We start from the raw sequence: 55,930 nt of genomic DNA on the forward strand, positions 1-55,930 counted from the left end.
CGCGGCGCCGCCGTGACCGCCCGCCCCGAGGCCGGATTCACGCCACCGGGAACGACGGGAACGGACAGCGGGTAGCAGGCATATGAGTGTGCCGACCCCGTCGACCGGGACCGGCACACTCGTGTCACCGACGGACCTCATCCCCTGCCGGCGAGGCACCCGGCGGTGAGGCTCACACCGGTTCCACCACGCTGACGTGCAGCTGGATGGAGCCGTCAACCACGGAGACCTCATACGTGCGCACGGGCCTCTTGGCCGGCGGACACGTGGGGCGCCCGGTACGCAGATCGAAGAAGGCCTCGTGCAGCGGGCACTCGACGAAGCAGCCCTCCAGAAACCCGTCGGCCAGCGAGGCGTCCTGGTGGGTGCAGGTGTCGTCGATCGCGTACAGCGTGCCGTCGGCGTTGAACACCGCAACAGGAGCCGGCACCCCTTCCGTGATGCGCACGGATTCACCGGGGGGCAGGTCTTCGAGTCGACACACCGTGATCATGGAAACCTCCGGGTTCGGTTGCCCGACAGGGGAACAGGAAAGGCGGAGCGGCGGCAGTCCGGCTGCCCGACGGGGCAGGGACCGGAAAGCCATGGGGGCACAAGGGGCGAGTCAATGGGAGTTGGCACGCCGGAAGCCTGTTCCGTAATACGCAATAGCTTTCGTATCGCGCAACAGAATCCCGGGGGGCTCCGGGCGTTGTCAAGTCGCAATGGATCAGGAGTGCCGACACGTCGCGAGAGGCCGCCATCTCCCGCCGCACGACTGTCACGGCGATCACCTGCCCGCGAGGGGAGGACGCCGCAAGGGCTCGCTTCCAAGCCGTTGGGCGGCCGCTGCAGGTGCAGTGTCCACATCCCGGGAAACCCCTCGGACTCCCCGGTTTCTCTTGACAGCCGACTCGCCTCTGTCGCACCGTCTCTCAAGACGCAACATGATGCGCGATACAGAACAACCGAGCGCCTCCCGCGCCCGGGAGCGCATCCGCGTTCCTGGCCGTGCCCGCGGCCTGCGTCATCAGCTCAAACGGCCCGTACGAACCGCTTCGCAGCGTGCCGTTGCGAGCGGTACTTCCCCGTGCATCTCGCGCCACCCGGCCCAGCACCACGCGGATGGACGAGACGCCACTTCTGTCCCGCACTGCTTCCGGCGAGAACGCAGCTCCCGCCCGCTAAGGAGCCCGACAGTTGTCACACGAAGTCCGCGCAGTCCCCGCCCGGGGCACTCCCCGGTACTGCTTCGTACGCGTAACGCCATCCGGTCGATGACCCCCACCGACGGCACCGCAGACCATCCCTCACCTTTGCCCGCCACCGCCGTGTGCGTCTGACGACTTGACGAAAGCTGGCACGATGACCTCCACCGATCTTCCTCCCAGCCTGATCCCCACGCTGTCCGGCGATCACTACACAGACCCCGCCTACTTCGCCCGGGAGCAGCAGTACCTCCTCGAACGCATGTGGTTCTGCGCCGCCCGCACCGACGAACTGGACAAGCCGGGCCGCTTCCGCACCATCCAGGTCGGCCGGGAGAGCGTGCTCGTCACCCGCGCACGCGACGGCTCCGTCCGCGCCTTCCTCAACATCTGCCGACACCGCGGAGCGCAGCTGTGCACCCAGGAATCCGGCGAGGTCAGGCGCAGCTTCCAGTGCCCGTACCACGCCTGGACCTACGGGCTGGACGGCAAACTCGTCGCTGCCCCGAATCTGACCTCGATGCCCGACATCGACCGCACCGCCTACGGCCTGATCAACGTCCATGTCCGGGAGTGGCTGGGCCACGTATGGGTGTGCCTCGCCGATGAACCACCCTCCTTCGAGGACGACGTCATCGGCGCCGTGACCGACCGCCTCGGGGACGCGGAGGCGATCGACCACTACGGGATCGAACAGCTCCGGGTGGGCCGCAGGATCACCTACGACGTCAAGGCCAACTGGAAGCTGATCATCGAGAACTTCATGGAGTGCTACCACTGCGCCACCATCCACCCCGAACTCACCGAAGTCCTACCGGAGTTCGCCGATGGCCTCGCGGCCCAGTACTACGTCGGCCACGGAGCCGAGTTCTCCGAAGAGGCCAAGGGCTTCACCATCGACGGCTCCGAAGGGCTGGACCGGATCCCCACGGTCACCGAGGACCAGGACCGCCGCTACTACGCCATCACCGTCCGCCCCCAGGTCTTCATCAACCTCGTACCCGACCACGTGATCTTCCACCGCATGTACCCCATGGCGCACGACCGCACCATCGTGGAATGCGACTGGCTCTACCTCCCCGACGTCGTGGAGAGCGGAAAGGACGTGGAGCACTCCGTGGAACTCTTCCACCGCGTCAACCAACAGGACTTCGACGCCTGCGAACGCACACAGCCCGGCATGTCCTCACGGGCGTACGCGGCAGGCGGTGTCCTCGTCCCCAGCGAACACCACATCGGCGCATTCCACACCTGGCTCCAGGACAGGCTGGCCAAGGAAGAAGCCAACACCTGATCCGCCACGACCTGCGTGCCGGCCGTCCTGCCCCACGAGCAGGGCGAACGGCCGGCAGGCCCTCTCGCCGTGCCGGGCGGCGCCGCCCGGCGCGGCACAACGGGCCCGCACCACCGGGGCCGAGCCGCGGCCGGACTCGCTCGCGGGCGCCTCAGATGGCGGCGCGCACCGCCTTCTCGAAACCTTCGACGTGGCGGCTGGCGAGTTCGTCCGCCTGGTCGGGCTGACCGTCGATGATGGCCCGCAGCAGCGGCCGGTGTTCCTCGACATGACCGATCACGCCGCCTGGCAGCCGGTCGAGGAAGAGGCACCAGATGCGCGTGGCCAGGTTGTCGTGACGGACGAGTGTGTCCTCCAGATACGGATTGTGCGTGGCCGCGTAGATCGCGCGGTGCACCTGGAGGTCCAGCCGCATCAGCTCATCGGCCTGGTAGCGGCCGGAGCGAACCTTCTCCAGTTCCTGCAGCAGCTCCGTCAGGGCCACCCGGTCCTGGTCGGTGGCGCGCCGTGCGGCCTGGGCGGCGGCCATCGGCTCCAGCCGCAGGCGCACCTCGGAGATGTGGGCGAGGTCGGTGATGTTGACCTCGGTGGCGAAGGTGCCGCGCCGGGGGTAGGTCGCGATGAGTCGCTCGTACTGCAACCGTTTGAGCGCTTCACGTACCGGCGTGCGGCCGACACCGAGGTCCTGCGCCAGGCGGTCCTCGTTGATCGGCTCTCCCGGCCGGATATCGAGCATGACAAGGCTGTCCCGGATGGCGCGGTACGCGCGCTCGGCAAGCGACAGCTCCTCGTTCTCGGACATCGTCAACACGTACTGCCCCACACTCCCTTGACGTGGCTCAGGAACGCTCATAGTTTACTGCACAGCTAATATATCAGTCGTCCTTTAGTCGGCTTGAGGATGGTGCCCAGTTGTCCGCGAACTCCTCGATCACGCCCCCGCTCGCTGCCTCCCTCGGTGAGCTCGACCCCGACATCGCTGCCGCAGTGGGCGCCGAGCTCCGTCGTCAGCAGACCACGCTGGAGATGATCGCCTCGGAGAACTTCGCTCCGGCCGCCGTGATGGAGGCCCAGGGCTCGGTCCTCACCAACAAGTACGCGGAGGGCTACCCGGGCCGGCGGTACTACGGTGGCTGCGAACACGTCGACGTCGTCGAACGGCTCGCCGTCGACCGGGTGAAGGCCCTCTTCGGCGCCGAGGCGGCCAACGTCCAGCCGCACTCCGGGGCGCAGGCCAACGCCGCGGCGATGGCCGCGCTGCTGGAGCCCGGGGACACGATCCTCGGCCTCGACCTCGCGCACGGCGGGCACCTCACCCACGGCATGCGCCTGAACTTCTCGGGCCGCCTCTACAACGTGGTGCCGTACCACGTCCACAAGTCCGATATGCGGATCGATATGGACGAGGTCGAGCAGCTCGCCCTCGCCCACCGGCCCAAGATGATCGTCGCCGGCTGGTCCGCATACCCGCAGCAGCTGGACTTCGCGGCCTTCCGCCGGATCGCCGACGAGGTCGGCGCGTACCTCCTGGTCGACATGGCGCACTTCGCCGGCCTGGTCGCCGCCGGGCTGCACCCCAGCCCGGTGCCGTACGCGGACGTCGTCACCACCACCACGCACAAGACCCTCGGCGGTCCGCGCGGTGGCGTGATCCTGTCCAGGAAGGAGTACGCGAAGAAGATCAACTCGGCGGTCTTCCCCGGCCAGCAGGGCGGCCCGCTGGAGCACGTCATCGCCGCAAAGGCCGTGGCATTCAAGATCGCGGCTTCGGAAGACTTCCGCGAGCGCCAGCAGCGCACCCTCGCCGGAGCGCGAGCACTCGCCGGCCGGCTGCTGGCCGACGATGTCTCCGAGTCCGGCGCGACCGTCCTGACCGGCGGCACCGATGTCCACCTCGTCCTGGTCGACCTGCGCAACTCACGCCTGGACGGGCAGCAGGCCGAGGACCGGCTGCACAGCATCGGCATCACCGTCAACCGCAACGCGGTGCCCTTCGACCCCCGGCCCCCGATGGTCTCCTCCGGCCTGCGCATCGGCACACCCGCGCTGGCCACCCGCGGCTTCGGGGTCGGCGAGTTCCGGGAAGTCGCCGACATCATCGCGCGGACGCTGACAGCCGAGGAACTGGACGAGGCCGAGGCCGCACTGCTCCGCGACCGGGTCACCAAACTCGCCGAAGCATTCCCCCTCTACCCCCAGCTGACGAAGGAGACGGCATGACAGCGCCTGAGGCGAACCCGGCTGCCCGGCTCCCCGAACACCCGGACTTCCTCTGGCGGAACCCGGACCCGAAGCACAGCTACGACGTCGTCATCGTCGGGGGCGGCGGGCACGGCCTGACCACCGCCTACTACCTCGCCAAGGAACACGGCATCACCAATATCGCCGTCCTGGAGAAGGGGTGGCTGGCCGGCGGAAACATGGCCCGCAACACCACCATCATCCGCTCCAACTACCTGTGGGACGAGAGCGCAGCCCTCTATGAGAAGGCCCTGAAACTGTGGGAGACCTGGCCGGAGGAGCTCGACTACGACTTCCTCTTCAGCCAGCGCGGAGTGCTCAACCTCGCGCACACCCTTCAGGACGTCCGGGAGAGCAGGCGCAGGGTCAACGCCAACTGGCTCAACGGTGTCGACTCCCAGTGGCTGGAGCCCGAAGAGGTCGCCAAGGTCTGCCCCATCCTCAACGTCTCCTCCGACACCCGCTATCCGGTCCTCGGCGCGACGTACCAGCCGCGTGCCGGTATCGCCAAGCACGACCATGTCGCCTGGGCGCTGGCCCGCCGCTGCGACCAGATGGGCGTCGATCTCATCCAGGGCTGCGAGGTGACCGGCTTCGTCAAGGACGGCGATCGCGTCGTGGGCGTCGAGACCAATCGCGGGCGCATCAACGCCGGCCGGGTCGGGCTCGCGGCCGCGGGACACAGCAGCGTCCTGGCCGAGCTGGCAGGCTTCCGGCTGCCGATCCAGTCCCACCCTTTGCAAGCGCTCGTCTCCGAGCTGCACGAGCCGGTCCACCCGACCGTGGTGATGTCCAACCATGTGCACGTCTACGTCTCCCAGGCACACAAGGGCGAACTGGTGATGGGCGCGGGCGTGGACCAGTACACCGGGTACGGGCAGCGCGGATCCTTCCACGTAATCGAGCACCAGATGGCCGCCGCCGTCGAGCTGTTCCCGGTCTTCGCCCGAGCCCATGTGCTGCGCACCTGGGGCGGCGTCGTCGACGTCACTCCGGATGCGTCCCCGGTGATCGGCCCGGCTCCGCTGGAGAACCTCTTCGTCACCTGCGGCTGGGGCACCGGTGGCTTCAAGGCCACTCCGGCAGCCGGCTACACCTTCGCCCACACCATCGCCACCGGCGCACCACACCCGCTCAACGCCCCCTACGGGCTCGACCGGTTCACCACCGGGGCCCTGATCGACGAGCACGGCGCCGCCGCCGTGGCCCACTGAGAGGAGTCGCCGAATGCTGCAAATCCCCTGCCCATGGTGCGGCCCGCGGGACGAGACCGAATTCCACTGCGGCGGCCAGGCCCACGTGCCCTACCCCGCGGCCCCCGGTGAACTGAACGACCATGAGTGGGGCGAGTACGTCTTCTACCGCGACAACCCCAAGGGCACCCGCGCCGAGCGCTGGATGCACAGCGGCGGCTGCCGACGCTGGTTCAACGTACTGCGGGACACGGTCAGTTACCAGGTGCTGGCCGCCTACCGCACGGACGAACCCCGCCCCGCCATCCACCCGTCCCGCGAAGAAGCCGGAGCGCCCCGATGACAGCTCAGACAGGCCGGAGCGGACCCCCCGAGCAGGCGTACCGGTTGCCGCGCGGCGGCCGCATCGCCCGCGGGCGCCTCCTGCGTTTCACCATCGACGGCCGCGAGCTGACCGGCCACCCCGGCGACACCCTCGCCTCCGCCATGCTGGCCAACGGGCTGCTGGAGAGCGCACCTTCGCTCTACCGTGGCCGCCCGCGCGGCATCGTGTCCGCAGGTGTCGAGGAGCCCAACGCCCTGGTGCGGCTGCCCCTGGCGGGCTGCGCCGAATCGATGCTCCCGGCGACCACCGTCGAGCTGTTCGACGGTCTGTGCGCGCAGACGCTCTCCGGCATGGGCCGGCTCGACCCCACTCCGGACCCGGCCGTCTACGACAAGAAGTTCGTGCACACCGATGTCCTCGTCGTCGGCGCCGGTCCTGCCGGGCTGGCCGCCGCCGACGCGGCGGCCCGGTCCGGGGCGCGAGTGATGCTCGTCGACGATCAGCCGGAGCCGGGAGGTTCACTGCTGTCCACGTCCGGCGAGACAGTGGACGGCATACCGGTGGCCGACTGGATCACACAGGTGACCACCCGCCTGGAGGACGCCCGCGAGGTCGTGCTCCTGCGCCGCACCACCGCCTTCGGCTCCTACGACGACAACTACGTCCTCGCCGTGGAAAAGCGCACCGACCACCTCGGTGACGAGGCGCCGACCGGCATCTCGCGGCAGCGGGTGTGGCACATCCGCGCCCACCGCGTCGTCCTGGCCACCGGCGCACACGAGCGCCCGCTGGTGTTCTCCGGCAACGACCGCCCCGGCATCATGCTGGCCTCGGCTGTGCGGACCTACGTCAACAGGTACGCGGTGGCCCCCGGTTCGCGGGTCGTGGTGGCCACCACCAACGACAGCGCGTACGACACCGTGGCCGACCTGCACGCGCACGGCATCGAGGTCCGCGCCGTCGTGGACTCCCGGCCCGAACTCTCCGAGCGGGCCGGCGAGATCGCCGAGGCGACGGGGCTGCGCATACTGACCGGCAGCGCCGTCGTCCGGAGCGAGGGGGACGGAAGGATCACCGGTTGCGCCGTCGCCGCGCTCGACGAGGACGGCGTACCCACGGACGCGGAGGAGTCCGTCGGCTGCGATCTGCTGGCCGTCTCCGGTGGCTGGAGCCCGGTCGTTCACCTGCACAGCCAGCGTCAGGGCAGGCTGCGCTGGGACGAGGCGAAAGCGGCCTTCGTACCCGACGGAACGGTGCGCGACCAGCAGGTCGCCGGTGCGGCAGGCGGCACCTTCGGCCTCGGCGGCTGCCTGGCCGAGGGCGCCGCGGCCGGCAGTGCGGCGGCGGCCGCGGCCGGCTTCGCCACCGGCGACGAGCCCGCCCCGCAGGCCGGAACCGAGCACGACCCCGACACGGTACGCCCGCTGTGGCTGGTCCCCGGTCCCGGTGAACCGCACACCTGGGACACCCACTTCGTCGATCTGCAGCGCGACGCGACCGTCGCCGACGTGTGGCGGGCCACGGGTGCCGGGATGCGCGGTGTCGAGCACGTCAAGCGCTACACGTCCATCGGTACGGCCAACGACCAGGGAAAGACCTCCGGCGTCAACGCGATCGGTGTGATCGCCGCCGCCCTGGCCGGCAGCGACGGTCCGGCCTCCCCCGGAGAGCTCGGCACCACTTCCTACCGGGCCCCCTACACGCCGGTGAGCTTCGCCGCCTTGGCCGGGCGCGAGCGGGGCGAGCTGTTCGACCCGGCGCGGCTGACGTCCATCCACCCCTGGCACGTGGCGCAGGGCGCCGAGTTCGAGGACGTCGGCCAGTGGAAGCGCCCGTGGTACTTCCCGCTCCCCGGCGAGGACATCGACACCGCCGTCGCCCGCGAGTGCCGGGCGGTGCGCGAGGGCGTGGGCATGATGGACGCCACCACCCTCGGCAAGATCGAGATCTGGGGCACGGACGCCGGTGAGTTCCTCAACCGGATCTACACCAACGGCTTCAAGAAGCTCAAGCCCGGCATGGGCCGGTACGGCGTGATGTGCAAGCCCGACGGGATGATCTTCGACGACGGCGTCACGCTCCGGCTGGAGGAGAACCGCTATTTCATGACCACCACCACCGGCGGGGCGGCGGCTGTCCTCGACTGGCTGGAGGAGTGGCTGCAGACCGAGTGGCCCGAGCTGGACGTGTACTGCACCTCCGTGACCGAGCAGTGGGCCACCATCGCCGTCGCCGGGCCCCGCGCGCGGGACGTGGTGGCGCCACTGCTGCCCGAGCTCGACCTGTCAGCCGAGGCGTTCCCGTTCATGGCGTTCCGCGAGACGACCCTGGCGAGCGGGATCCCCGCCCGCGTGTGCCGCATCTCCTTCTCGGGCGAGCTGGCGTACGAGATCAACGTCGCGTCCTGGTACGGCCTCGCCGTCTGGGAGCAGGTCCACGAGGCGGGGCAGCCGTACGGCATCACTCCCTACGGCACCGAGACGATGCACGTCCTGCGGGCGGAGAAGGGCTACATCATCGTCGGCCAGGACACCGACGGCACAGTGACGCCGCACGACGCGGGCATGTCGTGGGCGGTCTCCAAGCTGAAGGACTTCGTCGGCAAGCGGTCCTTCTCCCGGCCCGACACCGCCCGCACCGACCGCAAGCACCTCGTCGGGCTGCTGCCCGCGGACGGAACCACCCGGCTGCCCGAGGGCGCGCAGCTCGTCGCCCAGGGCGTGCCCATCACCCCCGGGGACGGGCCGGTGCCGATGCTCGGTCACGTCACCTCCAGCTACCACAGCCCGGCTCTGGGGCGGCCCTTCGCGCTCGGGCTGGTGACCGGCGGGCGCGACCGCATCGGCGACACCGTGCTCGCGCCGGTGGGCGAGGAACTGGTGCCCGTCACCGTCGCCGAACCCGTGCTCTACGACCCCGAAGGGACCAAGCGAGATGGCTGAGCCGACCGGCACCGGGCCGCTGACGTTGCGCCGCAGCCCCCTGGAACACCTCAAGGACACGATGCGGGCCGCCTCCGTCAGCGGCGCCAGTGGGGTCTCCCTGACCGAATGGCCGTTCCTCACCATGGTCGACGTGCGCGTCGCCCCGGGTTCCGCGGCGGCGGTACGGATCGAGCATGCTCTTGGCACGCCACTCCCCCTGCGCTGCGGCGACACCACCGCGTCCGGCCCGCACGCGGTGATGTGGCTCGGTCCCGACGAGTGGCTCGTCCTGTCCCAGGAGGACGGCGCAGAACTCACCGACAGGCTGCGCGCGGCGCTCGGCGAGGATGCGGGATCGGTCGTCGACGTCTCGGCGAACCGCACCACGCTGGAGCTGCGGGGACCAGCCGCCCGGGACGTGCTGGAGAAGGGCTGCCCACTGGATCTGCATCCCCGGTCCTTCGGCCCCGGGCAGGCGGCATCGACGACCGTGGGTCCCGTCCCGGTAGTGCTGTGGCAGGTCGCCGGCGCCCCGGCGTACCGGCTGCTGCCGCGGGCCTCGTTCGCCGACTACCTGGCGCGCTGGCTGCTCGACGCGATGCGCGAGTACGGCCACGAGGCCGAAGCACCCCTCGGGTCCTGAGTCTGCGCGAGGCGGTGCGGGCCTGCTTGGAGCACGGGTCCCCCCGGGACGTGTGATCCAGGCGGCCTGCGAACCCGTTCCGCACGGCCGCACAGCGCTCGCTGCGGCGCTTTCGCCGCGAGCCGGGCGCAAGGCGCGTGGACCGGACCCGAAGACCATCTGCGAGGAGCCCCCGCGGCCAAAAGGCGAGCAATCGGCGAATCCGTCCCGCCACTCGGTCACCAGGCAGAAAGAGGCAGGCCAGACCATGAGCAGCAGCATCGAGGACCCGAGCGACGACCTGTCCGTCACCTCACCCAAGACCTGGGCGGCCGGCGTTCCCGCTGTGACGCACGCTTTGGAGTACTCGCTCGGCCAGACGTCGGTGCGGCGCACCGCGTTGACCCTGCTGAACATCAACCAGGCCGAAGGCATCGACTGCCCCGGCTGCGCCTGGCCCGACGGGGCACCAGGCAAGCGCCACCTGAACGAGTACTGCGAGAACGGCGCCAAGCACATCAACGACGAGGCCACCTCACGGCGGGTCACCCGGGACTTCTTCCGTGAGCACTCGATCGCCGAGCTGGACGGGATGTCCGACTACTGGCTCAACCAGCAGGGCCGGCTGACCGAACCGATGGTCAAGCGGCCCGGCGCGACCCACTACGAGCCGATCGGCTGGGACGAGGCGCTCAGCCTGCTCGCCGCCGAACTCGTCGACTCCCCCGACGAAGCCCTGTTCTACGTCTCCGGCCGACTCAGCAACGAGGCAGCCTTCCTCCTCCAGCTCTTCGCCCGCGCGTTCGGCACCAACAATCTGCCCGACTGCTCCAACATGTGCCACGAGTCGAGCGGGTTCGCGATGAGGGAAGCACTGGGCACCGGCAAGGGCAGTGTTTCCCTGGACGACATCCACCACGCCGACCTGATCTTCGTGGTCGGCCAGAACTCGGGCACCAACCACCCGCGGATGCTGTCCGCGCTGGAGGAGACCAAGCGCAACGGCGGTCAGGTCGTGGCGGTCAACACGCTGCCCGAGGCCGGGTTGATGCGCTTCAAGAACCCGCAGAAGGCACGTGGCGTGATCGGCCGCGGTACCGCTGTCGCCGACCAGTTCGTGCACATCCGGGCGGGCGGCGACCTCGCCCTGTTCCAGGCCTTGAACCGGATGCTGCTGGAGGCCGAGGACGGTGCGCCCGGCACCGTACTCGACCACGACTTCATCCGGAACCACACGACGGGCTTCACCGATTTCGCCGCATACGCGCGCAAGGTTGCCTGGGAGGACCTCCTTGAGGCGACGGGGTTGCCACGGGAGGAGATCGAGGCCGTCTTCGACCGGGTCCTGAAGAGCAAGAAGATCATCGTCTGCTGGGCCATGGGCCTGACCCAGCACAAGCACGGGGTGCCGACCATCCGTGAGGTCATCAACTTCCTGATGATGCGCGGCAATCTGGGCAGGCCCGGCACCGGCGCCTGCCCGGTGCGCGGCCACAGCAACGTCCAGGGCGACCGGACCATGGGCGTGTGGGAGCAGATGCCGCAGGAGTTCCTGGACGCCTTGGAACGTGAGTTCGGCTTCACTCCGCCCACCCATCACGGCCTGGACGCGGTGAACGGCATCCGGGCCATGTACGAGGGACGCGCCAAGGTCTTCCTCGGCGTCGCGGGCAACTTCGTACGGGCCACGCCGGACAGCGCGGTCACGGAGGAGGCCATGCGGAAGTGCCGCCTCACCGCGCACATCTCCACCAAACTCAACCGTTCCCACACCGTGTGCGGCGACACCGCGCTGATCCTGCCCACGCTGGGTCGCAGCGACCGTGACTTCCAGGCCACGGGCGAACAGTTCGTCACCGTCGAGGACTCGATGAGCGAAGTCCACGCTTCCCGGGGGAAGCTGCCGCCCGCCTCCCCGGATCTGCTGAGTGAGGTGGCGATCATCAGCCGGACGGCCCACAAGACCCTCGGCTCGACACCGCCCCTTCCCTGGGAGGACTTCGAGAAGGACTACAGCACTGTCCGCGACCGGATCTCCCGTGTCGTGCCGGGCTTCGAAGACTTCAACGCCCGGTTGGCGCGGACCGGCGGCTTCGTGCTGCCCAACCCGGTGAACCAGGGCGTCTTCCCCACCCCCAGCGGCAAGGCCGTCTTCACCCTCAACGAGTTCACGATGCCGCACGTTCCCGAAGGACACCTGCTGCTGCAGACCCTGCGCTCACACGACCAGTGGAACACCGTCTGGTACACCCCGAACGACCGCTACCGCGGCGTCCACAACGCCCGCCGCGTCGTCCTCGTCAATCCCGCCGACCTGAAGGACCTCGGCATGGCCGACCGGGACGAGGTGGACCTGGTGAGCATCTGGCACGACGGGACGGAGCGCCGCGCGCAGAACTTCCGGGTCGTCGGCTATCCCACCAGCCCCGGCTCCGCCGCGTCCTACTACCCGGAGACCAACGTCCTGGTGCCGCTGGACAGCGTGGCCGACTTCAGCAACTGCCCCACGTCCAAGGGCATCGTTGTCCGCCTGGAGCCAGCTCGCAGCATCACCCCGGGTGCGGTCTGAGGCCAGGTAGAGGGCCGACTCGCCGAAAGGCTGCCACGGGGCTCCGCGAGGCACCGATGACGAGGCCGGGGCACCCTCCGCGTCCCGCATTCACCGCACTGGCTCAACCGCATGAAGCCGCCGGAGCACGCCTCCGCGGACCTCGGTGGGACTCGGCTGGAACGTGCGCGCCCGGTGGCGGACAAAGCGGCCCGGTACGCCGAGGCTGTCGACGCCGTACGGACCAGGCTGTGACGAACTGCCGCCGGCCTGCGCACCGCGCCGCACGGCACGGCAGCGCGGCGCGTCGGGCGCGGTGGGGCGCCTAAGGCGCCAGGAACGGCAGGGGCCGGGCGGTGGTCAGTAGGCGAGGGGCCAGCCGCCGCTCCACTTCAGCAGGTTGATGCCGAGCTTGGGTGCACCGCCGTCGTTGCCGTCGTAGTAGTGGTAGACGAGCAGGTCCTCGCCGCCGTCGCGCATGATGTCCTGCCCGCCGGGGCCGATCACGGATCCCTGTGAGGCCATGACCACGGTGCCGCCGTTGTTGTTCATCGCGACGCCGTCGCGGTCGTAGTAGGGCCCCACGGGGCTGGTGGCCCGGCCGACCTTGATCTTGTACGTGGAGGCGGTGCCGCTGCAGCAGGTGTCGTACGAGGCGAAAAGGTAGTAGTACCCGTTCCGCTTGACCACGGTCGGGCCCTCCACCGCCCTCGCCCCCGTGGAGCGCGAGGCGAGCGAGTGGCGGGTGGTGTCCCCCTCGTGCTGCTTGCCGGTCCTCGGGTCGAGGCGGATCATCTTGATCCCGCTCCAATGGGAGCCGAAGGCCAGCCACCACTTGCCGTCGCCGTCGACGAACAGGTCGGGGTCGATGGCGTTGTAGTCGCTGCTGGACGTGGAGGAGTAGACGATGCCCTGGTCCTTCCAGCTGCCCGGCATCCCGGTCGTGGAGGTGGCGAGGCCGATGGCCGAGGTGTTGGAGCGGAAGCGGGAGACGGCGTAGTACATCAGGTACCGGCCTCCGTGGTAGGAGAGGTCGGGTGCCCAAGGATCGTTCTCGGGCGAGTAGCGCGACCACCAACCGGGCGGCGAGGAGAAGGCGTTGCCGTTGCGTTCGAAGGCGACGCGGTCGGTGGAGGTGCGGAACTCCAGGTAGCCGTGGGTGGAATGGAGCAGGTAGCGCCCGTCGGGCGCGCGGAGCATGGTCGGGTCATGGACGCCGACATCACCGGTGACCCTCCCGGGGCTGGGGTAGGCGGACGCGCTCGACGGCATCAGGGTCAGCATGACGGCGGCGGGCAGCGCGAGGAGGGATGATCTGCGCAGAGTGCGGCTCATGCGTTTCTCCTGCGAGTGACGAGGGACATGACGTTCCTTTCGAGAGATCGAATGACACCCGTGGTCAGGGGCGTGTGGGTGATGCCTTCCAGGAGAAGCCGCCCATGTCGGTCCAGGGGGCGGCCTTGACGGCCGCGCCGAGGGTGCTGTCGCGGACGGTGGTCTGCGGGTCGAGGCGCGCGTCACCGCCCGCGTGCCAGGGTCGGCCGAGGTGGAAGCTCCGGGCGGACACGTCGCCGTCGACGGTGGTGCGGGTGATGAGGAAGCCCTTGCGGCCGGCGGGCGTGCTGGGTGCGGTGACGTACCCGGCCGAGGTGCCGTTCCAGCGCTTCTTCAGCACCAGGACGGACTTGTCGATGACCGCCGTGGCACGGCCGAAGACGAAGTCGGTGTTGCCGATGACATAGGAGTTGGTCAGATATACCCGGCCCGTCTTCTCCTTGGCGGCCGTGTCGAGGAGGAGGGTGTCCTGGTCGCCGCTGATGATGAGGGCGTCCAGACGGATACGGTCGGCAGGCGGTGCGCAGCGCCACCGCCTGCCGACCGTTCGGCTGTTGGTGCTTCGCCTCGTCGAAGTCGTTGGCGATGGTGAGGTACGGGGTTGTTCACACCCTGGAAGTAGCTGTTCTCCAGGACCATCTTCGTTTCTCCGAACACCCCGAAGGCCGTGCCGTAGGCCATGGCCCCTGTGGCGGCCAGCGCCAGCGGCATCCCTGCCAGCAGCACCGTCTTCTTTCTGCAGTTGCCGCGCCTTGCCGCGACCGTGCAGCTCAGTCATGCGTGTCATCCCAATCCGTACCTGCGTGAGGGGCGCCCGTGAGGAATGTGCCGCTGAGTAGTTGCCGCGGAGTCGAAAATGGTTGCCGCCCCGCCGAGACAGTTGCCTCCAGCCGATGCCCCCGGCGCAGAAAAACGGTCAGCCCCCGACTGCCCCGGCGCCCTCCCCCTTCTCCCCGCCAGTTGTGGTGAGGACGACGACCAGGAGAAGGACGCGACACCACGGCCGCGCCCGAGGACAGTGACGCCGACGCGCCTCCGCAGCCGCCCGCCCCCGGGCCATCCGGAGGCCGACAACGAATCCGTGCTGGTCGGACTCAGGCTCGAACAACGGCTGCACGCCTGGAAAAAGGGGAATGCGCCGACGCCGGCCTTCGGCGCGAAAGGCGAAACCTCGCTCATTGGCAACGGGTGCCGGGCCGAGCTCAGGGGCCTCAAGCGCAGTGCCCGGGCCGATGGCCGACCGCAGCTGGTCGGGACGCCGCCTGCACCTCGGCATGCCGGCCTTCACCGATCACGCATCACCGTCCCGGCCGAGCCCTCCTGAGCAGAAGCACTTGACACTCATCACGGGGGCTCACCCCGGCGCACGACATCCGTGCGGGGCACCGTACGGCCCGATACCTCTCCATGCGGGCCGCAGGACGAGAGTGACGCACGGCCGGGTGGACGGGTATTCCCGGACAGGGGTCACAAGAGCCCCTTGACCGCACAGGAGGGCGGAGCCGGCCGGTACAGCCCTGCAGCCAGCACCCTCCCCGCCCCTACCCCGCGCAGGGGATCGTCCTTGCCCAGGCCGGCGCGACAGTGCCGGTCGCCCCGTGACGCAACCCCGCACCTGGGGTGAGGGGATGACGCTTGAGCACAGGTGGGTGCGTATCCGCGAGAGCAGGAGCAGCTGTGGGGCGCGGTCGCACCCTGCAGAAGGCCGTTTCAGCGGGGAACGATGCGGGGGGGGAGCGCAGGGCGGTAGAGGTTCCGCGACGACCGTCCCGCGGCGGATACGGGCAGCCCAGTCGTTCGAGTCAGCCGATGGAGGAGGAGCCGCCCTCGCGGGCGTCGAGCAGCTCGTCCCAGTGCTCGGTCGCCCATCGGCACGCGGCGGCCAGCGGCTCCAGCGCGCTGCGGCCCAGCGGTGTCAGCGCGTACTCGACCCTGAGTTTCGGGTCGGCGTGCACCGTGCGTGACACGAACCCGCCTCGCTCCAGGCCGCGGAGCGACTGGGTGAGCACCTTCGGGGTGACGCGGCCCAGTGGCACGCGAAGTTCGGAGTATCTGCGCGGGCCGTCGTCCAGGCAGCGGAGAACCATGGGTGCCCATTTGTCACCGAAGCGGAAAGGCAGCAGCGAGGACGGGCACAGCTCGTCGAACAAGTCGGGTGGCAGCGGTGGCCGTTGCGTCATCGAAGGTCTCCCGTCTCCGGTCTTGGTATCCAGCTGGTGACCAACCTTCTGGATATCTTCCGGAGCATCGACTCGGCGAGAGGTATTCCGACGATGGGCGGGATCGTGGTTGTCGGGGCAGGTTGGCCGCCCGCCTGCTCGGCAACCTCACCGATCCGCACCCGTCCTCCGCTGGCCGGAAGACAGCCGGCTTGCCGGTTTGAACCTCACGTCGCCGTCAGGTTCAAAGTGACGGATATCGAATGAACACCATTATTTCAACCTATAAAAGTAAGGCAGGACATTATGCGCGCAGCCCGCTTCCATGAGTACGGCGGAGCGGAGAGCCTGGCGATCGAGCAGGCCCGCGACCCTCGCCCGGGACTTGGCGAGATCCGTGTCCGCGTCGCGGCGGCCAGTGTCAATCCCATCGACTGGAAGCTGCGCTCCGGCGCCCTGCACCAGCTGATTCCCCTGGAGCTGCCCGCCATTCCCGGGCGCGACGCCGTCGGCGTGGTCGACGAAATCGGTGACGGAGTGCGGGGGGTGAGCATCGGCGACCGCGTCTTCGGGCTGGGCGGTGTCACCGGCGCGACCGCTGAGCTGACCATCCTCTCGGCCTGGGCCCACGCCCCCGACACGTGGGACGATGAGCAGGCCGCAGGCGCCGGTCTCGCGTCCGTGACCGCGATGCGTGGCCTGAACGCGCTCGGCTCCCTCGCGGGGCGCACCCTTCTCATCGAGGGCGCCGCCGGAGGCGTGGGCAGCGCGGCAGTCGAGATCGCTGTGGCACAAGGTGCCACCGTGATCGGGACAGCCAGCGAGCGCAACCACGAGTTCCTCACCTCTCTCGGCGCCATTCCCACCACCTACGGCCCCGGCATCGCACAGCGCCTCCCCGCTCTCGCCGCGCACGGCGTCGACATCGCGCTCGACACCGCGGCCTCCGGCTCCCTGGACGACCTCGTCGCGATCACGGGCGACCCGACGCGCGTCGCGACGGTCGCCGACCACGCGGGCGGGCAGCGCCTGGGCACGCATGTGGTCAACGCGGAGAACGATTCCGACCTCCTGTCCGCGACCGCGGAACTGGGCCGGCAGGGCCGCTACACGCCCCGTATCGAACAGACCTACCCTCTGGAGCGGATCGCCGACGCCCACGCGCACGCCGAGCGCGGACGCACACGCGGAAAGATCGTGGTCCGCATCTGAAGCGGAGGCATGGCACAGACGCGCCGGCCCGCCAAACGATGATCTTGGTGGGCCGGCGCTGACTGCCTCGACCTCGCGGAGCGCCTGGAGGAGGTCAGCCCCGTCCGCGGGCGCCGCCCCGCGTTCTGAGAGGGCGTCGTGCCGATGCCGATGTCGAGCGGGCGCGATCGTCAAGACGCTCGAGGAGACACCGACGAACGCCCTGGCTCAGGCGGAGGAGCGACCGCGGATTCCGTCCAGGAGGTATGTGGTGCGGCGGTCGTAGTCGTCCCGGGGAGGCCGCTTGCCGTGCTTGAGGGCGAGGGCGGTGTCGACGACGAGTGCGTGGAGGTCGTCCGCCGTGAACTCCGGCCGCAGCGCACCGGAGGCCCGCGCCGCTGCGATGAGCTCTTCATTTGCCTCGCTTCCGACTCGGCAGATCTCCATGAGCTGCTGCGAGTGCGGATACGTCTGCAACAGGACGTCGTTGAAGGCGGGCTGGCGGTACTGGAGGTCGCGGATCGCGGTGAGGTAGTACGCGATCCGCTCGCCGACATCGTCGATGCTCCGAGTGTGGTCGATGACGGCGAACAGCTCACTCGCCACGACCTCTTCGATGACGGCTTCGATGAGGCCGATCCGCCCGCCGAACCGGTTGAAGATGGTGGCCTTGCTCACCCCTGCTGCCTTGGCGACCTCCTCCAGCGGCACCGTCAGGCCCTGCCCCTGGAAGGCGCCGATCGCGGCAGAGCGGATCTGCTCGGAATTGCGCCGGGCATCGGCGCGCAGCCGGGATCGGGAAGGCGCCGCACCGTCCATGGCCCTCACCGTCGCTTCCTGTCGCTCACCCGCATAACTTGACTCACTGGGTCAGCTTACCTACGGTCATCGACGAACGAGAAACTGACCCGCTTGGTCAATTTATGCTTCCGCCCACCTCCAGGACGGACGCCGTGGGAGCTCAGAAAGGTCAAGAACATGATCGTTGTCACCGGCGCCACCGGTGGGCTCGGCGGCGCCACCGTCGAGCACCTCCTCAAGCGCGTACCCGCCGACCAGATCGGCGTCAGTGTCCGCGACGCCGCCAAGGCGCAGCACCTTGCCGACCGCGGCGTTCGCGTGCGGCAGGGCTCCTACGAGGACCCAGCCACGCTGCGTGACTCCTTCACCGGTGCCGACCAGGTCCTTCTGGTGTCCGGCAACGACCCGGCCGCCGACATGGTCGGCCTGCACCGCAATGCCGTCGAAGCCGCAGTCGCGGCCGGAACCCGGCGGATCCTGTACACGAGCCAGCAGAGCGCCGTCCCCGACAACCCGTACCGGCCGTCGGACATCCACACCGCCACCGAGGCGATCCTCGGCGCCTCCGGAGTCGCCTGGACCGCACTGCGCAACGGCGCCTACGGCCCCCTCGATCAGCTGCTCGGCCCGTGGCAGCGGACCGGCGTGATCGCCCAGCCGCAAGACGGCCCCGTACCGTACACCGACCGTGCCGACGTAGCCGAGGCCACTGCCGTCGTCCTCGCCGGTGACCGCTCCTTCGACGGCCCCGTCACCTTCACCGCGCCGACCGCCGTCACCTTCGACGACTTCGCCAAGATCGCCTCCGAGCTCACCGGTAGCACTGTCGAGCGCATCGTCCTGGACGACGAACAGTGGGTCGCCGACCAGCTCGCGATCGGCGTCCCGGAGCAGGCGGCCCGGCTCATGCTCAGCTGGTACCAGGCAGCCCGCGCGGGCTACTTCGCCGAAGCCGACCCTGTGCTGGCCGAACTCCTCGGCCGTGAACCCCGCACCGCCGCCGACCGGCTCGCAGCCCACGTCGACGGCTGAAGCTTTCTCTCGATCACTTGATCGCTGATCCGGGCATGCCTCTCACCAGCCATCTGCGGGTCGGCCACGTCGCGATCCAGATCACGAACGCCCTTGGCGCGCATGACGACCATCGGCGGGAGCAAGCGGGAGTTCGAGTTCGTCGCAGGGCTCGGCCCTCGATGCAGTGATCGACCACGCGGCTGCAAAGTGATCGACTACACAGCGGTCGACCCCAGCGACGCGACCCGCGACACCGACATCGTGCTCGAAACGAGCGGCGCCGGTTCGCGCCCGTTGCTGAGCAGCGCGACCGGCCACCCGACAGGTGCAAAGGTACCGACGCCACCCCACCACCCACTCACAGGACGACGCGGTCGCGCCCGCCTCCGGGGTACGGGCCGGCCGTGCCGTGGACGGGCGGTGCCGAGACCTCCGCACCTGGCCGTCCCGCTGTGCACTCCCGGACGCTCGGTCTGCGGTGATCGCGAAAGACGACGGCAAAGACGACGGTGCGGCGGACAGTCCGGAGCGCATCGTCGAGCTCCTTCCGCTCACTTGGGGCCCGCACCGTCGGGCCACCTGTGGGCTCACTGCCGCACAGCACGCAGTCCGTCCAGTAGCAGCCGCAGTCCGAACTCGAAGTGCTCCGTGAAGTCCGTACTGGTGAGCACCGGCAGGGTGGCGGAGAGGTGTGGATAGGCCCCCGCCACCACCGCCTCGTGCAGACCCCCGGCATCGGCGGACTCTTCGTTCTCCGGCCGGAGGGCGGCCTGTTCCTCCAGCGTGTGGCCGACGGTGAAGTTGGCGACCGCATAGAGCGCCCGCGCCGCTTCACTGTCACCGAAGCCTGCCTCTCGCAGTACGCCGACGAGGCTGTCGGCGAAGCCCAGGGTGTTCGGGCCGGTCGAGTGTGTACCGGCGAAGACGCGTGCGCCGTCGCGATGGGCGAGCAGTGCCGAACGCAGCGCGCGGGCCAGGCGTGCCACTCCCTCGCTCCAGTCGCCGTCCCCCGTCGGCCCGGCGGCGGCCCCGACACCTTCGACCATGCGCTCGGCCATCGCGGTGAGTAGGTCCTGTTTGGTCGCGAAGTAACGGTACAGCGCACCCGCCCGGGCACCCACCGCGTCGGCGAGCCGGCGCATGGTCAGTGCGTCGAGACCGGACTCGTTCAGCAGATCGAGTGCGGTCTCGATGGTGCGGGCCTGGTCGAGTCGCGCGGGACGGCCTCTGGTCGGGCTTGACGGAGAGCTCATGGGTCTTAGTATAGTCTTTACTGAACGCTGTTCATTAAATCGAGGAGGATCGCTCCGATGGACACCGATGTGATCGTCGTGGGGGCGGGCCCGACCGGGCTGATGCTCGCCTGTGAGCTGGCGCTGGCGGGCGTACGGACCCGGGTCCTGGAACGCCGCACCGAACCACAGCGCGATTCGCGGGCGCTGAGCCTGCACCCGCGCAGTGTCGAGCTGATGGACCAGCGGGGGCTGCTCGACCGGTTCCTCCCGCTCGGCCGGACCGTGCCGGGCTGGCACTTCGCAGGGCTGCGCACGCAGCTCGACTTCAGCGGTCTCGACTCACGGCACGGCTACACCCTCTTCCTGGCTCAGGCCCGCACCGAGGCGATCCTCGAGGAGCGGGCGCACGAGCTGGGTGTGCAGATCATGCGGGGGCTCGAGACCCTCGCCGTCAGTCAGGACGACGACGGGGTAGAGGTGGAGGTGCGCGGCCCCGACGACGGCACCGGGACCATGCGCGCCCGATACGCGGTCGGTTGCGACGGCGGGCGCAGCGTGGTGCGTCGGGAAGCGGGGATCGACTTCCCGGGAACCGACGAGACCCTCACAGGGATGCTCGGGGATTTCGCGGTCGTCGACCCGGGCGCCCTCGACAAGGCGCGGGCCCATGGCGTGATCGTCGCGCCACTGGAAGGAGGACGCACCCGGTTCGTCCATCTGGATCCGGAGCGGATGCGGGTGCCGGCCCGCGAGCCGGTGACCCTGGAGGAGTTCCGGGCGTCGCTCACCCGCGTCTGCGGCTCCGACTGCGGGGTCGCCGAGCCCCGCTGGCTGTCGCGCTTCGGCAATGCCACCCGGCTCGCGGAGAGCTACCGTTCGGGGCGCATTCTGCTGGCGGGCGACGCCGCCCACATCCACTTCCCCGCAGCGGGCCAAGGGCTCAACACCGGGCTCCAGGACGCCATGAACCTGGGCTGGAAGCTGGCCGCCGTGGTCAACGGCTGGGCCCCGCGCGGGCTGCTGGACAGCTACGACGAGGAGCGTCGGCCGGTCGGCCAGTCGGTCACCGAGAACACCGAGGTCCAGACCCTGCTGGCGGAGCTCACGCTGGTCGGGCAGTACCAGCGTCCGGCCGCTGCCCTGCGCAAGCTCCTCGACCAGCTGCTGGGCATGGCCGAGGTCAACCGCCGGCTCGCCGAGCAGGTGTCCGCACTCGGCACGGTCTATCCACCGGTGACTCCGGGCGCCGATCCGCTGGTGGGGCGGCGAATGCCCGACGTCGGGCTGACCGCCGCCGGCTCGGAGGCGACGCGGGTGTACGAACTGCTCCACCCGGGGCGCTTCGTGCTGCTCGGTCTGGCCGGGGAGCCCGTCGACGCAGGCTGGGGCTCGCGGGTCGAAGCAGTCACCGTCGACAAGTACGACGAGCGTGCGGACCTCGACGGGGTGACCGAGGTTCTCGTACGTCCCGACGGTCACATCGCGTGGGCCACTCGTACCACCGACGGCGGCGCGCGCATCGACGACCGGGTCCGGGCCCTGACCGCCTGGGCGGGTACGGCCTCCTGAAAGGAACGGAATCATGCCTGTGAACCGCGTCGATCCACCGTCCGTGCACAACCCGTCCGACCAGATCACCCAGGTCGTCGCCGTCGACAGAACACGAATCGCGCATCTCTCGGGACAGGTCGCCTGGGATGCGGAAGGACGACCCGTGGGGCCCGGCGACCACGAGGCCCAGGCGGCACAGATCGCCCGCAACCTCGACGCCGCACTCGCCGCGGTCGGCGCCACCCGCGACGACATCATCGAAGAGACCGTCTACGTCGTCGACTACACCCCGGAGCTGCTGCCGGCGATCTTCGGGCCGCTGCGGGCCGGTGTCTCGCAAGCGCCCGCAAGCACGCTGGTGGGCGTGCCCGCACTCTTCGCACCGGAATTCCTCCTCGAGGTCCAGGTGGTCGCCGCGCTCCCCGGACGAGGGAGCCATGCCGAGCCATACCGACCGACGACACCGCAGTGAGCAGCGAGCGTGCCGAGGCTCCCGAATCCGGCGGGATCCGCAGGGCACCCAACCGGAGCGACGACCAAGATCTCGAAACGGCCGGACGAGCCCCCGACGACCGTCTGAAGCGGATACAACGGGACGTCCGCTCCTGCTGGGCGGCCAGAGCCGAGTCGGAGGGGTGATGGCCACCTTCGTTCTTGTGCACGGTTCGTGGCTCGGCGGCTGGGCGTGGAAGCGGGTCGCCCCCCGGCTGCGGGCGTCCGGCCACACCGTTCTGTGCCCCTCGCTCGCCCCGGCCGGGCCCGGCGTCGGGCTGAGCACCCACATCGCCGAGATCGTCGCTCTGATCGACAGGCACGATCTCATCGACGTGGTCCTCGTGGGCCACAGCTACGGAGGCATGGTCGTCGCCGGTGCCGGATACGAGCGACCGCAGCGCATCCGACGACTCGTGCATCTGGACGCGTACTTCCCCTCGCCCGGCCAGTCCGCCTTCGACCTCCAACCCGTACTGCGCGACGCGTGCGATGCCGCTGCCGCTCTGCGGCCGGAGCGGGAGGCATGGCTGATTCCGCCCTTCGGCTTCGGGGCGATGGGGCTCTCGGGGGCCGACCTGGAGTGGGTGACCTCCCTGGCGCGGCCGATGAACCGGGCCACCCACGAGGAACCCCTGCCGGGCCCCGCGTCCGGCCCCCCGCACCCACCGGCGACGTACATCCGGTTCGGAGGTTCCCCCTTCTTCGCCGACGCGGCGGAAACGGCGCTGCGACGCGGGGCCCGGCTCCTGACAGTCCAAGACGCCGGCCATATGGCACCCATCACCGACCACGAGCGCCTGTGCGCGGTGCTCGGCCGGACAAGCTGAGGAGCTGTTGCCATGCGTCATGCGTCGCTGTCCCGTCGACGTCCGCGTCCTTCTCCTGGACGAACCGAGACTGCCGGCGCTGGGCCCCGCGCCCCGCCCGGCGCCGGGCGGATCGTCACCGTCACGAGCAACGGAGGGGTCGTCGGAGAGCCGTGTGGCTGGTTCACCGGTGGCGCACGAAGGGTGGCCCCTCGTGCGGCGAGGGGCCACCCTTCGTGGGCCGGTGGGGTGTCAGCGCAGCGCGGCGATCATGTCCTCGGCCAGCTTGGTGCTGGAGGCGGGGTTCTGGCCGGTGAAGAGGTTGCCGTCGACGATGTTGTGCTGCTGGTAGGCCACCCCTTCGACGTGGACCGCACCCAGTTCCCGCAGACGGGAGGCGAGCAGCCACGGGGCGCCCTCCGCCGTGCCGAACATCCGCTCCTCCTCGTCGGTGAACGCTGTCATCCTGCGGCCGGCGAAGAGCCAGTTGCCGTCCTCGTCCTTGGCGCTCAGCAGTGCGGCCGGACCGTGGCAGACCGCCCCGATGGGCTTGCCGTCCTTGTCCGCCTTTGCCAGCAGACGGCCCAGGTCGGCGTCCTGGAAGAGGTCGACGACCGGGCCGTGGCCGCCGGGCAGCACCACCGCGTCGTAGTCGTCGACGTCGATCTCGTCGAGCTTCAGCAGCGGGCCGAACTCCTGCAGCGCCTGCTGGGCGTGTGCCACATAGTGACCGCACTCCTCCCCCGCGACCGCCGGGTCGGCGCTGTGCTCGTCCAGCGGCTGCAGCACCCCGCCCGGAGAAGCGAAGTCGACCGTGTAACCGGCCTCCGTGAACTTCTTGTGCGGGGCGGCCAGTTCCTCCGCCCAGTAACCCGTCGGGTACTTCGATCCGTCGGTGCGCTCCCACACGTCGGCAGCCGACATGACGATGAGAACCTTGCCCTTGCTCATACGAGTTCCTTTTCCGTGGAAAACCGTCCGGAGCAAGCGGCGGATTGCTCCGGGAAAGCCGTGTCAGGCATGACGCGATTGCGGCAGAGGACATGAGTGCGTCCCCTGCCGCTCGCCCTGAGGACGTACATTCAGCATGGCCCGCCGGCGGCCCCCGCGGACGCCCGTAGCAGGCCCTGCGCAACAGCGGACCCGGCAGCCTAGGACTGAGAGAGCCACGCGGGAACCACCCACGTCCGCGATACTGCTTGGTATGGCCAACAACAACCGTGAGCTGGGAAACTTCCTGCGGAAGGCGCGCAGTCAAGTGGATCCCGAGCAGGCCGGCCTTCCGCCGGACAGCCGTACACGGCGTGTTCCGGGCCTGCGCCGGGAAGAGGTCGCCCGCCTGGCCGGCGTATCGACCGACTACTACGCCCGGCTCGAACAAGGACGCCCGATCTCCCCTTCACCCGGTGTCGTGGACGCACTCTGCCGCGCCCTGGGCCTCGACGAGGCGGGACGCACCTACCTTCACACCCTCGTCGGAGTGACGGACGCGCCGGCACGGCGTCGCAGCCGAAGCGTCCAAAGACTCCGCCCCGGTCTCCGCCAACTCATCGACGCGTTCGACGGCGAACCTGTGCTGGCCCTCGGCCGCCGCAGCGACGTCCTGGCGGCCACCCGGATGGCCAAGGCACTGTTCACCGACTTCGACCAGATGCCCGTCCGCCACCGCAACTACGCACGCTGGATGTTCCTCAGCGAGGGACCCCGGTCCTTGTTCGTCGACTGGGAGGACCAGGCACGGGCCGCGGTGGAAAGCCTGCGTCTGGAGGCGGGACGGGACCCGGACGATCAGGCCACGAACGATCTCATCGCAGAGCTGCGCGGAAAGAGCGCCGAATTCCATCACTGGTGGGAAAAGCACCGGGTCCACCAGCGCACCCACGGCTCCAAACACCTCCACCACCCCCTGGTCGGTGAACTGACGGTGGAGTACGAGACGCTGATCCCGCCGGGAGACCCCGACACGACCCTCTTCATCTACACCGCGGAACCCGGCTCGTCGTCCCGACAAGCACTCGACCTCCTGGCCATGTGGACCCTCACCGGCGCCGGAGCACCCCGGCCCGGCACAGCACACGAACACGACTGACCTGGCGGACTCACCGCGATTCTCACCGGGTACGCCGACGCGTGGTCCCTACGACGTCATCCTTGGCGACGCGGTTGACAGCCCTCATTAGTGAGTGGTTTATTACTCACATGCCGAAGCCCACCTCGCAACGACAGCTCTCGACCGCCGACGAACGGCGCAGGACGGTCCTCCAGACCGCGGTCAGCGCGTTCGCGGACCGGGGCTACTTCGGCACGAGGACCACGGACGTGGCGCAGCGGGCCGGTATCTCGCAGGCGTACATCTACCGGCTCTTCCCCGACAAGGAGGCGCTGTTCGTGGCGGTGGTGGAGCACTGCTTCGCGCGGGTCCGCGAGAGCCTGGGCGACGGGGCCGCCGCGGCGAAGGGGAGTTCCGCACAGGAGATCCTGGACGCGATGGGGAACGCGTACGCCGAACTCATTTCGGACCGCGACCTGCTGCTGCTCCAGCTCCACGCACAGTGCGCGGCGGCCGCCGAGCCGGCCGTCCGCGAGGTGGTGCGCAGCGGTTACGCGCGTCTGGTCGAGTACGTACGGGGAGCCTCCGGCGCACCGGAGGCCGACGTTCAGCGGTTCTTCGCCGTGGGCATGCTGTGCCATCTCGTGGTCGCCCTCGACACCCACGAGATGGATGCCCCGTGGGCCCGAACGCTGTCCGACGGGCTTCGGCACTACTGAGACCCGGAGCCGATCGCCACAGGGAGGGGGTGATCTCATGCACCGCACCGTCGCGGCCCGTTGGGCCGCACTCGTACCGCTGGCCGTTTTGGACGCGGCACTGTTCGCGCTGTGGCGCTGAGCACCGTGCCGCGATCTCCGCGGCTCTTTTTTTGGCCGCGAGAGTGAGTGGTCAACCACACATAGAACGAGGACGAGCCCAAGGAGTACCGACATGCCACCCACCACCACACCCGCTTCGAGCGCGGAACGGCTTGCCTGGAAGGCCACGCTGACCGTCCTGCTGCTCGCGCCGGCCTTCATGGTCACGCTCTGGAACTGACCATCGACGGCTCGTTCCCGCGAAAGGAGGGTCGCCATGACCCTCACCACGGCACAGCCCGTCCCGGCGCGGCAGGCACCACCAACGCGCGCGGCCCGCGCCGCCCTACTGGCCTCGGCCGCGCTGACCCTCATGGCCGCGGCGATCATCGCGCCCGGACTGCCCGCGATGAGCGAGGAGTTCGCCGACACACCCGGCGGGGGGCTCCTCGTCCGCTTCGTGGTGACCATCACCTCGCTCGCCATCGCCGTCAGCGCGCCGGTGTCCGGGCTCATCGCCGACCGTGTCGGCCGACGTTCGCTGCTGGTGTCCGGTCTCGCGCTGTACGCCGTCAGCGGCACGTCGGGGTTCTTCGCCACCGACCTGTATGTGCTGCTCGCCACGCGGGCGCTGCTCGGCGTCGCGGTGGGCGGGATCATGACGGCGGTCAGCGCGACCATCACCGACTGGTTCGAGGGGGCGCGACGGGCCTCGTTCCTCGGGTTGCAGCAGGCGTTCGCGAGCCTGGGCGGGGTCGTCTTCCTGCCGCTGGGCGGGATCCTGGCCGGGGTCGACTGGCGTGCGCCGTTCTGGCTGTACGCCGTATCGGCCGCCGTCGCCGTCCTGGCGTTCACCGCCCTACGGGAGGGGCAGCGGGGCGGGCACGGCACGGATCCCGCGGCCGGGCAGACCCCGCTGCGGGGGCGGCCCCCGCAGCACAGCGGGACGAGCCGCATCGTCGGCGTATACCTACTGGCGCTCGTCGCGACGCTCGCCTTCTACATGGGTCCCACCCAACTGCCGTTCCTGCTCCAGGACTTCGGCAGCGGGCCCGGCGTCGTCGGGGCCGTGGTCGCCGGAAGCACGCTGTCCGGGACGCTCGGCGCGCTGGCCTTCCCGTATCTGCGACGAAGGCTGGCCACCACCGCGATCACCGCCGTCAGCGTCGCGCTGCTGGGCACCGGCTGGCTGCTGGTCGGGGCGGCCGGCACGGTCGTCCACGTTCTGGCCGGGATGCTCGTCGGCGGTGCGGGGGTCGGGCTCGTCGTGCCCAACCTCAATCTGCGCCTGAGCGAACTCGCCCCCGGCGGGCGGCGGGGACGAGTCCTCAGCGGGCTCGTCACGGGAATCTTCCTCGGGCAGTTCCTCTCGCCACTGGCCCTCCAACCCCTCATCCACGCGGCCGGCCTCGCGGGCGCGTTCACGTGGACGGGAGGGGCGATGGCGGCCGGGGCGGCCCTGGTCGGCCTCATCACCGGCCTGGCCCGCCAAGCCCGCGTGCCCGCATGCCCGCGACAGGACCCACCCCACACCGACCACGCCCATCACCAGAAATGAACTCCGAAAAGGGAGCACCCTGATGATCCACCACTGTGTCCGCTTCACCATCAAGCCCGGCACCACGCCGGCACAGCTCGAAGACGCCCTCGCCAGCCTGCGCAACCAGGGCGAGGTCATCCCCTCCGTGCGCTCCTTCCTCGTCGGCCGCGACCACGGCGGCGAATACGAGTGGGGCGCCACCTTCGAGATAGCCGACCTGGAGGGCTACTGGGAGTACCTCATCCACCCCGCCCACCGCCGCACCGACGAGATCGGGCTGCCGCTGGTCGACAAGTTCGTCTCCTTCGACATCACCGACGACCTCGACCCCGAATCCGGCGACAAGATCGCCGCCCTGCACCGCCGCCGCTACGACGCCGACCCCGGCCTCACCGAACTCGTCTCCAACCTCAACCAGTACGAAGGCAGCGCCGCCCCCGGCCCCCACGCCACCTGACACCCGTCCGGGAGGCGGGGAACGGCGACCTGGTACCGCCGCCGCCCCGCCTCCCGGCGCCCCCACCGCTTCAGGGTCGCGCCTTCGCCTCGGAGGATTGCACACGAACGTACGGACCGCCCCTGGCCGCCTACCGCACAGCGAACGGTGCCGGGGCCCGTACCCCGGTCACTTGACGGGGTGCCCGTCGTACTTGCCGCCCTGGCAGCGCCACGTGTGAGTGGCGACGCCGCGCGGCATCCCGCCGCCCCGCATGCACTCCTCCCAGGTGACAGGGTCTTTGTCCGCAGCGGGTGCTGCGCCGGCAAGGCCCGTGACGACCGAGCCGACGACAACCAATGTGGCCACGGCGCTCGCAACGTACCGCATTCCCGATCTCCTTCTGCTGGCCGGGTACTTGTTCCTTTGCCGTGATTCCACTGGAGCAGTTTTCAGCAAACCGAATTCCCCCGTGCGAGGGCAGCTGAATATGTTTTCGGTGGAGCCCGCCCGCACTTCGACAGGAAGGCCCACAAGCTCCGCCGGGGATGGTGCGTACCGCGGCGAACCCGGTAAGAGGTGCGTACTTCGGATGATATTTTTCAGGCCCTTTGCGCGGGTCCTGCTTCCACACGCCCCCGAGCATGTCCGGTTCGGTGCGTAATGGCCAGGGAATCAACCTTGAGCCGACAGTCATAGACCCGCGAGGTCGCCGTAGCCACGGCATTCCCGCTGGAGTCCACCGGGCGCCGACGCACGGCACCGGACCACGGCAGGCCGCATTTCCCGGCACTTCCGCCCCAGCCGCTGAACGGCTTTCTCGCGGGCACCCCGGAAAAGGAGAGAGTCAGTGTACTCGAATGCCCTCGACACCTTCGTCAGGTCCGTGAAGCACGGCAAGGAAATCATGATCATCCATCGGGTCACCGGAGGTTATCTGACCCAGAGCGGTGACCTGCAGATCGCCACGGACCCGCTGGAGGGGATCACCGACAAAAAGCACCTGTGGGTCGTCCACCTGGACGGCTACATCAAGAACAACACGGTCTTCAGCCTGGAGAACAAGAGCTCCGGGAACCGTCTGACCGTCAACGACACGAACCCGCGCGAGGGCATGACGTTCACCGAGGCCCAGGAGCCGGGCGCCACGGGCAAGGCGGCCGACGCGCAGCGGTTCTTCGTGCTGCCGCTGTCCTGCGGCGGCTACTCGCTGGTCCCCGTGCTGTGGCCGGAGTACTGCCTGGGGCCCAAGGACAACCACCCCCAGCCCGGTTGCGACCGGCCGGTCCTGCACTTCGGCAACGACTCCTCGCTCAACTGCTCCCACGACTTCGTGCTGCCGCCCACCGGGCCGCCCCGCCGCGACCCGACGGACACCAACCTCGACGCGGCCGGTGACTCCGGGAAGTCGGGCGGCTCCGAAGCGGGCGCACCCGCGCCCCGCCGTGCCTCCGACCGGGCCTGGAAGACCGCCGTCACCCCGGTGGTCTGGGACCGGTGAACGGGTGGTTCCTGCGTGGCGTGCTGGCCAGGATGCGCACCCCGGCGCCGGTCAAGGAGGCCCGTCGGCGGGGCACTTCCCTCGCGGGGCCGGCGTCCGGTGCCACAGCTGAAGCCGTCCGCGCGGGTGCGCCGGTCAACGGGCACGATGTGCTGGAGCAGGTGGCGCGGCTTCCGGTGAGCACCTGGCGCTATCACTGGGATCCGCCACACGTGCGGCACATCGGCCCCATGGCGCAGGACTGGTGGGCGGCCTTCGAGGTCGGTGAGAACGACCGGACCATCTGCTGCACCGACGCCAACGGTGTCGCCCTGGTCGCCATCCAGGCGCTGCACCGGCAGTTGGAGGAGCTGCGCAGCGAAGTCGCCGCTCTCCGCGCGCAGGTCGCCCATCAGCAGCCGCAGGAGTCCGAACATGCCGGGCCCCGGGCCGGTTGACCCGCTCAAGGGGCTGCTCGCTCCTCGGGGCTGTGCGCTTGTGGGCCCCGGCCCGCTCGGGGCGGCCGTACCTCGGTCCGCTTGTCGGCGAGCAGCGACCCCCGGCGCCCCTTCTGCGTCGTAGAGGCACAGTCGGTCCGGGGACCGATCAGCGATCACCAGGGGACGGGAGATCCGTCCCAGGAGAAGAAGCCGCCGGTGGGGCCGTCGTCCGGCAGCAGGGCCAGGCGGAGGGCACCCTGCGCCGCCTCGGCCGGGTCGCCGCCGACAGCGGCGGCCCGGGGGTTGAGGTCGGTGGCCCGCACGCCGGGGGCGAGCGCGTTGATCTTGAAGCCGTCCTCGGCCAGCGTCTGGGCGTAGCAGACGGTAAGGGCGTTGAGGGCGGCCTTGGACGACCGGTAGACGGCAGCGCCACCGCTTCCCGGGGTGAATTGCGGGTTGGGGTTCGTGCTCCAGGTCAGCGACGCGGTGCCGCTGGAGACGTTGACGATGCGCGGGTGCGGCGACCGGCGCAGAGCGGGCAGGAAGGCATTGGTCACCGCCACCACCCCGAACACGTTGGTCTCGTACGTGCGCCGGTATTCCTCGACCGGGGAATCGGTCGGCGAGGCGAGTGACGGTGCGATGCCTGCGTTGTTGACCAGCACGTCCAGGCGCTCCACCTGGTCCGCGGCTTGTGCGATGCCGTCGGGATCCGTCACGTCGAGGACCAGCAGCCGGGCGCCGGTGCCGATCTCCTCGACGGCCCGCTGTCCGCGCTGCGGGTCGCGGGCGCCCACGTACACGGTGAAGCCCTCGGCCGCGAGCAGCCGGGCGATGTGCTGGCCGATGCCCTTGTTGGCACCGGTGACGAGAGCTGTGCGATCGTTCATGACCACTACGGTCCTCTGGCGGTGGGCGCCCTGCCAGGGACAGTCTGTACCAGGCAAGCGGCAGGAGGTGGCATGGCGCGGCAGGAGCTGGCCCGCTTCCTGCGGGACCGTCGGGCGGGTCTGCGTCCGCAGGAGGCGGGGCTGACGACGACGGGTACCGTCCGCCGTACGCCGGGCCTGCGCCGCGAGGAGGTGGCGGCGCTCGCCCATATGTCGGTCGACTACTACACGCGGCTGGAGCAGGCCCGGGGACCGCGGCCGTCCCCCCGGATTCTGGACGCGCTGGCCCGGGCCCTGCGGCTCACACCGGCCGAACGCAGCCACCTGTTCCGCCTGGCGGGGTCGAACGCGCCGCCCGGCGGCAACGCCGTGCGGCGGGTACGCCCGCACGTGGCCCGGATGCTGGAGCGGCTGCCGGAGACCGCTGCCATCGTCACCGACGCGGCGTACGGCGTCGTCGCCTGCAACCCCCTGGCCCGGGCACTGCTCGGCGGCGACCTCGCAGGTGGGACGACCAACCTGGCCAGGCACCGCTTCCTGGGCCGGTCAGGGATGTACGAGAGCTCCAGCGCCGAGGAGTTCGGGCACATCGTGGTGGCGCGGCTTCGCCGGGCTGCCGACCGCTACCCGCACGACCCGCGGGTGACCGCCCTGCTGTCGGAACTGCACGCCGGCAGCGAGGAGTTCCGGCAGATCTGGCGGACACGTCCGGTCCACGCTCCGGGGCACCGCACCAAGACCCTGGACCACCCGGAAGCCGGGACACTGCGGTTGAACTGCGACGTCCTGCTCGTGCCCGAGGATGACCAGGAAGTCGTCCTGATCACAGCCGACCCCGGATCACCCGCCGTGCGGGCCCTGCACAGACTGGCCGGGCAGGCGACCTGAAACGCCGCCGAAGGGTGCCGGCCGCCGGATTCCGGTTGTGCTTTCCGCTGCGTCAACTTCTACATTCTTCTGCGGGCCGGAGCGGCCGGCCCGGCGGCGATGGGAGGCGGGGCAATGGCCTGGTCGATCGCGGACGTGGCCCGGATGTCCGGGGTGACGTCCCGGACACTGCGGCACTACGACCAGATCGGCTTGCTGCCGCCGGCGTGGATCGGGAGCAACGGGCACCGCTACTACGAGCAGGCCGAGCTGCTGCGGTTGCAGCAGATCCTGCTGATGCGTGAGCTGGACGTGGGGCTGCGCGAGATCCGGGCGGTCCTGGAAAGCCAGGTCGATCAGGTCGCCGTGCTCCGCGAGCACCACCAGCGGCTGCTCGCGGAGCGGGACCGGCTGGAGACGCTCGCCCGTACGGTCGGCCGTACCATCGCCGAACTCGAGGAGGGCAAGGACGACAACGATCCGGTGAAGATCAACAGGCCGGAGAATCTGTTCGAGGGCTTCGAGTCCTCTCCCGAGATCGATGCCGAGGTCCGGGAGCGGTGGCCTCGGGCGTGGGAGCAGTCCCGGCAGGTCGTAGAGGAGATGACTGCCGAGGACGCGGAGCAGTGGCAGCGCGAGGTGACGGCGCAGATGATCCGCATGGCGGAGTTCATGGCGGCCGGCACACCGGTTTCCGACGCCGCGGTGCAGGCCGAGGTGGACGCCCAGTACCAGTTCGTGTGCCGGTACTGGACCCCGAGCGCGGCTGCTTACAAGGGGATGGGCCGGTACTTCGTCGATGACCCGAGGTTTCGGGCGAACTTCGACAAGATCGCCGACGGGCTGGCCGACTACCAGCGCGAGGCGATGGTCTTCTACGCCGATGCCCGGCTGAGCTGACCGACGGACCCACCTACCGCGCGCCGCAGACGCCGCAGGTCCCCCTCCCCCGCCCATCCGCTGCCGCGCTCAGCGCATCCGACCGAGCCGGGCAGTCCCTGGTCGGCGGTGCCTGGACCGCCGCAACTGCCCGGCCGCTCGTGGAACCGGTAGCCCGACCATGAGCCGGCGCGTACGGGTGCATCGTCGGTCCGTCCGCACTGGGGTCGGGGCAGAGGGCTCGGCGGGGCCGCTCCGCGCCCCGCCTCATCCGGCACCTCGGGCCACGGGGGAACCGTCCACCCCCCATCACCCCCTTGTCCAACTGCGCGCCTGCACATTGAACCCGGCGTCGCCTAGCTCGCCTTGAACGGCGCCGCACTCTGGAAGAAGCACACGACCTTGTTGTCCAGCGCGTAGGCCGGCATCCCGTACCAGAGTCTCGGGGCCAGGACCGGAGCGTCGGCCCTGACGACGGCATGGGCGCGCTCGGTGGTGATCCGATCAGAGCCCTGTATCACCGCGATCTCCTCCCGCTCGTCCCGTTCCGCCCCTGTCGCCTGCTCAACGCGTGAGGTGCGGCGCGCTGCCTCCTTCTGCTCCTGCGCATGCCCCTTCACCGCAGCCCTCTCCTCGGCGGTGAATCCCTCGTATGTACTGGTTCCGGATCTGGTCATGGTCACCTCTGTCGTCGTGAGTCGGAATCAGGCCGGTGTGGTCTGCCGGACCTGCTCGTTGCGGCCCCTGCCTCGGTCGGCAGGGGTGCGGGCGATCTCCGTGCGGGTCGGGGAAACCCCCGGCGGACACCGGGCGACAGCCGTGAGACACCGAAGGAGCCCCGTAGCCGGGCTGGTCGAGGCTCACGCGCGGCGGCGGAAGCCGTGCCGAGCCAGGTGTGCGGGTTGCCCTCCCAGCACCAGCCCAGCTTCGGAGCCTTCTGGCTGATCCAGATCGCCGGCACCCTGCGGTCACCGCACCGCGAGCCGCCGGGCGAGAAGCACTTGTTCCTCACGAGCATCTGCGGGAAGTGGGTGAGGAGGGCTGTCCCTTCCTCGATGGTGAGCAGGGCGCGCCCGCGCCCGGCGATGGTGGCCATGCGGGATCCTTTCGGCGCGTTGTGGTCAGCCCTCGGTCAGAGCAAGCTGGTATCGGTGGGAGGTGCGCACTCGGCGGAAGCCGAGCTGTTCGTTGACCGCGAGCATGGGGGCGTTGTCCGCGGCGTTGTCGGTCTCGATCTCGACGACCTGCGGATGCTCGTCGTGCAGGCGGCACAGCATCTGGGCCTTGAGCCACACACCGAGGCCGCGACCGCGGTGGGCGGGCACCACCACGGTGTCGTACTGCCGGGCTCGGACGGCTGCCGGGCCACCGGGCAGTACGAGTTCGGTGAAGCCGGCGACTCCGCCGCCGTGCAGGGCCGCGACGGTCAGCAGGCTGTCGCCGCGGCCGGTGACGACCGCGGCCATGGCGCGTACCCGGTCGGCATCCCAGCCCACCGTGCCGTGGTCGAGCTCGCCGACGGGCATGTCGTTCATGGCGTTCTTGGCGGCCGCGAAGGCGTCGGCGAGCACGTCCGGCACCTCGCCCTCCCACTCGGCCGTGCGGTACCCCGGGTGGTCACCGGTGGCCAGCTCGTCGAGCCAGCCGCGGTGCACATCGTGCAGCGGCAGCAGCAGGTGGTGCAGGGTCAGGGCGCGGCGGAAGCCGTGCCGTACGCAGAACAGGTCGGCGGGGGTGCAGGCGGGCGCCTCGACGACCAGACTGCGGCGTCCCTGGGCGACGGCTTCGGTCGTCAGGGCGGACAGCAGCCGGGTGCCGGTGCCGCGGCGTCTGGCGTCGGGGCGGACGTGCAGCTCCGCCTCGGCCAGATGTTCCTGACCGGTGCGGTCGAACAGGCGCAGCGAGGCCGCGCCCACCGCTCGGCGGCCGTCCCGGGCGTTGTGCTCGACGGCAAGCCAGACGAGCAGTCTGCTGTTCAGGGCGGGGCCGGTGAGCCTGGTACGGGTCTGCCCCGGACTCGGCGGGGCCGCATCGGGCAGGTCCTCGGCGAGTGAGGCGGTGGCGACCTCGTGCCAGGCATCGGCGTCTTTCCAAGACACCGACGGCACAGCGATGATGTTCACCGATACTCCCATGGGCTGGGGGAACTCCTCGGTCAGGGTCCTTGTCGGACGCTCGGGCTCGGGGGCGGACGGGGACATGGGGGAACAGGGGGACGGCGTGGAACTGCGGGATATCGAGATATTTCTGACGCTGGCGGAGGAGCTGCACTTCGGGCGGACCGCCGAACGGCTGCACGTCACCCAGGCGCGGGTCAGCCAGGCCATCGCCAAGCAGGAACGCCGCATCGGTGCCGCGCTGTTCGAGCGGACCAGTCGACAGGTCGTCCTCACACCGCTGGGAGCGCGGTTGCGCGAGGACCTGCAGGCCGGATACGAGCGCATCCGCGGCGGCATGGAAACGGCGATGGAGACGGCCCGGGGGGTGCGGGGCTCCCTGCGGCTCGGCATCTTCGGTCCCAACGCCCATGATCTGGCGCCGGTCACCAAGCTGTTCCGCCAGCGGTATCCGTCCTGCGACCTCTCCTTCCACGAGGTGGGTATCAGCGACCCGTTCGGGCCGCTGCGTACGGGGCAGGTGGACGTGCAGACCTGCTGGCTGCCCGTTCGGGAGCCGGACCTGGCCGTGGGCCCGGTGATCTTCGAGGGCCCGATGTCACTGATGGTCTCCGACGATCATCCGCTGGCCGGCCGCAGACAGGTCCGCCTGGAGGACCTGAGCGACTGCGTCCTTCCGGCGATCCCGGAGCCGGCCCCGCACTACTGGGTGGAAGCGGTGGAACCCTTCCGCACGCCGAGCGGGCGGCCGATCCCCCGCGGCCCGCAGGTGACGACGTTTCAGGAGGTGATCGGCTTCGTCCTCACCTCGGGCCTCGCGGCTGTCGTGCACGCCGACGGCCCCCGCTACTACCAGCGTCCCGGCATCGTCTACCTCCCGATCGAGGACGCCCCGCCCGGCCGATGGGCGCTGATCTGGCGGACGGCGGCGGAGACCGAGCTGGTCAGGGCATATGTGCGGGCCGCTGAGGAGGCACGGGGGAAGCTTCGCCACCAGGGGCTCGAACCTGCCGCCGAGACGCGACGGCGGCGATCTCGGCCTGAGTCCCTGACGTGACGGTGCGGACTGGCTCGGTGACCGGTTCGACGGGCCGGTCCCAGCAGGCGGGGCGGCGTAGGGGTGAGCCACGGTCGGGTCGGGGATCATCACTGGCATGGCCCTTACGATTCCCGGGACCGGCCGGACGATCAACGGCACTTCCGGAAACGGTCGATAACCGCGCGCTAATCGTTCGCCGTGCTTGCGTCGGGGCCACGGACCGCATGCCGGCCCGACCCGGACCAGTGCTCGGTGACGGCACCTACGCAGCCGGGCCGGAGAGGGCAGTGGGGGGACCGCAACCGGCGTGGTGCACGCCGGGAAGCGGCCCACGGGACTCCGGGCTATTCGTTGAACCACTCCGAAAGGACGCTGCGCCCGCCACCGTTCCAGAAGAGGTGCATCTGGAAGTTGGCCAACTGCCCGACGTCGTACGGTCGCTTGTCGCATCCGGCGTCGCCGCCGTCGGATTCCTTGAACGCTATGATCGGATCCCCGGTGGAGCCCTGCTTGTACAGATAGCCTGTGACGCCGTGGCCGTCGGCCTTGGTGTCGCAGATCTTGAACACATCGCCGTCGTCGATGAAGACCATCTTGCCGCGGCCGTTCGGGAGGTAGATGGTCTTGTTGCTCTCTCGCACATCGGCCTGAGCCGGGGCTGCCGCAGTGGCGATCATCGCGGCGGCGGCGCCGGCGACCACCGCGAAGTGGATGGACCGAGATCTGGCCATCGATTCCTCTTCCTGTTCGGCGGAGAATGCTCGCAAACGTGCGAAGCGCAGAATTCCACGCGGGCATGGTCGCGGAAAGCCACGAACAAGACACTCCACAGGTTCGCCTATCGCCGGTCTGGCTGCCGGAGACAGCACCCCCGAAGCGTGGCGGCCTCGCCGACGCATCCAGTGGGGCGTCCGGATCGACCGGCACGTACGGGAGGTGCGAAGGGGGCGGCTTGACCCTCACACCATGGCAGGCGTCACGGTGCCAGGCATGTCTTTCACCTACGTCGGGTCCGGTCCGTACTGCTACGCCAACTCCCTGGCGATGATCCTCGCCGATCAGGCGCCGCCTTTGGCTGTGATCGAGGTTCTGACAGGCTCCCCGTACGGGATGCAGTTGATCGGCGGGCGGCTACCGCTGTTCGACTCGTTCGGCTGGGATCCCGAGATCGGGCTGGACGACGCGATCGGCCTGCTCGGCTGGGAGTGCGAACGCATGGACGGGGGGACGGCCTCGGACGCTCTCGACCGGCTGCGTCAGGCCTGCCAGGACGACGGTCCTGTGCTGGCCGGGCCGCTCGAGCTCGGGCTGCTGTCGTATCAGCCGGGGTCGGGCAAGGCAGTGGGCGCCGACCACTACCTGGTGGTGCTGGAGGTGGGCGACGACACCGTGCTCGTCCACGACCCGCAGGGTTACCCGTATGCCACGCTTCCGGTCGCTGCCTTTGCCCAGGCATGGCGCGGGGAGTTGATCCCCTATCTGGGGCGGCCCTTCCGGATGCGGCACAAGTTCACCCGGCGCCGGCAGGTCGGCCAGAAGGAGGCGTTGCTGCGCGCACTACCCGGTGGGTCGGCCTGGCTGGCCGGCCGGAGGGATGTGGAGGTCGCTCCCGGGACGCTGGGACAGGCCGAGGCCGCCGAGCGCACCGCCCAGCTGGTGGAGTACGGGCTGGATCCCGAGGTCAGGCTGCTGTGGCAAGAGTTCGCGGTGCGCGTGGGGGCCCGCCGGCTCAACGACCTGGCAGCCTGCCTGCTGTCCCTGGGCCTCGATGACGGCGCCGCCATCGCCGCAAAGCAGGCCCGGATCGTCGGTGGCCTGCAAGGGGCGGTCGTATCAGGCGACGACAAGGCGCTCGCGGCTGGTCTGCGTCGGCTGGCTCCCACATACGAACGACTGCGCGCTGCCCTGATCGCTGATGACGGCACAGGACTCGCCGGTGACGACGGACAAGGCACCCCGCACTGAGCTGGGCCGTGGTCGGGGGCCTGCCTCGCCGTCGGACCTCCGCCACGGGGACGGCTCTGCGGGCCAACCGCACACGGAGCCCGGCTCACCAGGCGGGACGACAGGCGCCGAACCGAATAACTGACAACCTGCAAAATCTCCCAATGCCATTACAGCCTGTGTGGCCGGGAGGTAACGTGCGGTAGCCACGCCGAGGTGGTGCCTGCGGGGCGGAGGACATCCGCAGCAGACACCTGTGCACGGCGATCGTCTGCCGTCCATGAAGGTCAAGGAGCTGAACGCCAATGGCGAACGCGCAAAGCCCGGAGATCCGCAGCGACATCCCGCACTCGGCGCGGATCTGGAACTACTGGATGGGCGGCAAGGACAACTACGAGGTCGACCGCACCGTCGGAGAGGCCTGCCTGGAAATCGACCCGGACATCTCCACCATGGCCGTTCAGTCGCGCCAGTTCCTCATCCGCGCGGTGCGCTACCTGGCCAACGAGGCCGGCATCCGGCAGTTCCTCGACATCGGCACCGGACTGCCCACCATGCAGAACACGCACGAGGTCGCGCAGGGCGCGGCACCGGAGTCCAGGATCGTCTACGTCGACAACGACCCGCTGGTACTCGCCCACGCCCGGGCGCTGTTGATCAACACCTCCGACGAGGGAGTCACAAGCTATATCAACTCCGACTTCCACGACCCGGAGCAGATCGTCTCCGATGCCCGGAACGTCCTGAACTTCACTCAGCCGATCACCGTCATGTTCATGGGCGTGCTCGGCCATGCCAACTCCCACGAGGACATGCTGCGCATCGTGCGCACCGTCATGGAAGCGGTGCCCTCGGGCAGCCACCTGGTCCTGTGGGACGGCTCCGTCGACAGCCAGGCGTATGTGACCCTCTGCGAGGAGTATGCGAAGACCGGCGGAGCCCCCTACTACCCGCGCACCCAGGACCAGATCCGCGCCGCCTTCGACGGCTTCGAACTCATCGACCCGGGCTTCGTCCCCATCGTCGAATGGCGGCCCGAATCCTCCCAGCTCGGGGAGCGGCCGCAGATCGCCGCGTACGGCGGAGTCGCACGCAAACCGTGAATCCAGCGTGGTGAACCCCGGGGCGATTGCTCGCGCTGACCTCGCTCGGGCCGGTGGTCCGAAGACGCACGGGTGAGGTCGGCGCGGAGTCGCTCGCGGGGCGCGGCCCGGCGTCGCCGCCGAGGTCGCCGGAGTACCCGGGGCACCGCGTCGGCACTGCGGGCCGTGCCCCGGGCGCGGTCATCATGGGACGGGCAGTATCCCCTACTCGGCGCCGTCCCCCTCGGGGCGGCTCTCGATCTCCTGCAACGTGATGTGCAGGTGGTATTCCATCGCCGCGACCGCCTGCGCCGGATCACCGGTCAACACGGCGTCGAGCAGTTCCTCGTGTTCGGTGGCGGAGCGGGCGGGATCGGCCCCGGTGGCGAGGTACCGCCGATGGCTCTCCTCCCGGCTTTCGGCGAGTGAGCGTTCCAAAGCGTCCAGCATCTGCGTCAGGCTGGTGTTGCCCGCAGCTGCCACCAGCGCCTGGTGGAAGGCGACGTCCGTACGTATTCGGGTGGGCATGTCGAGCGGGTTGGCGCGCTGCTCGGCGATCGCCTCGCGGGCTCGGGCGATGTGCGGCCGGGTCTGCGGCTCCTCCGGGCCCGCGATCCGCTGTGCGGCGAGTCGGGCGCCGTGCACCTCCAGCGCTTTGCGGATCTCGGTGAACTCCATGAGAGCGCGCTTGTCTCGAAGGACCGCGAACGCGACGAACTTCTCCACCGGCAGAGCGTTCGGTGAGGCCACCACGGCCGGCTTGCCCTGACGCCGCTGCACCAGGCCGCGCGCCTCAAGAGTCTTCATCGCCTCCCTGAGCACCACCCGGCTCACCCCGAACCGTGCCGCGAGCTCGCCCTCCGGAGGAAGTTGGCTCCCCGGCTCGACGTCCGGGCCCACGCACAGCTCCTCGATGAACTCCACGACCTGTGTGGTCAGCGACCGTGGCTGGGCGCGCATCGCGCTGCGCCCAGCCGGCTGCCGCGCGGACTCCCCCTCCGCCGTGTCCTTCAATGCGTTCGCCCCTTAGTCGAAATCGGCACCTGAGCCTACTGAGCGGCAGCCTGCCGAGCGGCTGTCCGCTGAGCGGCTGCGCGGCCCGGTGCGGTACGGACCAGTGCCGATCGTATGCGTTCGGTCGTACGCGTTCGTCGGAAAGTGTTGACCACGTAGCAGCTTATATTACAAGCTACGTCCGTTCGGCGGCTCGCTCGAAGACCCGCCGACGTCCGCACGCCAGTCCGCGACGAGGGGCGCAGGTGAACAGCACCGATCAGCAGATATGTATGGGCGCCTGGGACGGCCCGGGCGTCGGACCCGGTGCCGTGGCGCCCCCCATCTACCAGACGAGCCTTTTCACCAAGCCGTCCTTCGAGGAGTTCGTACGGCAGCAGGCCGCCGAGCACGAGAACTTCGTCTACAGCCGGGGCACCAACCCGACGGTCGCCTTCCTCGAGGAGCGTCTCGCGCTGCTGGAGGGCGGCGAGGCCGCGAAGTGCTTCGCCTCCGGCATGGGTGCGATCGGCGCCGTCTTCGCCGGCCTGCTGCGCGGCGGCGACCACGTGCTCTTCGTCAACACCGTCTACGGCCCGACGATCGAACTCGCGCAGCACCTCGAACGCTTCGGGGTCGAGCACACGATCCTCGCCGACCCGGCCGCCGTCGACATCGAGGAGCACATCCGGGAGAACACGTCACTCATCTATTTCGAGAGCCCGGGCACCATGCTGATGAAGGTCGTGGACGTTCCGGCGCTGACGACGGTCGCGCGGCGCCACGGCATCCGCACGGTGATGGACAACACCTGGTCCACCCCGCTCTTCCAGAAGCCGCTCGCGGCAGGCGTCGACCTCGTCGTCCACTCCCTGACCAAGTACATCGGCGGGCACAGCGATGTCATCGGCGGCGCGGTGATCGGCTCCCAGGACACGATCCGCGAGCTCTTCTACCAGGGCCACCAGCTGTTCGGCGCCGTCATGTCCGCCATGGAGGCGTCCCTCGTGCTGCGCGGACTACGGACCCTCCCGGTGCGGATGGAGCAGCACCAGCGCAACGCGCTCACCGTCATCGACCATCTGCGCGCGCATCCCGAGGTCACCGCTGTCCACCACCCGTACATCGATCACGACCCGGACGAGGCTGTGATCACCTCCCAGTTCAGCGGCTTCTCCGGACTCCTCAGCTTCGAGCTGCGGGACGGCACCTTCACGCGGGTGTCCCGGTTCATCGACGCCCTGCGCCTCTTTCGGATCGGCCCCAGCTGGGGCGGCTACGAGTCTCTCGTGACATCGCCATTGCGCTCCACCGGCGCCCCGGCCCCGGAGCTCGACGGCCTGATCCGGCTCTCCGTGGGGCTCGAGGGCGCGCAGAGCCAGATCGAGGACCTCGACCGGGCTTTCACATCACTCGCCCGCTGACGGCCTCCATACGCCCTCACCACTCATGCCTGAGAGGAAACAATGAAGTTTCAACAGGACACGGCGTCGGCCGATGAGGCCGAGAAACGTGCGCGCCCCCGACCGCGACTCGCCGTGGCGCTCATTCCGGTGGCCATCACCCTGGCGATCTTCGTCGGCGGTATCGGGATTCTGGAGTTTCCCGCGGAGCTGATGCTCATATTCGCGGCCATCGTGTTCACGATCTTCGCCGCCCTCCACGGCGTCGGTCTGGACCAGGTCCTCACGGACATGGGCGAGAAGATCAAGCGAGCCCTGCCGGGCATCCTCATCCTGCTCAGCATCGGGATGCTGATCGGTACCTGGATGATCGCGGGCACCGTCCCGCTCATGGTCACCTACGGTCTGGAACTCATCAACCCTTCGTATCTCTACGTCCTGTCCTTCGTCGTCACAGCCATCGTCGCCACGTTCACCGGGACGTCCTGGGGCGCGGCCGGCACGATCGGCGTCGCGCTGATCAGCGTCGCCGCCACGATGGACATCTCGCTGGCGATCACCGCCGGTGCCGTGGTCTCGGGTGCGTACTTCGGCGACAAGCTCTCACCGCTCTCCGACACCACGAACATGAGCTCCCTGGCGGCCGGCGCCAACATCTACGAGCACATCCGCCATATGCTCTACACGGCGGTGCCGTCATCGGTCGTCGCGATCGTGGTCTTCCTGCTCGCCGGGCTGTCGATCGACACGGGGTCGGTCGACCTCGACGTCATCGAGCGCACCATCGCCGAGGTGCAGGGACTGTTCGTCCTCAACCCTGTGCTGCTCCTGCCGCCCGCAGTGGTCCTCGTCGGCTCGATCATGCGCAAGCCCCCGTTGATCGTGCTCTTCGTGTCCTCGATGACCGCCCTCGTACTCGCCGTACTCGTCCAGGGCTTCAGCATCGCCGACACGTTCGACGCCGCCGTCTCCGGCTTCACCACCGATATGCTGCCCGGCGATGTCTCGGCCCCGGTCACCGAGCTGCTCAACCGAGGCGGCCTGACCTCGATGTACAGCTCGGCGTTCTTCGTCTTCTGCGCGTTCTTCTTCGCCGCGGCGCTGGAGAACTCCGGCGTACTCAGCCTTCTGCTCAGCAAGCTGATCGACAAGCTGCGCTCCACCGGCAGCCTGGTGACGGCCACGCTGCTCTCCGGCTTCACCGTCATCAACGGCACGTCGAACGCCCTGGTCACCTACTTCCTCATCAACGACCTCTACGGCGACGCCTACAAGAAGCGGAACCTGCACCCGACCAACCTTTCGCGGAGCATGGAGGACTCGGTCACCATCACCGAGGTGCTGGTGCCCTGGACCGTCTCCGGCGCCTTCTTCGCATCGACGCTGGGCGTGGCGAACTTCGACTTCCTGCCGTGGGCCGTCTTCTGCTGGAGCGGCATCGTCTTCTCCGCGCTGCTGGCCTATCTGTCGCCCCTCACCCGCGACTTCGGCATCCGCCGCCGGGACCCGGAGCCCGAGGCGGAACCGGCGAAGGCCTGACGGGCACGAAGAGGCGACGAGCCACAGACTCGTCCTCTGCGCCGGACGCCCACGCCGCCGAGCATGCGCAGGCAGCAGAGCTGCCGGCAGAGGCCAGGTCGGTGAGGCCGCTGAAGAACACTCGTCCCACTGGTCGTCGGCCCTACGAAGTGTCAGAGGAGGAGCCCACGAGCACGAGCCGGAACGGAGCGAATCCGGCCCTGGGCGCCGAGCAAGGTGGTGACGAGGAGTTCGCCGGAGCCGACGGACGGGGTGAGCACGATGCCGAGGCCCCGAGATGGCGCGCAGATGCTCGCGCAACATCCTGGGCTGGATCACGGACGTCCTCGGTGCGCACCCGGTACGAGTCCCGGCACGGGCACGGATCAGTCAGTACCTGGACCGCGGCGTCCGGCCTGATCGCGGCCCGAATCCGCGCCCCTGGAGGCCGTTGCGGCTGCACCCGGTGGCCGGCCTCATGGTTCTTCGTGCTCGCCCGCACCAGGATCGCGCAGCAGGCGCAGGCCGCCGTCGGCCGTGGTGGAGGCGCCGACGCTGCACGGGGGCCGGTGCCTCGGAGTGCTGGACGGCCTGCCCTGCGTCCACCGAGATCCTTTCGCGATCCGGAATTTCATTGTCGGTCAGCCCATGTCATTTCACCGGGTCGTGCCCCCAGTTCATCAGCGAGTATCGCCACTTGGTGTGTGTGACATCGCCTGCAGGCCGCTGGGCGGTGTGCCGATGCACATACCCGACGACCTTGCGCATGTGCGCGATGTCATCCTCGTCCAGTTCGTCGCTCTTGGTACGCAGCAGGTCGACGATCCGCCGCCCCGATGCGTGTCCGACGCTCTCGCCGTCACCGGAGGACTGGCCGACACTCTTCGACTCGTCCGTTCGCAGCCATTTCTCCAGTTCGCCGGCCGTCATGTTGACCGCCTCCCCGAACTCGGCGACGGTCCGCTCGCGATCCGCGTCATCTACGGCGGTCATGAGCCCTGGCCCCGCTTGCGCAGCGCCTGCGGCCTGTGTACGGCCCTGCGGCCGGACTTGTGACTCTCCACCTCGTACTGCGGTTCGTCCTTCGAGGCGTCGACGACCCGGCCCGCCGCCTTCGTGCGCTTGGTGATCTTCCTCTTGACCTCACCTGGGACGTTCCTGCCGTGACTGCGCCACGAGACCTGGTCGCCCTTCCCGAGATCGTCGTCCTTGGCCATGGCGGTTCCTCCTTCGCGCACCGTCACTCGCCCCATCCATGCTGATCGGGGCTCGGCAGGGCCGCAACCTCCGCCGGGTCCACCGGGCCCTGGTGCGCCCCGCCCCGACCCTTCTCACGTTCCGTGAGGTGACGCACACTGTGGGTTGCCGGGGCGGCCGCATCCCTTCCCCGACCGGCACTGGCCTACATTTGTCATGACACGACGTACTCCGGAGCAGGCATGCGTTCCTCCCAGCCGTCCGATGCCCAGGACGACGACGGTCCCGACGGCCTCTTCCGTCTCGACGAGATACTGACCGGGCCACCCCGCCCAGCCGTGTCCGGGCCGCTGTTCCGCGACTCCCCGCGGGCTCGGCGGATGCTGTCGATACGGGAGATCCACGCCGAGCCCGCGGCGGCGGCATCGCCACGGGGCAGGCAGGTCCTGGCGGGCTTCCCCGACGCGGAAGTGGTCCCCGCCGACTCCCACTGGCGGATCCCCGAGTTGCACGGCAACAGGGGGAACGCCGAGCGCTGGGTGCGGATCAAGAGCACGGTCCTGGTCCTCGGCGAGAAGAAGACACTCACCGTACGGCCCAACGGCCGGTCAGCGGACTGGATCGCCCCCGGAACCGCCAACGGCTGTGCCATGGCGTGCGCCTACTGCTACGTCCCTCGGCGCAAGGGATACGCCAATCCGATCACCGTCTTCACCAACATCGATCGCATCATCGCTCGCATCAGCAACCACGTCGTCGGCCTGGGCCCCAAGAAGGAGCCCAACCAGTGCGACCCGAGCGCGTGGGTCTATGACATCGGAGAGAACAACGACTGTTCGGTCGACGCGCTGATCAGCGAGAACACCGCCGACCTGGTGCACGCCTTCGCCCGGTGGCCCACGGCGAAGGCGTCCTTCGCCACCAAGTTCGTCAATCCCGACCTACTGCTGCTGGAGCCCCGTGGACGGACCCGTGTCCGGTTATCCGTGATGCCCCCGGAGGACTCGCGGCTGCTGGACATCCGCACCAGTCCTGTCGAGGACCGCATCGCCGCCGCGGAGGACTTTCTTGACGCCGGCTACGAGGTCCACTTCAACCTCTCCCCCGTCGTCATCAGACCCGGCTGGAAGCAGGCATGGGCCGAGTTGCTCCAGCACATGGACGACGTCCTGCCACAGCGGGTGAAGGAGCAGGCCGCGGCCGAAGTGATCATGCTGACGCACAACAGGGACCTGCACGATGTGAACATGGCGTGGCATCCACGCGCGGAGGAGGCTCTCTGGCGCCCGGATCTCCAGCAGCCGAAAGGTTCGGAGAACGGCGGCTGGAACGTGCGCTACCGGAACGGCACCAAGGCCGCCGCGGTGGAGACCGTCCGCGGCCTGGGCCGAACGCACGCCCCTTGGCTGACGATCCGGTACGCCTTCTGACGTCCCGCGGACCCACCGAGCCGTGCGGGGCCGGCCGACAGCCGACGCGCTGACCCCGGCCCCCGGCCCCCGGCCGATCATGGAAGCGGGGAGCAGGCAGGCGGCTGGTCCACCTCAGTGAACGCCGTCCGGTCGCACTGCCCTGTCGGCCCCGCAGCGGTCGCGACGCTCGGCACTCTGGTTCGCACAGCGGCGGACCGACCGGCCCCCCGCCGCACGAGGAGGGCAGTCCATGAGAACCGTCCCCGGTCGCACCGACCGCGTGGTCGTCGTCGGTGCCGGGCTGTCCGGTCTCGCCGCCGCACTGCACCTGCGGGGCAGCGGCCGACAGGTGACCGTGGTCGAGAGGTCGGACCGGCCCGGCGGCCGGGCGGGGCGGGCGCGGCTGGGCGGCTACCTTCTGGACACGGGGCCGACCGTGCTCACCATGCCGCACCTCGCCGACGAGGCGTTCGCCGCGGTGGGCGACTCGCTCGCGGCCCGCGTGGAACTCGTCGCCCTGCACCCCGCCTATCGGGCGCAGTTCGCCGACGGTTCGGCGCTCGACGTGTACACCGACGGAGAGGCGATGGCCGAGGAGGTCCGCGCATTCGCCGGCGCGGCCGAGGCCGCCGGCTACCGCAGGCTGCGACAGTGGCTGCGGTCGCTCTACAAGGCGCAGCTGCGACGGTTCATCGACACGAACTTCGACTCGCCCTTCCAGTTGCTGCACCCTGATCTGGCGCGGCTGGCCGCGCTGCGCGGCTTCGGCCGGCTGGACGCGCAGATCGGCCGGTACGTCAAGGACTCCCGGCTGCGCAGGGTGTTCTCATTCCAGTCGCTCTACGCGGGAGTGTCGCCCGCCCGGGCGCTCGCCGCCTACGCCGTCATCGCCTACATGGACACGGTCGCCGGCGTGTACTTCCCCAAAGGAGGCATGCACGCGCTGCCCATGGCGATGGCGGACGCCGCCCGCGACGCCGGGACCGACTTCCGCTACGGCACCGAGGTCACGGAACTGGCTCTGTCCGCTGGGCGCGTCACCTCCGTGCACCTCGACGACGGGGAGCGGCTGCCCTGCGACGCCGTGGTCCTCACACCTGATCTGCCCGTCGTCTACCGCCTGCTGCGCCGCACTCCACGCCGGCCGGTACAGCTGAAGCACTCGCCGTCCGCGGTGATCCTCCACGCGGGCACGCGCCGCACCTGGCCCGGTCTCGACCACCACACCATCTCCTTCGGACACGCCTGGGAACGAACATTCGACGAGATCACCCGCGCGGGGCGGCTGATGAGCGACCCGTCGCTGCTCATCACCCGGCCCACGGCCCACGAGCCGCGGCTCGCGCCCGAGGGCCGGCATCTGCACTACGTGCTGGCGCCCTGCCCCAACACGACCGTCGGCCCGTCGGCGATCGAGTGGCGTGCCCTGGGCCCTCGTTACCGCGACAGCCTCGTCAGCGAGCTCGAGAAGCGCGGTCTGGACGGGTTCGGCGACGCCGTCGAGGAGGAACGGCTGATCACCCCCGCCGACTGGACGGCACAGGGCCACGCGGCGGGAACCCCGTTCTCCGCGGCCCACACCTTCGCGCAGACCGGCCCCTTCCGGCCGCGCAACCTCGTCGCCGGTGTCGACAACGCCGTGCTCGCAGGCTGTGGCACGACTCCGGGCGTCGGCGTACCCACCGTGCTCGTCAGCGGAAAGCTGGCGGCGGCACGCATCAGCGGGCAGTGAGGGGTCTCCATGACAAGACGCGAGCTCGACGCGGCACGGATCTCGGACCCAGGGTTGCGAGCGGCCTACCAGCACTGCCGACGGCTCAACGCCCGGCACGGCAGGACGTACTTCCTCGCGACCCGACTGCTGCCGGTCCACCGGCGCCCGGCCGTCCACGCGCTGTACGGTTTCGCACGCTGGGCCGACGACATCGTCGACGATCCGACCTCCGCCCGCGTATCCGAAGCATGTGACCGGCGACTCGCACGGCTGGAGCGTGAACTCGCTTCGGGGCTGCAGACCGGCCGGAGCAGCGAACCCGTCGTGCGGGCCGTGGCCGACACGGCCAGGACCTACGCCATCCCTCACGCGCACTTCGCGGACTTCATGACCTCCATGAGGGAGGATCTCACGGTCACGGACTACGCTGCCTACGAGGACCTCAGGTCCTACATGCACGGATCAGCCGCCGTCATCGGCCTGCAGATGATGCCGGTGCTCGGCACGGTCGTGCCGGAAGAGGTGGCGGCACCGCACGCGGCCGCGCTGGGCGTCGCGTTCCAGCTCACCAACTTCCTGCGCGATGTCGGCGAGGACCTCGACCGCGGGAGGGTGTATCTGCCCGCCGACCTGCTCGCCGCGCACGGCGCGGACCGGGCGCTGCTGGAGTGGAGCCGCGCCACCGGCAGGCCGGACCGCAGGATCCGCGCCGCGCTGCGGGCCGCCGAGGACCTCACCCGGAGCGTCTACCGGGAGGCCCGGCCGGGCATCGACATGCTGGAGCCGCGCGCCCGGCCCTGCATCCGGACGGCGTACACCCTGTACAGCGGGATCCTCGACGCCATCGCCGACGACGACTACTCCGTGGTGCAGCGGCGGTCGGTGGTGCCACGCAGGCGTCGCGCCGCCGTCGCGCTGGGCGGACTCGCCCGTATTCTTGCGGCCCGTCTGCGCTCCCAGCCCCGGCAGTCGTCGCAGCTGGCTGCCGAGGGATCACCGGCGGCGTCCGCGCGAGGGTGCCCCTCCACGCGCTCTCGGAGGTATCTGGCATGACGGGGCGTCCGGGACTTCCGCGGTACACCCTGCCCGTGCGGTCACGGCGCCGGACCCGTTGGGAGCAGCAGACGCCGACATGGCGCGAGGCCAGGCCGTCGCTCATCGCGGACGCGCTGAAGCGCTCCACGGCGCGGCCGTCGGGCAACTGGTACGTCATCGGCGCCTCGCGGGACATCAGCGGCGACCGCCCGTTCGGCCGGACGGTCGGCGGGGTGGAGGTCGTCGCCTGGCGCACCGCGTCGGGCGAGCTGAGGGCCGGACCGGGCGCCTGCCCGCACCTGGGCGCACCCCTGCGGGACAGCCGGGTGGTGTGCGGCAGCCTGGTATGCCACTGGCACGGACTCACCCTGGACGGGCACACGTCCGCCGGATGGGAGCCGTACCCCGCCCACGACGACGGTGTACTCGCCTGGGTGCGCCTCGACGCACTCGGCGGGGAACCGCCGCTCGACCGGCCGGTGGTGCCGCAGCGTCCCCGCGACAAGGCCGTGGACGCCGTCTTCACCGCCGTGGGCCGCTGCGAGCCGGAGGACGTCGTCGCCAACCGCCTGGACCCTTGGCACGGTTCCTGGCTGCACCCGTACTCCTTCCTGGATCTGGCCGTCGTGGGGACCCCTTCGAGCGACGCGGACGAGGACGCGTTCACCGTCGATGTGTCGTTCAAGCTCGCCGGGCGGCTGGTCGTTCCTGTGCGGGCGGTGTTCACCGCGCCGGAGCCGCGCACGGTCGTCATGCGCATCGTCGAGGGTGAGGGCGCGACATCCGTCGCGGAAACGCACGCCACGCCGTTGAGTCCGGCCCCGGACGGCAGTCCGCGCACGGCGGTGATCGAAGCCGTCGTCGCCGTCTCCGGCCGACGCGGTTTCGCCGTCGCACGGGCGGCGGCTCCCGCGCTTCGGCCGCTGATCCGGTGGGCGGCAGGGCGTCTGTGGCGCGACGACCTCGCGTACGCGGAACGGCGCCGACTTCTGCGCCACATGGGCCGCTTCCCGGGCTGAGCCGGCCCATGCGCCGCGCCCGTCCGTCTGCCGGCCCTGACCCCGCCGGGCGCTCGACCGGCCCTTCAGCGCAGCGGTGACTCAGCCGGCATCCGGGAACCGGGCGGCCATGCCCCGCAGCACCGGCGAACGCCCCCTGCGGGGCACCGTCCACAGCGGGTGGCCGGCCGCACCCCAACGCCGCAGCAGTGCGTTGGCGGCGAGGAACCCTGTTGTGGCGGCGCGCTCCATGAGTGCCACCGGCAGGTCGGTGCGGACCAGGTCGCCGGCCATCGTCAGTGCGGGGTGGGGAGTACTCACCGCCGGGCGGGACCGGTAGCCGTCGACCGGGAAGAGCGGGCAGTCCGCACGCCATTCGTGCCGGGCGTCGACGACCCTGGCCCCGGCGGTCTCCGGGTAGACCTCGTGGAGCTGCCGCAGCAGTTTCCGTTCGACGGCGTGGCGGTCGGCCGACTCGTCGACGGCGTAACCGTGCAGTTCCACGACGCTGCCACCGGTGCGCCGCACCCAGCGGATCGCCTCCCCTTCCCAGCGGTCCGGCACGCTCACGTTGTCGAGGCCGTCGAAGCCGCTCGTGCCGAGGAAGCCGGGCCGGGACCGGTCCACGGGACGGTCCAGCCACAGCCGGGACACCAGGAAGGGCGGCGCGGTCCGCTGAGCCGCGATTGCCGCCCGCCACGCCTCGTCCCCCAGCCCCGGCGACGCCTCGACCAGCCGTTGCAGGCCCCTCACGTCCAAAGCCAGGACCACGGCGTCGTACTCGGTGGAGGTACCGCCGGCGTCGACACTCAAAGCCGTGCCGCCCGACGGACGAACGGAGTCGACAGGTGCGCCGGTGCGGACGTCCACGCCCAGGCATTCGAGGTAGCGGCCCAACGGCTCCCAGAGGGCTTGTGAGAAAGGTTCGTGGGGCACGTCGAAGAGCAGTCCCTCCGAGGAGCCGAGGAAGTAGATGTGGAACATCAGCAGCAGTTCGGCCGCCGACAGTTCTCGCGGATCGGAGAAGAAGCTGCGGGAGAACACCTCGAATGCGAGGTGGTGGGCCGCCGGGGGGAAGTTGACCGCCGCGAGGAAGTCGTGGGCGCTCACGGCATCGAACCGCTCGTACACGTCGGGCACGCGCACATCGAAGAGCGGGAGGGCGGCCCTCGCCCGGACGGCCGCCAGGTCCTGCCACCTGAAAGTCGAACTGAGCACCGCGAACCCGACCGCGCTCCAGGGCGGTGTGCGGGGCACATGGGCGAAGCTGTCGGTGAGCCCGTTCCGATGGCGCAAGGGGTAGTCGGGCAGCGGACGGAGGACGGAGGACAAGGGGGCCGCACGGCGGAGCAGACCGCGCAGGTTGTAGTACTGACGGAAGAAGGCGTGGAAGCCGCGGCTCATGGTCACCCGGCTGCCGTCCGCCAGTTCGGTCCGCCAGCCGGCGAGACGGCCACCGAGGGCGGGTCCGCGCTCATGGAGCGTGACCCGGACGCCCCTTTCGGCCAGCGCCGTCGCGGAGGCCAGGCCGGCGATGCCGCCCCCGACGACCGCTGCCCGCGGCGCCGCTCCCTGGACCCGGCGCAGCCCCGGCGCCGCCGGTACCAACTGCGCTTTCCGATCCCACCCCCGGCCGGGAGCCGCCCCGTCGCGGTCGCTGATGCGGATCATCGGCCCTCCGCTTCCCGGCAGCCCCGGCCGGGTTCGGCCCGGCGGCCCAGGAACGTGTGGACGATACCGGTCTGCCATCCGGGCACCGGCAGCACCCGGGTGCCCTTGAATCCGGCACCGGCGAGCCGGGCGGCGAACGCGGGCGCGGTGTCGAACTCCAGCACACTCCGGTGAAGGTAGCGGTAGAGGTCGCTGTCGCCGGTGACGGTGCCGGCGGGGATGATGACCGACCGGCACACGGCCGACCAGACGGCGCGGTGCATGGCGGATCCGCTGAGGGAGTATTCGTGCACCGCCAGTTTGCCGCCGGGGCGCAGCACCGAGTGGACCGCGGCCAGCACGGCATCAGGGTCCGCCACGTTACGGAAGAGGTAACCGGCAAAGACCGCGTCGAACGGCCCCGTGACCTCGGCGGCGGCCAGCCGTTCCACCGGCGTGCGCACGAAGGACACACCGGCGGGCCAGCGTTTGGCGGCTGCCTGTTCGAGCATGCCGGCGGAGGCGTCGACCGCGGTGATGCGGGCGAACGGGGCGGCTCGCAGCAGGGCCGCCGTCGAGGCTCCCGTACCGCAGCCGATGTCGAGGAGGTGCCGGCCGGCGCCACCGTCGGGCAGGCGGAGCCGGCGCGCGGAACGTCTGAGGTGGTGGCGGTGCCCGGGGTCCAGACCGACGAGCCGGTCGTACACCGGGGCGGCATGGTCGAAGGCTTCTGCCAGGTCCGCTTCGCGCGTCAGCGTCATCCGGTGCTCTCTTCACGTGGGAAGGGGAAGGGCGACCGCGGCAGGAAGGGCAGTTCCGCCGCGGTACGCAGCATGGGGCCGACGGGTGTGGCGAGGCCGAGGAGCACGTCCTCCCTCAACCCGGTGCGGCCGTCGAGGAAACGCAGCACCCGTTCGGCGGACATACGCCGGAACAACCGTGTGAAGAAGTCGGGGCCGTTGACGCGCCCGGTGTCCAGGGCTCGCAGCAGCACGGCGTCCATGGCCAGGGCGCGACGTCCATGGGGCACCGGCAGCCGGGGCTCCTTGCCGTCGCGCAGCGCGGCGGCGACGGCTTTGCTCTGCCGCTGGACGGCGGAGAAGGTGTAGCCGGTCGCCGGTCTGGTGGCGCCCCCGACGGCGCCGATGCGATGCACGGCGGGGCCGATCCGGCGGGCGAACCGCGCATCGGTCATGGGGATGACGCCCGCTTCGGCGGAATGCGACTCGAACCGTCCGAGGCGAAGGACGTCTCGGGTGTACTGCTCAAGGGCCGCCTCGTACTCCGGGCGGGACAGCAAAGTCCTGGAGAACTGGGTGTACTCGACGAGCGCGTTCTGCGACCCGAGCGGAAGGACGTATCCGAAGGCGAGCCCGTGGGCGGGCTGAGGGACCCGGAAGTCCATCAAATGCACCACGTCGTCGTCGAAGGCCGGTGCCGATGTACGCACGAACCAGCCTTCGAAGTGCTGCAGCAGGGTGCTACGGGCCGGCGGCAGCGTACGGGCAGGGCGGGAGTCGAACAGGTGCCGGCCCCGCAGTGTCACGCGGTCCCCTCCGGCGGTGACGCACAGGGCTTCCGCGCCGCCGGCCACATTGCGCACCGTCTCCGCTGTCGCCTCCACCAGCCGCACGTGGGGCAGGGCGGCCAGTCGCGATCCGACCAGGGCCTCGAAGCCGTCCGACCGGAGCATCTTGTAACGCAACCTGTCAAGCTTCCCCTCCACGACCTCACCGTCACGGCCATGGACGCGCAGCCGCCGCCAGGAGGCGACCAGCGCGTCGTCGAAGTCGCCCGGGCCCTCCTGCCAGAAACACCAGGTTCGGGCCGCCGGTCGCAGCGACGGCCTCGGGGTCTCCACCAGCACCAACGAAAGGGGGCGGGCGGCACCGGGCCTCGTCAGCGCGTGCGCGAGCGACAGCCCCGCCGCCCCGCCGCCGACAATCACGACATCGGAGACGTCGCCCGCGCGACTCATGCGTCCTCCATGTTGAGGACGTGGGTTCCATCGCCCCTCCGGGACACCATGTGCGCCTCGCCCGCCATCGCTTCGACCACCGCGTGCACTGCAGTGCTGACGCACTGCAGCACCGAGTCTGCCCGGCGACGGCGCGCAGACGGTGTTACGTCCACGGTCCGCGTGGCGGAGTGCCTTCCCCCATCACGATCGCTGCGGTGATCGCTCCCGTCGGACCGCGCTCCGCCGACCGGTCTACGCGGACCGGCCATCGGGGCGCCACCCGGGGTGACCGGGGGTCCCAGTGCGACAGACCGCGGACCGGGCGTCCTTCTCGGCCGACTCCATGGTCACCAGGCATTCCGTGCGGGCCCGTACGAACTCCGTCCTCGGTGCGGGGCGGCCTCAAGATCGGCGAGTGCCGCGACGATACGGTCCCGCAAGGCGTTCGTCGCACTCCGTCCAACGAGAACGGCGGGCACCCTGTCGGCACGAACGGACGGCTTGCCCCCAAGCCGTGCATACAGCCCGTCAGGCGCCTGCCGTGCCGGTCGACGACTGGGAACCCGGGGTCGGCAGCCCGGCCATGAGCGCGCGGCGGCTGGCGCGCACATGTTCCCGCATGACCTGTTCAGCGCTGTCGCCGTCCTTTTCGACGATCAACTCGACGACCAGGTGGTGCTCACGGTCGGACTGCAGCGGCCGGCCTGGCTGGCTCAGCGAGGTCTTCACCAGCCGGGAGTAGGCCAGTTGATTCATCAGCGTTCTGTAGTGCGCTTCGAGTTTGTGGTTGTCCGCGCCGGTGATCAACAGATCGTGGAACTCCCCCACCAGCTCCGCGTAGCGCTCGTGGTCGTCGCGAGCCACGGCCGCGTCGGCTTCCCTGAGGTTCTCCTGCAGCCGGTCGATCTCGGGCACCCGGCCTCGCTGGGCCAGGAGGCGGGCGGCAGCGCCCTCCAGCAGCTCCTTCATCTCGAAGAGTTCCGTGATCTCGCGTCGGGACGGGGTCGTGACGAAGGTGCCCACCCGCGGCCTGATCTCGACGAGACCCTCGGTTTGCAGCTGCTTGAGCGCTTCGCGGACCGGTGTGCGGCTGACACCGAACTCCTCAGCCAGAGCGAGCTCCGAGAGAGGATCTCCCGGGTCGATCTCACCGCTGATGATGCGCCCGCGCATCTCGGCGATGACCTGGGCCTGGATGGATCTGTTGGCCGATCCGCCCGTTCCTTCAGCCACTGAGCCAGCTCCTTGGTATCGCGTCGTGTTGCCGATCATCCCAGAGGCGGAAGTGCTCCGCCGTCGAAGAACCTACCGGCGCGGTAGACCATGGGATCACTGTCCGTGGTCGATGCGTGCACCACTCGGCAGATGAAGACCGTGTGGGTGCTGGCCTGGAGCCGTTCGCGGATCTCGGCTTCCAGCTGCGCGCTGCTGCCTGCGATCAGCGGACTGCCGTAGGGGCCTGGCGTCCAGTCGATGTCGCGGAACTTGTCGTCGGACTTGGCCGCGAAGCAATTCACCACATCGCGCTGGTCCGTCGAGAGGATGTTTATCGCGAGGTGCCCGGTCCGGAAGAGGCAGTCATGGGTGGAGGAGGTGTGCTGGACGCACACCATGACCGTCGGTGGGTCCAGCGAGATGCTGGAGAACGCGTTGACCGCCAGCCCTTTCGGGACGTTGTCGTCCAGCGCGGTCACCACGGTGACACCGGTGACGAATTGCCGGTTGACCTGCTTCATCAGGTCGGTGTCGGGCTTCGTCGGAAGCGCGGGCATAAGTGTGCTCCTTGTCGTCATGCTGCTCAGTCCTGCCCGACGTTGATGATGCCGAGCGCCGAGAGCAGGGCGCTCGGGTCCCATGTCACGAATTCCTCGACGATGCGGTCCTCTTCGAACCGTGCGAAAGTCGCGCCGCCGACTTCCACGCGCCGCTTGGTGGCCGGGACGCCCATGAGGGAGCCCTCGTGGCTTCCCGTGCTGTGCCAGCGGATCGCGGCCCGATCGCCCTCGATGACGATGTCGTCGAGCGTGGTCGAAAGATCCGGGAACGCGGAACGTGTGGCCAGAATCGACGCCTTGAATGTGCGCAGGTCCTGGGGAGGCGTTTCCCTGCCGTGCCGCAGGTAGTCGCCGCTGAGGAGGTTGTCGAGTGCGTCGACGTGGCCGCGGTTCCAGGTGTCTTCCCAGATCTTCTGGATGAGCGCGCGGCGGGATTCAGTGTGCGGCATCGGCCTTCTCCTTCTGGACGGAAGTCCTGCTCGGCTCGGTAGGGTTCTTGGTTTCGTGTCGCACGTCCGATGCCAACTCCTTCGCGAAGGACACCGCCAGGCAGGCGATGATCGCCAGGAAGGGCAGCGATGTGACGATCACGGTGTTCTGCAGCGCGCTGAGGCCGCCGGCGAGCATCAGTGCGACCGCGGTGACGCCGGTGAGGATGCCCCACAGGACGAGGACGGAGCGGGGCGGTGCGAGTGAGCCGTTCGAGGTCATGGAGCCCAGCACATAGGTGTTGGAGTCCGCGCTTGTCACAAAGAAGATCACGGCCAACAGGACGGCGATCCCCGAGGTGATTCCGGACAGGGGGAAGTGCTCCAGCGTCGCGAAGAAGGCGTTGCCGAAGTCGGCAGCGGTCTGCCTGGCGACGTCTCCGCCTTCGAACAGGTCCACGTGTATGGCCGCGCCGCCGAACACCGCGAACCAGGTGAAGAAGGCGAGGCTCGGGACCGTCAGAACGCCCATGATGAATCCGCGAATCGTTCGGCCGCGGGAGATACGGGCGAGGAAGACGCCTACGAACGCTCCCCAGGAGACCCACCACGCCAGCATGAAGTAGGTCCACAACTGCATCCATGCCAGTCCGCCGAAGGCGGTGCCCTGCAGGCTCATCCGGAAGAAGTCGCCGGCCCATACGCCGATCGATTCGATGTAGAGATTGATGAGGAAGACGGTGGGGCCGACGATCAGCATGAACACGAACATCACGACGGCCAGGGTGCTGCTGGTGTAACTCAGCACCTTGATCCCCTTGTTGATGCCGGTGACGGCCGACAGGGTGAAGACGACGGTGATGGCGGCGATGATGACCACCTGGGCGACGGAGTTGACGGGGACACCGAACAGCCGCCCCATCCCGTTGTTGATCTGCAGCGCTCCCAGCCCGAGGGAGGTGGCCGTGCCGAAGAGCGTCGCGAAGACGGCGAGGATGTCGATCGCCTTACCGGCCGGCCCGTTGACCCTGTTCCCGAGGATCGGCGTGAACAGCTGGCTCACCAGGGGGCGGCGTCCCTTGCGATACGTCGAGTAGGCGATGGCGAGACCGAAGACGGCGAAGACGGCCCAGGCGTGCAGACCCCAGTCGAAATAGGAGTACTGGAGCGCGCGGACCGCGGCCTCGTGGGTGTTCGGCTCGGCGAGTCCGTGCGGTGGTGCGGCCAGGTGCGAGATGGGCTCGGCGACGCCGTAGGAGACCAGCCCGATACCCATCACGGCGCCGAGGAGCATCGCGATCCAGGCCGGGGTGGAGAACTCCGGTCTGTCGGTGTCCTTGCCGAGCCGGATACCGCCCGCGG

Annotated in this window: 51 protein-coding genes and 2 pseudogenes (1 of these 53 cut by a window edge); 29 read left to right on the forward strand and 24 right to left on the reverse strand. The window is 69.7% G+C overall.

Annotated elements, in window-relative coordinates; translation table 11 throughout:
* Positions 1-172: 172 nt before the first annotated feature.
* Positions 173-493, reverse strand: a complete 321-nt coding sequence (locus tag JW613_RS00005) for a bifunctional 3-phenylpropionate/cinnamic acid dioxygenase ferredoxin subunit (protein ID WP_209208604.1) — start codon at positions 491-493, stop codon at positions 173-175.
* 851 nt (positions 494-1,344) lie between these two features.
* Between JW613_RS00005 and JW613_RS00010 the strand changes: the two genes are divergently transcribed.
* The gene (locus JW613_RS00010) at positions 1,345-2,481 is read left to right on the forward strand and encodes an aromatic ring-hydroxylating oxygenase subunit alpha (RefSeq protein ID WP_209208605.1); all 1,137 of its coding nucleotides are present in this window, start codon (positions 1,345-1,347) and stop codon (positions 2,479-2,481) included.
* Between the two features lie 151 nt (positions 2,482-2,632).
* Here JW613_RS00010 and JW613_RS00015 read toward each other — a convergent pair whose 3' ends face one another.
* Positions 2,633-3,283 (reverse strand): GntR family transcriptional regulator, encoded by a 651-nt coding sequence (locus JW613_RS00015; protein WP_099885641.1) that lies wholly within the window; start codon positions 3,281-3,283, stop codon positions 2,633-2,635.
* Positions 3,284-3,393: 110 nt separating this feature from the next.
* Here JW613_RS00015 and glyA point away from each other — a divergent pair, with 110 nt between their 5' ends.
* From glyA to JW613_RS00045, 6 genes are all read left to right on the forward strand, one after another.
* Positions 3,394-4,701, forward strand: coding sequence for a serine hydroxymethyltransferase (gene glyA / locus JW613_RS00020; protein WP_209208606.1), 1,308 nt, complete (start codon positions 3,394-3,396; stop codon positions 4,699-4,701).
* A complete protein-coding gene (locus JW613_RS00025) occupies positions 4,698-5,936 on the forward strand; it encodes a sarcosine oxidase subunit beta family protein (RefSeq protein ID WP_209208607.1) in 1,239 nt (412 codons plus the stop codon). The genes glyA and JW613_RS00025 overlap by 4 nt, the downstream gene beginning before the upstream one ends.
* A gap of 13 nt (positions 5,937-5,949) precedes the next feature.
* Positions 5,950-6,258, forward strand: coding sequence for a sarcosine oxidase subunit delta (locus JW613_RS00030; protein ID WP_209208608.1), 309 nt, complete (start codon positions 5,950-5,952; stop codon positions 6,256-6,258).
* Positions 6,255-9,182: a sarcosine oxidase subunit alpha family protein gene (locus JW613_RS00035; protein WP_209208609.1), complete on the forward strand. Its 2,928-nt coding sequence runs from the start codon at positions 6,255-6,257 to the stop codon at positions 9,180-9,182. The genes JW613_RS00030 and JW613_RS00035 overlap by 4 nt, the downstream gene beginning before the upstream one ends.
* Positions 9,175-9,807 carry a sarcosine oxidase subunit gamma gene (locus JW613_RS00040; protein WP_209208610.1) on the forward strand — a complete coding sequence of 211 codons (633 nt, stop codon included), beginning with the start codon at positions 9,175-9,177 and terminating at the stop codon, positions 9,805-9,807. The genes JW613_RS00035 and JW613_RS00040 overlap by 8 nt, the downstream gene beginning before the upstream one ends.
* Positions 9,808-10,054: 247 nt before the next feature.
* Positions 10,055-12,355, forward strand: a complete 2,301-nt coding sequence (locus JW613_RS00045; RefSeq protein WP_209208611.1) for an FdhF/YdeP family oxidoreductase — start codon at positions 10,055-10,057, stop codon at positions 12,353-12,355.
* A 339-nt stretch (positions 12,356-12,694) separates the two neighbouring features.
* Here JW613_RS00045 and JW613_RS00050 read toward each other — a convergent pair whose 3' ends face one another.
* The 3 genes and pseudogenes from JW613_RS00050 to JW613_RS00060 all read right to left on the reverse strand — a co-directional run bounded on the left by JW613_RS00050 (position 12,695) and on the right by JW613_RS00060 (position 15,849).
* Complete coding sequence (locus tag JW613_RS00050) at positions 12,695-13,669, reverse strand: arabinan endo-1,5-alpha-L-arabinosidase (protein ID WP_209208612.1); 975 nt, start codon at positions 13,667-13,669, stop codon at positions 12,695-12,697.
* Positions 13,670-13,754: 85 nt separating this feature from the next.
* A pseudogene (locus JW613_RS00055) lies at positions 13,755-14,262 on the reverse strand (pectinesterase family protein); the annotation flags it as partial.
* Positions 14,263-15,471: 1,209 nt separating this feature from the next.
* Positions 15,472-15,849 carry a winged helix-turn-helix transcriptional regulator gene (locus JW613_RS00060; RefSeq protein WP_209208613.1) on the reverse strand — a complete coding sequence of 126 codons (378 nt, stop codon included), beginning with the start codon at positions 15,847-15,849 and terminating at the stop codon, positions 15,472-15,474.
* A 285-nt stretch (positions 15,850-16,134) separates the two neighbouring features.
* Between JW613_RS00060 and JW613_RS00065 the strand changes: the two genes are divergently transcribed.
* Positions 16,135-17,040, forward strand: coding sequence for an NADP-dependent oxidoreductase (locus JW613_RS00065; protein WP_209208614.1), 906 nt, complete (start codon positions 16,135-16,137; stop codon positions 17,038-17,040).
* Positions 17,041-17,247: 207 nt separating this feature from the next.
* On the opposite strand, the gene JW613_RS00070 is transcribed toward JW613_RS00065, so the two are convergent.
* A complete protein-coding gene (locus tag JW613_RS00070) occupies positions 17,248-17,838 on the reverse strand; it encodes a TetR/AcrR family transcriptional regulator (RefSeq protein ID WP_209208615.1) in 591 nt (196 codons plus the stop codon).
* Between the two features lie 159 nt (positions 17,839-17,997).
* On the opposite strand from JW613_RS00070, the gene JW613_RS00075 reads away from it, so the two are divergent.
* Positions 17,998-18,852, forward strand: a complete 855-nt coding sequence (locus tag JW613_RS00075) for an NAD(P)H-binding protein (RefSeq protein WP_209208616.1) — start codon at positions 17,998-18,000, stop codon at positions 18,850-18,852.
* Between the two features lie 569 nt (positions 18,853-19,421).
* On the opposite strand, the gene JW613_RS00080 is transcribed toward JW613_RS00075, so the two are convergent.
* Entirely contained in the window at positions 19,422-20,087 is a 666-nt protein-coding gene (locus JW613_RS00080) for a TetR/AcrR family transcriptional regulator (RefSeq protein WP_209208617.1), read from the reverse strand.
* Between the two features lie 57 nt (positions 20,088-20,144).
* Between JW613_RS00080 and JW613_RS00085 the strand changes: the two genes are divergently transcribed.
* The 3 genes from JW613_RS00085 to JW613_RS00095 all read left to right on the forward strand — a co-directional run bounded on the left by JW613_RS00085 (position 20,145) and on the right by JW613_RS00095 (position 22,942).
* Positions 20,145-21,638, forward strand: a complete 1,494-nt coding sequence (locus tag JW613_RS00085; protein ID WP_209208618.1) for a monooxygenase — start codon at positions 20,145-20,147, stop codon at positions 21,636-21,638.
* A gap of 13 nt (positions 21,639-21,651) precedes the next feature.
* On the forward strand, positions 21,652-22,092 hold the full coding sequence (locus JW613_RS00090) for a RidA family protein (protein WP_209208619.1): 441 nt from the start codon (positions 21,652-21,654) through the stop codon (positions 22,090-22,092).
* A 166-nt stretch (positions 22,093-22,258) separates the two neighbouring features.
* A complete protein-coding gene (locus tag JW613_RS00095; RefSeq protein ID WP_209208620.1) occupies positions 22,259-22,942 on the forward strand; it encodes an alpha/beta fold hydrolase in 684 nt (227 codons plus the stop codon).
* A 231-nt stretch (positions 22,943-23,173) separates the two neighbouring features.
* Here JW613_RS00095 and JW613_RS00100 read toward each other — a convergent pair whose 3' ends face one another.
* Positions 23,174-23,872 (reverse strand): type 1 glutamine amidotransferase domain-containing protein, encoded by a 699-nt coding sequence (locus tag JW613_RS00100; RefSeq protein WP_209208621.1) that lies wholly within the window; start codon positions 23,870-23,872, stop codon positions 23,174-23,176.
* 253 nt (positions 23,873-24,125) lie between these two features.
* On the opposite strand from JW613_RS00100, the gene JW613_RS00105 reads away from it, so the two are divergent.
* The 4 genes from JW613_RS00105 to JW613_RS35510 all read left to right on the forward strand — a co-directional run bounded on the left by JW613_RS00105 (position 24,126) and on the right by JW613_RS35510 (position 27,768).
* Entirely contained in the window at positions 24,126-25,010 is an 885-nt protein-coding gene (locus tag JW613_RS00105) for a helix-turn-helix transcriptional regulator (RefSeq protein WP_209208622.1), read from the forward strand.
* A 110-nt stretch (positions 25,011-25,120) separates the two neighbouring features.
* A complete protein-coding gene (locus JW613_RS00110) occupies positions 25,121-25,690 on the forward strand; it encodes a TetR/AcrR family transcriptional regulator (RefSeq protein ID WP_209208623.1) in 570 nt (189 codons plus the stop codon).
* 358 nt (positions 25,691-26,048) lie between these two features.
* Positions 26,049-27,329, forward strand: coding sequence for an MFS transporter (locus JW613_RS00115; RefSeq protein ID WP_245224729.1), 1,281 nt, complete (start codon positions 26,049-26,051; stop codon positions 27,327-27,329).
* A 22-nt stretch (positions 27,330-27,351) separates the two neighbouring features.
* On the forward strand, positions 27,352-27,768 hold the full coding sequence (locus JW613_RS35510) for a Dabb family protein (RefSeq protein WP_245224730.1): 417 nt from the start codon (positions 27,352-27,354) through the stop codon (positions 27,766-27,768).
* 168 nt (positions 27,769-27,936) lie between these two features.
* On the opposite strand, the gene JW613_RS00120 is transcribed toward JW613_RS35510, so the two are convergent.
* Positions 27,937-28,137 carry a hypothetical protein gene (locus tag JW613_RS00120; protein ID WP_209208624.1) on the reverse strand — a complete coding sequence of 67 codons (201 nt, stop codon included), beginning with the start codon at positions 28,135-28,137 and terminating at the stop codon, positions 27,937-27,939.
* Positions 28,138-28,597: 460 nt separating this feature from the next.
* Here JW613_RS00120 and JW613_RS00125 point away from each other — a divergent pair, with 460 nt between their 5' ends.
* Both JW613_RS00125 and JW613_RS00130 read left to right on the forward strand, forming a co-directional pair.
* Positions 28,598-29,248, forward strand: a complete 651-nt coding sequence (locus JW613_RS00125) for a hypothetical protein (protein ID WP_209208625.1) — start codon at positions 28,598-28,600, stop codon at positions 29,246-29,248.
* Positions 29,245-29,685, forward strand: a complete 441-nt coding sequence (locus JW613_RS00130; RefSeq protein ID WP_209208626.1) for a tail fiber domain-containing protein — start codon at positions 29,245-29,247, stop codon at positions 29,683-29,685. Before JW613_RS00125 ends, JW613_RS00130 begins: the two co-directional genes overlap by 4 nt.
* Before the next feature lie 155 nt (positions 29,686-29,840).
* Here JW613_RS00130 and JW613_RS00135 read toward each other — a convergent pair whose 3' ends face one another.
* Positions 29,841-30,557: an SDR family oxidoreductase gene (locus JW613_RS00135; RefSeq protein ID WP_209208627.1), complete on the reverse strand. Its 717-nt coding sequence runs from the start codon at positions 30,555-30,557 to the stop codon at positions 29,841-29,843.
* A gap of 72 nt (positions 30,558-30,629) precedes the next feature.
* Between JW613_RS00135 and JW613_RS00140 the strand changes: the two genes are divergently transcribed.
* Both JW613_RS00140 and JW613_RS00145 read left to right on the forward strand, forming a co-directional pair.
* Positions 30,630-31,445 carry a helix-turn-helix transcriptional regulator gene (locus tag JW613_RS00140; protein WP_209208628.1) on the forward strand — a complete coding sequence of 272 codons (816 nt, stop codon included), beginning with the start codon at positions 30,630-30,632 and terminating at the stop codon, positions 31,443-31,445.
* A gap of 114 nt (positions 31,446-31,559) precedes the next feature.
* Positions 31,560-32,324, forward strand: coding sequence for a MerR family transcriptional regulator (locus JW613_RS00145; protein WP_209208629.1), 765 nt, complete (start codon positions 31,560-31,562; stop codon positions 32,322-32,324).
* Between the two features lie 335 nt (positions 32,325-32,659).
* On the opposite strand, the gene JW613_RS00150 is transcribed toward JW613_RS00145, so the two are convergent.
* The 3 genes and pseudogenes from JW613_RS00150 to JW613_RS00155 all read right to left on the reverse strand — a co-directional run bounded on the left by JW613_RS00150 (position 32,660) and on the right by JW613_RS00155 (position 34,402).
* Positions 32,660-32,980 (reverse strand): hypothetical protein, encoded by a 321-nt coding sequence (locus JW613_RS00150; protein ID WP_209208630.1) that lies wholly within the window; start codon positions 32,978-32,980, stop codon positions 32,660-32,662.
* A 194-nt stretch (positions 32,981-33,174) separates the two neighbouring features.
* Positions 33,175-33,399 (reverse strand): annotated as a pseudogene (locus JW613_RS36525) (DUF5701 family protein); the annotation flags it as partial.
* Positions 33,400-33,424: 25 nt separating this feature from the next.
* Positions 33,425-34,402, reverse strand: a complete 978-nt coding sequence (locus tag JW613_RS00155; protein ID WP_209208631.1) for a GNAT family N-acetyltransferase — start codon at positions 34,400-34,402, stop codon at positions 33,425-33,427.
* Between the two features lie 100 nt (positions 34,403-34,502).
* Between JW613_RS00155 and JW613_RS00160 the strand changes: the two genes are divergently transcribed.
* Complete coding sequence (locus JW613_RS00160; protein WP_245224733.1) at positions 34,503-35,477, forward strand: LysR family transcriptional regulator; 975 nt, start codon at positions 34,503-34,505, stop codon at positions 35,475-35,477.
* Between the two features lie 326 nt (positions 35,478-35,803).
* Here JW613_RS00160 and JW613_RS00165 read toward each other — a convergent pair whose 3' ends face one another.
* Positions 35,804-36,190: a hypothetical protein gene (locus tag JW613_RS00165; protein WP_209208632.1), complete on the reverse strand. Its 387-nt coding sequence runs from the start codon at positions 36,188-36,190 to the stop codon at positions 35,804-35,806.
* 259 nt (positions 36,191-36,449) lie between these two features.
* Here JW613_RS00165 and JW613_RS00170 point away from each other — a divergent pair, with 259 nt between their 5' ends.
* Together JW613_RS00170 and JW613_RS00175 are read left to right on the forward strand one after the other, a co-directional pair.
* Positions 36,450-37,424: a YobF C-terminal domain-containing protein gene (locus JW613_RS00170; protein ID WP_209208633.1), complete on the forward strand. Its 975-nt coding sequence runs from the start codon at positions 36,450-36,452 to the stop codon at positions 37,422-37,424.
* Between the two features lie 284 nt (positions 37,425-37,708).
* Entirely contained in the window at positions 37,709-38,506 is a 798-nt protein-coding gene (locus JW613_RS00175; RefSeq protein WP_209208634.1) for an SAM-dependent methyltransferase, read from the forward strand.
* Between the two features lie 204 nt (positions 38,507-38,710).
* Here the strand turns inward: JW613_RS00175 and JW613_RS00180 are convergent, their stop codons facing one another.
* Entirely contained in the window at positions 38,711-39,499 is a 789-nt protein-coding gene (locus tag JW613_RS00180) for a FadR/GntR family transcriptional regulator (protein ID WP_209208635.1), read from the reverse strand.
* A 245-nt stretch (positions 39,500-39,744) separates the two neighbouring features.
* Between JW613_RS00180 and JW613_RS00185 the strand changes: the two genes are divergently transcribed.
* Together JW613_RS00185 and nhaC are read left to right on the forward strand one after the other, a co-directional pair.
* On the forward strand, positions 39,745-40,902 hold the full coding sequence (locus JW613_RS00185) for a trans-sulfuration enzyme family protein (protein ID WP_209208636.1): 1,158 nt from the start codon (positions 39,745-39,747) through the stop codon (positions 40,900-40,902).
* Positions 40,903-40,944: 42 nt separating this feature from the next.
* Positions 40,945-42,420, forward strand: a complete 1,476-nt coding sequence (nhaC, locus tag JW613_RS00190; RefSeq protein ID WP_209208637.1) for a Na+/H+ antiporter NhaC — start codon at positions 40,945-40,947, stop codon at positions 42,418-42,420.
* Positions 42,421-43,050: 630 nt separating this feature from the next.
* Here nhaC and JW613_RS00195 read toward each other — a convergent pair.
* Both JW613_RS00195 and JW613_RS00200 read right to left on the reverse strand, forming a co-directional pair.
* Positions 43,051-43,392: a DUF3140 domain-containing protein gene (locus tag JW613_RS00195; protein ID WP_209208638.1), complete on the reverse strand. Its 342-nt coding sequence runs from the start codon at positions 43,390-43,392 to the stop codon at positions 43,051-43,053.
* Positions 43,389-43,616, reverse strand: a complete 228-nt coding sequence (locus JW613_RS00200) for a hypervirulence associated TUDOR domain-containing protein (protein ID WP_209208639.1) — start codon at positions 43,614-43,616, stop codon at positions 43,389-43,391. Before JW613_RS00200 ends, JW613_RS00195 begins: the two co-directional genes overlap by 4 nt.
* Positions 43,617-43,838: 222 nt before the next feature.
* Between JW613_RS00200 and JW613_RS00205 the strand changes: the two genes are divergently transcribed.
* The 4 genes from JW613_RS00205 to JW613_RS00220 all read left to right on the forward strand — a co-directional run bounded on the left by JW613_RS00205 (position 43,839) and on the right by JW613_RS00220 (position 48,776).
* Positions 43,839-45,026, forward strand: coding sequence for a spore photoproduct lyase family protein (locus JW613_RS00205; RefSeq protein ID WP_209208640.1), 1,188 nt, complete (start codon positions 43,839-43,841; stop codon positions 45,024-45,026).
* A 232-nt stretch (positions 45,027-45,258) separates the two neighbouring features.
* On the forward strand, positions 45,259-46,740 hold the full coding sequence (gene crtI, locus JW613_RS00210; RefSeq protein ID WP_209208641.1) for a phytoene desaturase family protein: 1,482 nt from the start codon (positions 45,259-45,261) through the stop codon (positions 46,738-46,740).
* Between the two features lie 9 nt (positions 46,741-46,749).
* Positions 46,750-47,775 carry a phytoene/squalene synthase family protein gene (locus JW613_RS00215; protein WP_245224734.1) on the forward strand — a complete coding sequence of 342 codons (1,026 nt, stop codon included), beginning with the start codon at positions 46,750-46,752 and terminating at the stop codon, positions 47,773-47,775.
* A complete protein-coding gene (locus JW613_RS00220) occupies positions 47,772-48,776 on the forward strand; it encodes a Rieske (2Fe-2S) protein (protein ID WP_209208642.1) in 1,005 nt (334 codons plus the stop codon). Before JW613_RS00215 ends, JW613_RS00220 begins: the two co-directional genes overlap by 4 nt.
* Positions 48,777-48,857: 81 nt before the next feature.
* Here JW613_RS00220 and JW613_RS00225 read toward each other — a convergent pair whose 3' ends face one another.
* From JW613_RS00225 to JW613_RS00255, 7 genes are all read right to left on the reverse strand, one after another.
* Positions 48,858-50,426, reverse strand: coding sequence for an FAD-dependent oxidoreductase (locus JW613_RS00225; protein ID WP_209208643.1), 1,569 nt, complete (start codon positions 50,424-50,426; stop codon positions 48,858-48,860).
* A complete protein-coding gene (locus JW613_RS00230) occupies positions 50,423-51,166 on the reverse strand; it encodes a class I SAM-dependent methyltransferase (protein ID WP_209208644.1) in 744 nt (247 codons plus the stop codon). Before JW613_RS00230 ends, JW613_RS00225 begins: the two co-directional genes overlap by 4 nt.
* Positions 51,163-52,383, reverse strand: a complete 1,221-nt coding sequence (locus JW613_RS00235; RefSeq protein WP_209208645.1) for a lycopene cyclase family protein — start codon at positions 52,381-52,383, stop codon at positions 51,163-51,165. The genes JW613_RS00230 and JW613_RS00235 overlap by 4 nt, the downstream gene beginning before the upstream one ends.
* Before the next feature lie 510 nt (positions 52,384-52,893).
* Positions 52,894-53,598, reverse strand: a complete 705-nt coding sequence (locus tag JW613_RS00240; protein WP_372447873.1) for a GntR family transcriptional regulator — start codon at positions 53,596-53,598, stop codon at positions 52,894-52,896.
* A gap of 35 nt (positions 53,599-53,633) precedes the next feature.
* Entirely contained in the window at positions 53,634-54,137 is a 504-nt protein-coding gene (locus JW613_RS00245) for a flavin reductase family protein (RefSeq protein ID WP_245224735.1), read from the reverse strand.
* Positions 54,138-54,163: 26 nt separating this feature from the next.
* Positions 54,164-54,589, reverse strand: coding sequence for an ester cyclase (locus JW613_RS00250; RefSeq protein ID WP_209208647.1), 426 nt, complete (start codon positions 54,587-54,589; stop codon positions 54,164-54,166).
* A protein-coding gene (locus JW613_RS00255) for a BCCT family transporter (RefSeq protein WP_209208648.1) crosses the window boundary here: on the reverse strand, positions 54,576-55,930 show its 3' portion. 226 nt of this gene lie beyond the right edge of the window; the window shows 1,355 of its 1,581 coding nt (coding positions 227-1,581); its start codon lies off the right edge, out of view — the gene reads right to left on this strand; its stop codon occupies positions 54,576-54,578. Before JW613_RS00255 ends, JW613_RS00250 begins: the two co-directional genes overlap by 14 nt.

It is taken from the genome of Streptomyces smyrnaeus (assembly GCF_017676345.1).
Taxonomy (GTDB): Bacteria; Actinomycetota; Actinomycetes; order Streptomycetales; family Streptomycetaceae; genus Streptomyces; species Streptomyces smyrnaeus.

Bases quoted from the DNA above. Each gene is read 5' to 3' on its own strand.
- JW613_RS00005 (WP_209208604.1), bottom strand. From the start codon at position 493: ATGATCACGGTGTGTCGACTCGAAGACCTGCCCCCCGGTGAATCCGTG.
- JW613_RS00010 (WP_209208605.1), top strand. From the start codon at position 1,345: ATGACCTCCACCGATCTTCCTCCCAGCCTGATCCCCACGCTGTCCGGC.
- JW613_RS00015 (WP_099885641.1), bottom strand. From the start codon at position 3,283: ATGTCCGAGAACGAGGAGCTGTCGCTTGCCGAGCGCGCGTACCGCGCC.
- JW613_RS00025 (WP_209208607.1), top strand. From the start codon at position 4,698: ATGACAGCGCCTGAGGCGAACCCGGCTGCCCGGCTCCCCGAACACCCG.
- JW613_RS00030 (WP_209208608.1), top strand. From the start codon at position 5,950: ATGCTGCAAATCCCCTGCCCATGGTGCGGCCCGCGGGACGAGACCGAA.
- JW613_RS00035 (WP_209208609.1), top strand. From the start codon at position 6,255: ATGACAGCTCAGACAGGCCGGAGCGGACCCCCCGAGCAGGCGTACCGG.
- JW613_RS00040 (WP_209208610.1), top strand. From the start codon at position 9,175: ATGGCTGAGCCGACCGGCACCGGGCCGCTGACGTTGCGCCGCAGCCCC.
- JW613_RS00045 (WP_209208611.1), top strand. From the start codon at position 10,055: ATGAGCAGCAGCATCGAGGACCCGAGCGACGACCTGTCCGTCACCTCA.
- JW613_RS00050 (WP_209208612.1), bottom strand. From the start codon at position 13,669: ATGAGCCGCACTCTGCGCAGATCATCCCTCCTCGCGCTGCCCGCCGCC.
- JW613_RS00060 (WP_209208613.1), bottom strand. From the start codon at position 15,849: ATGACGCAACGGCCACCGCTGCCACCCGACTTGTTCGACGAGCTGTGC.
- JW613_RS00065 (WP_209208614.1), top strand. From the start codon at position 16,135: ATGCGCGCAGCCCGCTTCCATGAGTACGGCGGAGCGGAGAGCCTGGCG.
- JW613_RS00070 (WP_209208615.1), bottom strand. From the start codon at position 17,838: ATGGACGGTGCGGCGCCTTCCCGATCCCGGCTGCGCGCCGATGCCCGG.
- JW613_RS00075 (WP_209208616.1), top strand. From the start codon at position 17,998: ATGATCGTTGTCACCGGCGCCACCGGTGGGCTCGGCGGCGCCACCGTC.
- JW613_RS00080 (WP_209208617.1), bottom strand. From the start codon at position 20,087: ATGAGCTCTCCGTCAAGCCCGACCAGAGGCCGTCCCGCGCGACTCGAC.
- JW613_RS00085 (WP_209208618.1), top strand. From the start codon at position 20,145: ATGGACACCGATGTGATCGTCGTGGGGGCGGGCCCGACCGGGCTGATG.
- JW613_RS00090 (WP_209208619.1), top strand. From the start codon at position 21,652: ATGCCTGTGAACCGCGTCGATCCACCGTCCGTGCACAACCCGTCCGAC.
- JW613_RS00095 (WP_209208620.1), top strand. From the start codon at position 22,259: ATGGCCACCTTCGTTCTTGTGCACGGTTCGTGGCTCGGCGGCTGGGCG.
- JW613_RS00100 (WP_209208621.1), bottom strand. From the start codon at position 23,872: ATGAGCAAGGGCAAGGTTCTCATCGTCATGTCGGCTGCCGACGTGTGG.
- JW613_RS00105 (WP_209208622.1), top strand. From the start codon at position 24,126: ATGGCCAACAACAACCGTGAGCTGGGAAACTTCCTGCGGAAGGCGCGC.
- JW613_RS00110 (WP_209208623.1), top strand. From the start codon at position 25,121: ATGCCGAAGCCCACCTCGCAACGACAGCTCTCGACCGCCGACGAACGG.
- JW613_RS00115 (WP_245224729.1), top strand. From the start codon at position 26,049: ATGACCCTCACCACGGCACAGCCCGTCCCGGCGCGGCAGGCACCACCA.
- JW613_RS35510 (WP_245224730.1), top strand. From the start codon at position 27,352: ATGATCCACCACTGTGTCCGCTTCACCATCAAGCCCGGCACCACGCCG.
- JW613_RS00120 (WP_209208624.1), bottom strand. From the start codon at position 28,137: ATGCGGTACGTTGCGAGCGCCGTGGCCACATTGGTTGTCGTCGGCTCG.
- JW613_RS00135 (WP_209208627.1), bottom strand. From the start codon at position 30,557: ATGAACGATCGCACAGCTCTCGTCACCGGTGCCAACAAGGGCATCGGC.
- JW613_RS00140 (WP_209208628.1), top strand. From the start codon at position 30,630: ATGGCGCGGCAGGAGCTGGCCCGCTTCCTGCGGGACCGTCGGGCGGGT.
- JW613_RS00145 (WP_209208629.1), top strand. From the start codon at position 31,560: ATGGCCTGGTCGATCGCGGACGTGGCCCGGATGTCCGGGGTGACGTCC.
- JW613_RS00150 (WP_209208630.1), bottom strand. From the start codon at position 32,980: ATGACCAGATCCGGAACCAGTACATACGAGGGATTCACCGCCGAGGAG.
- JW613_RS00160 (WP_245224733.1), top strand. From the start codon at position 34,503: ATGGGGGAACAGGGGGACGGCGTGGAACTGCGGGATATCGAGATATTT.
- JW613_RS00165 (WP_209208632.1), bottom strand. From the start codon at position 36,190: ATGGCCAGATCTCGGTCCATCCACTTCGCGGTGGTCGCCGGCGCCGCC.
- JW613_RS00170 (WP_209208633.1), top strand. From the start codon at position 36,450: ATGTCTTTCACCTACGTCGGGTCCGGTCCGTACTGCTACGCCAACTCC.
- JW613_RS00175 (WP_209208634.1), top strand. From the start codon at position 37,709: ATGGCGAACGCGCAAAGCCCGGAGATCCGCAGCGACATCCCGCACTCG.
- nhaC (WP_209208637.1), top strand. From the start codon at position 40,945: ATGAAGTTTCAACAGGACACGGCGTCGGCCGATGAGGCCGAGAAACGT.
- JW613_RS00195 (WP_209208638.1), bottom strand. From the start codon at position 43,392: ATGACCGCCGTAGATGACGCGGATCGCGAGCGGACCGTCGCCGAGTTC.
- JW613_RS00200 (WP_209208639.1), bottom strand. From the start codon at position 43,616: ATGGCCAAGGACGACGATCTCGGGAAGGGCGACCAGGTCTCGTGGCGC.
- JW613_RS00205 (WP_209208640.1), top strand. From the start codon at position 43,839: ATGCGTTCCTCCCAGCCGTCCGATGCCCAGGACGACGACGGTCCCGAC.
- crtI (WP_209208641.1), top strand. From the start codon at position 45,259: ATGAGAACCGTCCCCGGTCGCACCGACCGCGTGGTCGTCGTCGGTGCC.
- JW613_RS00215 (WP_245224734.1), top strand. From the start codon at position 46,750: ATGACAAGACGCGAGCTCGACGCGGCACGGATCTCGGACCCAGGGTTG.
- JW613_RS00220 (WP_209208642.1), top strand. From the start codon at position 47,772: ATGACGGGGCGTCCGGGACTTCCGCGGTACACCCTGCCCGTGCGGTCA.
- JW613_RS00225 (WP_209208643.1), bottom strand. From the start codon at position 50,426: ATGATCCGCATCAGCGACCGCGACGGGGCGGCTCCCGGCCGGGGGTGG.
- JW613_RS00230 (WP_209208644.1), bottom strand. From the start codon at position 51,166: ATGACGCTGACGCGCGAAGCGGACCTGGCAGAAGCCTTCGACCATGCC.
- JW613_RS00235 (WP_209208645.1), bottom strand. From the start codon at position 52,383: ATGAGTCGCGCGGGCGACGTCTCCGATGTCGTGATTGTCGGCGGCGGG.
- JW613_RS00245 (WP_245224735.1), bottom strand. From the start codon at position 54,137: ATGCCCGCGCTTCCGACGAAGCCCGACACCGACCTGATGAAGCAGGTC.
- JW613_RS00250 (WP_209208647.1), bottom strand. From the start codon at position 54,589: ATGCCGCACACTGAATCCCGCCGCGCGCTCATCCAGAAGATCTGGGAA.